Annotated in this window: 52 protein-coding genes and 1 pseudogene (2 of these 53 only partly in view); 18 read left to right on the top strand and 35 right to left on the bottom strand. The window is 71.2% G+C overall.

Annotated elements, in window-relative coordinates; translation table 11 throughout:
- Window positions 1-570, bottom strand: partial view of a TIR domain-containing protein gene (locus tag OG306_RS09175; RefSeq protein ID WP_266745602.1) — the 5' end (the start) only. It extends 5,286 nt beyond the left edge of the window; the window shows 570 of its 5,856 coding nt (coding positions 1-570); its start codon is at window positions 568-570; its stop codon lies beyond the left edge, outside the window.
- Window positions 571-576: 6 nt separating this feature from the next.
- Here OG306_RS09175 and OG306_RS09180 point away from each other — a divergent pair, with 6 nt between their 5' ends.
- Entirely contained in the window at window positions 577-1,809 is a 1,233-nt protein-coding gene (locus tag OG306_RS09180) for an SLC13 family permease (RefSeq protein WP_266745603.1), read from the top strand.
- On the opposite strand, the gene OG306_RS09185 is transcribed toward OG306_RS09180, so the two are convergent.
- The 6 genes from OG306_RS09185 to OG306_RS09210 all read right to left on the bottom strand — a co-directional run bounded on the left by OG306_RS09185 (window position 1,802) and on the right by OG306_RS09210 (window position 11,755).
- Entirely contained in the window at window positions 1,802-2,677 is an 876-nt protein-coding gene (locus tag OG306_RS09185; protein WP_266745604.1) for an inositol monophosphatase family protein, read from the bottom strand. The genes OG306_RS09180 and OG306_RS09185 overlap by 8 nt on opposite strands.
- Window positions 2,670-3,332 (bottom strand): hypothetical protein, encoded by a 663-nt coding sequence (locus tag OG306_RS09190; RefSeq protein WP_266745605.1) that lies wholly within the window; start codon window positions 3,330-3,332, stop codon window positions 2,670-2,672. The genes OG306_RS09185 and OG306_RS09190 overlap by 8 nt, the downstream gene beginning before the upstream one ends.
- Before the next feature lie 21 nt (window positions 3,333-3,353).
- On the bottom strand, window positions 3,354-4,304 hold the full coding sequence (locus OG306_RS09195; protein ID WP_266745606.1) for a hypothetical protein: 951 nt from the start codon (window positions 4,302-4,304) through the stop codon (window positions 3,354-3,356).
- 210 nt (window positions 4,305-4,514) lie between these two features.
- A complete protein-coding gene (locus tag OG306_RS09200) occupies window positions 4,515-5,975 on the bottom strand; it encodes a glutamate synthase subunit beta (RefSeq protein ID WP_266745607.1) in 1,461 nt (486 codons plus the stop codon).
- Window positions 5,968-10,560 carry a glutamate synthase large subunit gene (gene gltB, locus OG306_RS09205; protein WP_266745608.1) on the bottom strand — a complete coding sequence of 1,531 codons (4,593 nt, stop codon included), beginning with the start codon at window positions 10,558-10,560 and terminating at the stop codon, window positions 5,968-5,970. Before gltB ends, OG306_RS09200 begins: the two co-directional genes overlap by 8 nt.
- Before the next feature lie 460 nt (window positions 10,561-11,020).
- Window positions 11,021-11,755: a VIT1/CCC1 transporter family protein gene (locus OG306_RS09210; protein ID WP_266906963.1), complete on the bottom strand. Its 735-nt coding sequence runs from the start codon at window positions 11,753-11,755 to the stop codon at window positions 11,021-11,023.
- Window positions 11,756-12,017: 262 nt separating this feature from the next.
- Between OG306_RS09210 and OG306_RS09215 the strand changes: the two are divergent.
- From OG306_RS09215 to OG306_RS09245, 7 genes and pseudogenes are all read left to right on the top strand, one after another.
- A pseudogene (locus tag OG306_RS09215) lies at window positions 12,018-13,163 on the top strand (ADP-ribosylglycohydrolase family protein); the annotation flags it as partial.
- Window positions 13,164-13,295: 132 nt separating this feature from the next.
- Window positions 13,296-14,708: an ADP-ribosylglycohydrolase family protein gene (locus OG306_RS09220; protein ID WP_371666223.1), complete on the top strand. Its 1,413-nt coding sequence runs from the start codon at window positions 13,296-13,298 to the stop codon at window positions 14,706-14,708.
- Window positions 14,650-15,837 (top strand): ADP-ribosylglycohydrolase family protein, encoded by a 1,188-nt coding sequence (locus tag OG306_RS09225; protein WP_266906961.1) that lies wholly within the window; start codon window positions 14,650-14,652, stop codon window positions 15,835-15,837. Before OG306_RS09220 ends, OG306_RS09225 begins: the two co-directional genes overlap by 59 nt.
- Window positions 15,834-17,204 (top strand): ADP-ribosylglycohydrolase family protein, encoded by a 1,371-nt coding sequence (locus OG306_RS09230; RefSeq protein WP_266745611.1) that lies wholly within the window; start codon window positions 15,834-15,836, stop codon window positions 17,202-17,204. The genes OG306_RS09225 and OG306_RS09230 overlap by 4 nt, the downstream gene beginning before the upstream one ends.
- Window positions 17,201-18,085 carry a ribokinase gene (locus tag OG306_RS09235; RefSeq protein ID WP_266906959.1) on the top strand — a complete coding sequence of 295 codons (885 nt, stop codon included), beginning with the start codon at window positions 17,201-17,203 and terminating at the stop codon, window positions 18,083-18,085. Before OG306_RS09230 ends, OG306_RS09235 begins: the two co-directional genes overlap by 4 nt.
- Window positions 18,082-19,281 (top strand): CaiB/BaiF CoA transferase family protein, encoded by a 1,200-nt coding sequence (locus tag OG306_RS09240; protein WP_266745613.1) that lies wholly within the window; start codon window positions 18,082-18,084, stop codon window positions 19,279-19,281. Before OG306_RS09235 ends, OG306_RS09240 begins: the two co-directional genes overlap by 4 nt.
- Window positions 19,278-20,093, top strand: coding sequence for an HpcH/HpaI aldolase/citrate lyase family protein (locus OG306_RS09245; protein WP_266745614.1), 816 nt, complete (start codon window positions 19,278-19,280; stop codon window positions 20,091-20,093). Before OG306_RS09240 ends, OG306_RS09245 begins: the two co-directional genes overlap by 4 nt.
- Before the next feature lie 86 nt (window positions 20,094-20,179).
- Here the strand turns inward: OG306_RS09245 and lgt are convergent, their stop codons facing one another.
- The 11 genes from lgt to hisI form a co-directional block, all read right to left on the bottom strand.
- Window positions 20,180-21,187, bottom strand: coding sequence for a prolipoprotein diacylglyceryl transferase (gene lgt, locus OG306_RS09250; RefSeq protein ID WP_266906957.1), 1,008 nt, complete (start codon window positions 21,185-21,187; stop codon window positions 20,180-20,182).
- 112 nt (window positions 21,188-21,299) lie between these two features.
- Window positions 21,300-22,127 carry a DsbA family protein gene (locus tag OG306_RS09255; protein ID WP_266745616.1) on the bottom strand — a complete coding sequence of 276 codons (828 nt, stop codon included), beginning with the start codon at window positions 22,125-22,127 and terminating at the stop codon, window positions 21,300-21,302.
- Between the two features lie 74 nt (window positions 22,128-22,201).
- A complete protein-coding gene (gene trpA, locus OG306_RS09260; RefSeq protein ID WP_266745617.1) occupies window positions 22,202-23,014 on the bottom strand; it encodes a tryptophan synthase subunit alpha in 813 nt (270 codons plus the stop codon).
- The gene (gene trpB / locus OG306_RS09265; RefSeq protein WP_266745618.1) at window positions 23,011-24,291 is read right to left on the bottom strand and encodes a tryptophan synthase subunit beta; all 1,281 of its coding nucleotides are present in this window, start codon (window positions 24,289-24,291) and stop codon (window positions 23,011-23,013) included. The genes trpA and trpB overlap by 4 nt, the downstream gene beginning before the upstream one ends.
- Before the next feature lie 135 nt (window positions 24,292-24,426).
- Window positions 24,427-24,606, bottom strand: coding sequence for a tryptophan biosynthesis modulator TrpM (trpM, locus tag OG306_RS09270; protein ID WP_266752132.1), 180 nt, complete (start codon window positions 24,604-24,606; stop codon window positions 24,427-24,429).
- A gap of 47 nt (window positions 24,607-24,653) precedes the next feature.
- Complete coding sequence (trpC, locus tag OG306_RS09275) at window positions 24,654-25,463, bottom strand: indole-3-glycerol phosphate synthase TrpC (RefSeq protein WP_266745619.1); 810 nt, start codon at window positions 25,461-25,463, stop codon at window positions 24,654-24,656.
- Between the two features lie 115 nt (window positions 25,464-25,578).
- Window positions 25,579-26,175: a DUF2752 domain-containing protein gene (locus tag OG306_RS09280; protein ID WP_371665227.1), complete on the bottom strand. Its 597-nt coding sequence runs from the start codon at window positions 26,173-26,175 to the stop codon at window positions 25,579-25,581.
- Between the two features lie 80 nt (window positions 26,176-26,255).
- On the bottom strand, window positions 26,256-26,504 hold the full coding sequence (locus OG306_RS09285) for an HGxxPAAW family protein (protein ID WP_266745620.1): 249 nt from the start codon (window positions 26,502-26,504) through the stop codon (window positions 26,256-26,258).
- A gap of 128 nt (window positions 26,505-26,632) precedes the next feature.
- On the bottom strand, window positions 26,633-27,292 hold the full coding sequence (locus OG306_RS09290) for a TIGR02234 family membrane protein (protein ID WP_266906955.1): 660 nt from the start codon (window positions 27,290-27,292) through the stop codon (window positions 26,633-26,635).
- A 14-nt stretch (window positions 27,293-27,306) separates the two neighbouring features.
- Window positions 27,307-28,800 (bottom strand): anthranilate synthase component I, encoded by a 1,494-nt coding sequence (locus tag OG306_RS09295; RefSeq protein ID WP_266745622.1) that lies wholly within the window; start codon window positions 28,798-28,800, stop codon window positions 27,307-27,309.
- 11 nt (window positions 28,801-28,811) lie between these two features.
- Complete coding sequence (hisI, locus tag OG306_RS09300; RefSeq protein ID WP_093894911.1) at window positions 28,812-29,195, bottom strand: phosphoribosyl-AMP cyclohydrolase; 384 nt, start codon at window positions 29,193-29,195, stop codon at window positions 28,812-28,814.
- Between the two features lie 84 nt (window positions 29,196-29,279).
- Between hisI and OG306_RS09305 the strand changes: the two genes are divergently transcribed.
- Entirely contained in the window at window positions 29,280-29,912 is a 633-nt protein-coding gene (locus OG306_RS09305; protein ID WP_266745623.1) for a TIGR03085 family metal-binding protein, read from the top strand.
- A gap of 52 nt (window positions 29,913-29,964) precedes the next feature.
- Here OG306_RS09305 and OG306_RS09310 read toward each other — a convergent pair whose 3' ends face one another.
- The 10 genes from OG306_RS09310 to hisD all read right to left on the bottom strand — a co-directional run bounded on the left by OG306_RS09310 (window position 29,965) and on the right by hisD (window position 37,790).
- Window positions 29,965-31,212: an MFS transporter gene (locus tag OG306_RS09310; protein ID WP_266906953.1), complete on the bottom strand. Its 1,248-nt coding sequence runs from the start codon at window positions 31,210-31,212 to the stop codon at window positions 29,965-29,967.
- Between the two features lie 26 nt (window positions 31,213-31,238).
- On the bottom strand, window positions 31,239-31,826 hold the full coding sequence (locus OG306_RS09315; protein WP_037699041.1) for an ArsR/SmtB family transcription factor: 588 nt from the start codon (window positions 31,824-31,826) through the stop codon (window positions 31,239-31,241).
- Window positions 31,827-31,999: 173 nt separating this feature from the next.
- Window positions 32,000-32,755 (bottom strand): imidazole glycerol phosphate synthase subunit HisF, encoded by a 756-nt coding sequence (gene hisF, locus OG306_RS09320; protein WP_266745626.1) that lies wholly within the window; start codon window positions 32,753-32,755, stop codon window positions 32,000-32,002.
- The gene (locus OG306_RS09325) at window positions 32,752-33,150 is read right to left on the bottom strand and encodes a RidA family protein (protein WP_266745627.1); all 399 of its coding nucleotides are present in this window, start codon (window positions 33,148-33,150) and stop codon (window positions 32,752-32,754) included. Before OG306_RS09325 ends, hisF begins: the two co-directional genes overlap by 4 nt.
- Window positions 33,147-33,872: a bifunctional 1-(5-phosphoribosyl)-5-((5-phosphoribosylamino)methylideneamino)imidazole-4-carboxamide isomerase/phosphoribosylanthranilate isomerase PriA gene (gene priA, locus OG306_RS09330; RefSeq protein WP_266745628.1), complete on the bottom strand. Its 726-nt coding sequence runs from the start codon at window positions 33,870-33,872 to the stop codon at window positions 33,147-33,149. Before priA ends, OG306_RS09325 begins: the two co-directional genes overlap by 4 nt.
- Window positions 33,872-34,510: an imidazole glycerol phosphate synthase subunit HisH gene (hisH, locus tag OG306_RS09335; RefSeq protein ID WP_266752134.1), complete on the bottom strand. Its 639-nt coding sequence runs from the start codon at window positions 34,508-34,510 to the stop codon at window positions 33,872-33,874. The genes priA and hisH overlap by 1 nt, the downstream gene beginning before the upstream one ends.
- A 64-nt stretch (window positions 34,511-34,574) precedes the next feature.
- Window positions 34,575-34,742: a hypothetical protein gene (locus tag OG306_RS09340; protein WP_266745629.1), complete on the bottom strand. Its 168-nt coding sequence runs from the start codon at window positions 34,740-34,742 to the stop codon at window positions 34,575-34,577.
- Entirely contained in the window at window positions 34,739-35,341 is a 603-nt protein-coding gene (gene hisB / locus OG306_RS09345) for an imidazoleglycerol-phosphate dehydratase HisB (protein ID WP_266745630.1), read from the bottom strand. The genes OG306_RS09340 and hisB overlap by 4 nt, the downstream gene beginning before the upstream one ends.
- Complete coding sequence (locus OG306_RS09350; protein WP_266906950.1) at window positions 35,338-36,471, bottom strand: histidinol-phosphate transaminase; 1,134 nt, start codon at window positions 36,469-36,471, stop codon at window positions 35,338-35,340. The genes hisB and OG306_RS09350 overlap by 4 nt, the downstream gene beginning before the upstream one ends.
- On the bottom strand, window positions 36,468-37,790 hold the full coding sequence (hisD, locus tag OG306_RS09355; RefSeq protein ID WP_266745632.1) for a histidinol dehydrogenase: 1,323 nt from the start codon (window positions 37,788-37,790) through the stop codon (window positions 36,468-36,470). The genes OG306_RS09350 and hisD overlap by 4 nt, the downstream gene beginning before the upstream one ends.
- A 139-nt stretch (window positions 37,791-37,929) precedes the next feature.
- On the opposite strand from hisD, the gene OG306_RS09360 reads away from it, so the two are divergent.
- From OG306_RS09360 to ybaK, 4 genes are all read left to right on the top strand, one after another.
- On the top strand, window positions 37,930-39,531 hold the full coding sequence (locus OG306_RS09360) for an oxidoreductase (RefSeq protein ID WP_266745633.1): 1,602 nt from the start codon (window positions 37,930-37,932) through the stop codon (window positions 39,529-39,531).
- 324 nt (window positions 39,532-39,855) lie between these two features.
- Entirely contained in the window at window positions 39,856-40,881 is a 1,026-nt protein-coding gene (locus OG306_RS09365; protein WP_371665228.1) for a hypothetical protein, read from the top strand.
- Window positions 40,882-40,886: 5 nt separating this feature from the next.
- Window positions 40,887-41,630: an LON peptidase substrate-binding domain-containing protein gene (locus OG306_RS09370; protein WP_266745635.1), complete on the top strand. Its 744-nt coding sequence runs from the start codon at window positions 40,887-40,889 to the stop codon at window positions 41,628-41,630.
- Window positions 41,631-41,665: 35 nt separating this feature from the next.
- On the top strand, window positions 41,666-42,169 hold the full coding sequence (ybaK, locus tag OG306_RS09375) for a Cys-tRNA(Pro) deacylase (RefSeq protein ID WP_266745636.1): 504 nt from the start codon (window positions 41,666-41,668) through the stop codon (window positions 42,167-42,169).
- Between the two features lie 219 nt (window positions 42,170-42,388).
- Here the strand turns inward: ybaK and OG306_RS09380 are convergent, their stop codons facing one another.
- From OG306_RS09380 to OG306_RS09395, 4 genes are all read right to left on the bottom strand, one after another.
- A complete protein-coding gene (locus OG306_RS09380) occupies window positions 42,389-43,135 on the bottom strand; it encodes an ABC transporter permease (protein WP_266745637.1) in 747 nt (248 codons plus the stop codon).
- A 34-nt stretch (window positions 43,136-43,169) separates the two neighbouring features.
- Window positions 43,170-43,898, bottom strand: a complete 729-nt coding sequence (locus tag OG306_RS09385) for an ABC transporter permease (protein ID WP_266907738.1) — start codon at window positions 43,896-43,898, stop codon at window positions 43,170-43,172.
- A 211-nt stretch (window positions 43,899-44,109) separates the two neighbouring features.
- Entirely contained in the window at window positions 44,110-45,126 is a 1,017-nt protein-coding gene (locus tag OG306_RS09390) for an ABC transporter ATP-binding protein (RefSeq protein ID WP_371665229.1), read from the bottom strand.
- Window positions 45,127-45,273: 147 nt separating this feature from the next.
- Window positions 45,274-46,554: an NYN domain-containing protein gene (locus OG306_RS09395; RefSeq protein ID WP_327349937.1), complete on the bottom strand. Its 1,281-nt coding sequence runs from the start codon at window positions 46,552-46,554 to the stop codon at window positions 45,274-45,276.
- Between the two features lie 224 nt (window positions 46,555-46,778).
- Here OG306_RS09395 and OG306_RS09400 point away from each other — a divergent pair, with 224 nt between their 5' ends.
- Entirely contained in the window at window positions 46,779-46,958 is a 180-nt protein-coding gene (locus OG306_RS09400) for a hypothetical protein (protein ID WP_266745639.1), read from the top strand.
- A gap of 99 nt (window positions 46,959-47,057) precedes the next feature.
- Here the strand turns inward: OG306_RS09400 and dnaE are convergent, their stop codons facing one another.
- Entirely contained in the window at window positions 47,058-50,597 is a 3,540-nt protein-coding gene (gene dnaE / locus OG306_RS09405; RefSeq protein ID WP_266745640.1) for a DNA polymerase III subunit alpha, read from the bottom strand.
- A gap of 499 nt (window positions 50,598-51,096) precedes the next feature.
- Between dnaE and OG306_RS09410 the strand changes: the two genes are divergently transcribed.
- From OG306_RS09410 to OG306_RS09420, 3 genes are all read left to right on the top strand, one after another.
- Window positions 51,097-51,819, top strand: a complete 723-nt coding sequence (locus OG306_RS09410; RefSeq protein ID WP_327350205.1) for a hypothetical protein — start codon at window positions 51,097-51,099, stop codon at window positions 51,817-51,819.
- A 48-nt stretch (window positions 51,820-51,867) separates the two neighbouring features.
- Complete coding sequence (locus OG306_RS09415) at window positions 51,868-52,683, top strand: DsbA family protein (RefSeq protein WP_266745641.1); 816 nt, start codon at window positions 51,868-51,870, stop codon at window positions 52,681-52,683.
- Between the two features lie 763 nt (window positions 52,684-53,446).
- Window positions 53,447-54,469 (top strand): zinc metalloprotease, encoded by a 1,023-nt coding sequence (locus tag OG306_RS09420; protein WP_327349936.1) that lies wholly within the window; start codon window positions 53,447-53,449, stop codon window positions 54,467-54,469.
- A gap of 58 nt (window positions 54,470-54,527) precedes the next feature.
- Here OG306_RS09420 and OG306_RS09425 read toward each other — a convergent pair whose 3' ends face one another.
- A complete protein-coding gene (locus OG306_RS09425) occupies window positions 54,528-55,106 on the bottom strand; it encodes a dienelactone hydrolase family protein (protein WP_327349935.1) in 579 nt (192 codons plus the stop codon).
- A gap of 37 nt (window positions 55,107-55,143) precedes the next feature.
- Between OG306_RS09425 and OG306_RS09430 the strand changes: the two genes are divergently transcribed.
- Window positions 55,144-56,268, top strand: a complete 1,125-nt coding sequence (locus OG306_RS09430; RefSeq protein WP_266752138.1) for a mechanosensitive ion channel family protein — start codon at window positions 55,144-55,146, stop codon at window positions 56,266-56,268.
- A 79-nt stretch (window positions 56,269-56,347) separates the two neighbouring features.
- Here the strand turns inward: OG306_RS09430 and OG306_RS09435 are convergent, their stop codons facing one another.
- A protein-coding gene (locus tag OG306_RS09435; RefSeq protein WP_266745644.1) for a Na+/H+ antiporter crosses the window boundary here: on the bottom strand, window positions 56,348-57,671 show its 3' portion. 263 nt of this gene lie beyond the right edge of the window; the window shows 1,324 of its 1,587 coding nt (coding positions 264-1,587); its start codon lies off the right edge, out of view; its stop codon occupies window positions 56,348-56,350.

Genomic DNA, 57,671 nt, shown 5'->3' on the forward strand with positions numbered 1-57,671 from the left:
GGGGCCGCCGGGCCTGCGGCCGGGCAGGCGGTCCATGTCGGCGGGGTACGGGTCCTGCCCGGGCAGGACGACACCGCTGCCGGACGGTCCGGAGCCGGGGTAGCCGGGGCGACGGACCGGCCGGGCATGCCCGTCCATCGCCTGTCCCACCCGATTCAGCAGCAGGGAGCGCGCGGTGTCCGCGTCGGCGATGCCGACCAGGTCGACATAGGTGATGGTGGCGAGGAGACCCTCGATGGGGATGTCGTCGACCCGTACGGTCAGCAGCCGGCGCTCCGGTGCCTCCGGGGCCGCGCGGAGCGCTGCCTGCCATTCCATGCGGCCGTAGGTGGAGCGTTCGTAATGGCGGGAGAGCACGGCGATGACGGCGGTGGACTCGCTGACTCCGCGGTCCATGTAGTCGATGAAATTGGTGCCGGGCACGAAGTCCCACGCCTGGAGGACGGTGCGGTACCCGGCGTCCTCCAGTGACCACGCTATCCATGAGGCCCACTGTTCATCAGCCGGCGAATAGCTGATGAAAAAATCGAACTCGCTTACTGATAAACCCAGTTCGCTGTCTGCCACCATTACTCCATGGTAGAAGACCTTTCGCCGCAGCGGCTGCGAACCAGGCTGCCCAAAAGCCTCGGCCTGTTACATCCGCTGGACTGGCTGGCCGGCGGGTTGCTCGTGCTCGGGGTGGGCGCGGTGGCGACGGGGCTCCTGCCCGCGGACCCGGCGGCGGCGCAGCTGCGGCGTATCGGTCCGCTGCTGGTGTTCCTGGCCTCGGTGATCGTGCTGGCCGAACTGACCGGCCGGGCCCAGGTCTTCGACGTGGTGGCGACCTGGGTGGCGCGGGCGGGCCGGGGCCGCTATGCGCTGCTGTTCGGGCTCTGTGTGCTGTTCGCCTCGCTCACCACGCTCACGCTGAATCTGGACACGACCGCGGTGCTCCTCACTCCGGTGATGCTGGCACTGGCCACCCGGGTGGGGATCGCGGCGGTGCCGTTGGCGATGACGACGGTGTGGCTGGCCAACACCGCGAGCCTGCTGCTGCCGGTGTCGAACCTGACGAATCTGCTGGCGGCGGACCGGGTGGCGCTGTCGCCGTCCGGACTGGCCGCCGTGATGTGGCTGCCTCAGCTGGTCACGGTCGGAGTGACGGCCGCCTGTCTGTGGGCCTTTTACTGGCGCCGAGGCCGCCGGGGGCAGGACCGGTACACCCCGCCGTCCGCGCCGATCCCCGGCGATCCGGTGCTGCTGCGGATCTGTTCGGTGGCGTGCGCCGGTTTTCTGCTGGCGATCCTGCTCGCCGACGTGCCGCTGTGGGCCGCGTCGACGGTGGCGATGCTGATCGTCGTGGCGGCCTTCGCGCGGCGCCGCAGAGCGGAGTTGCGGCTGTCACTGGTCCCGTGGCGGCTGCTGGTGCTGGTTCCCGGGATGTTCCTGGTGGTGGAGACGGTCAACGCGCACGGTCTGCACGCGCTGCTGGCGTCGGCGCTCGGCTCGGACGACGGATGGGCCGGAATGCTGAGGTCGGCGGGGGTGGGCGCGGGGGTGTCCAACGTACTGAACAACCTTCCGGCGTACGTGGCGGGCGAGGCGGTCGTTCCCGCGGGCAATCACCGCCAGTTGCTGGCGCTGCTGATCGGGGTCAACGCGGGGCCGGTCATCACTCCGTGGGCCTCGCTGGCGACCCTTCTCTGGTTCGAACGGTGTCGCTGGCACGGGACGCGGATCGACACGGGCCGGTTCGTGCGGACCGGGCTGGTGCTGTCGGTGACCGGCACGGCGGCCGCCACCTGTGCGCTGGCGCTGATCACCTGACGGCCGGCCCGGGGTCGCGCCGCCCGGTCACCGAAGCCACCTGCGCGAGGACGTAGTCGAGCGTGTCGGTACGGGCGGCGACGAAGCTTCGGTCCGCACCGGATCCCGCGAACCCGGGCCGGAACACCTCGCCGTGCAAGGTGCGCAGTTCCACCCCGGCCTCGGCCGCGAGCAGCGCCCCGGCCGGCAGGTCGAGCCCTTCGGCCCGGTATCCGACGAAACCGTCGATGGTTCCCCGGGCCAGCATGGACCAGCCCAGCAGTGGCGCCCACAACTGGAGCACCCGCCGGCAGCGCAGCTCCAGGTGCTGGCGGAGCACGGCGGCCGCCGTGTCGGCCCGGCCCACTGCGTGACCCTGGGTCCAGGCGATGACCGGGCCGGGGGCGGGGAGCCTGCCGTCGGGACCGGTGAGCGGACCGGAATCGCTGTGCGCGCCGTGGCCGGACACCGCGTGCCAGGTCCGGCCGGTGAGCGGTTCGTGGACCACTCCGACCACCGGCGCCCCGGCGACGCAGAGCGCGATGCCCACGACGTAGGCGGGCAGTCCGATGGCCACGTTGTTGGTGCCGTCGAGCGGATCGACCAGCCAGGTGCGGGAACCGGTCCCGTCCAGCAGTCCGGCTTCCTCCGACAGGATGCGGTCGTGCGGGAAGTGCCGCCGCAGCCTGCTCAGCACGATCTCCTCGGCAGCCAGGTCGAGTTCGGTGACCACATCACCCGAGGCGTCCTTCGTACGGACCGTCAGCGGGGCCCGGAACCGGTCCCGGAGCATGGTTCCGGCTTCCTCGGCCGCGGCCACCGCCACCGCGCGCTCACGCGCGTACGGTCCCGCTCCGCCGGCCGCGGAGGCCATTTCCGGATCAGACATCGACGTGTCCATCGAACCTCCCGAGCGCGGTACGGACCGTGCGTAACGTCTGTTCCTCGTCGCACAGCCGGCGCGTCATGGTGCGCGCCGGCCCGTCGAGCGGGCCGAGCGACAGATCCGTCCGGCCGGGCATCGACCGGCCCAGCACGAGTGTGGCCGCCAGGTCCGTGCCTTCGATGGACGTGGCGTGGAACTCCCCCGCGGTGAGGGTGTACGTCTCACCCGGGCCGCTGATGTGCGCGTGGCCCGGCTCGCCGCGGACCAGCACCGGCGTGGGAACGATCTCGTCCACTCCGCCCGGCCCGCTGCGCACTTCGAAGATCCGGTGGGTGGGTTCGTCCCCGGTGCCGCTGACCCGTACCGGCAGATTGGCGACCCGTCCGTATAGGACATGGCTGCGCAGCTCCCAGCTGTGGGCATGCCAGGGCGCGGTGTCCGGCTCGGCCACGTACTCGGGGGCGAAGAGATGGACACAGATCCCCCGCAGCCCCTCGCGCAGCAGCGGCAGGCAGAGGAAGCCGAGCGGGTGGCGTACGGCGCGCAGCGCCCGGACGCCGGTGGCGACTTCGGTGAGCGCGCGGACGGCGGAGCCACGGGGGCCCGGGGAGACCGTGTCGCCGTGGGTGAGGGCCATTTCCAGCTCGTCGTAGTCCATGGGGTCGCGCCGGGGGGCGCCTCACCTCCGGTAGGGGTCCTCCGCGTGCAGTGCCTTGACAATGATTTCGCCGATGTCGCTGTCGGTGAACGCACGGGGCAGCGGCAGTTGAAGAGCCTCGAAGAGACCGCGGGCCTCGTCGACGGTGGGCTCCTCGCTCAGCGGCGCCTCCACACGCATCGGAACCACGAGGGCCTGTTCCCGGCTCTGGTGCAGTTCGGTGACGTAGTAGTCGTAGAGCGGCTGTTCCCGCTCGACCAGGAGGTTGACCCGCGAGGTGTCGTCCTGGGTGATGATCAGACAGGATTCGGACAGATCGAAGCGGAGCGTCGGTACGGCGGAGGAGAGGTGCACCGCGATGTCCAGGGTGGTGAGCCTGCGCTGGTACCAGCAGGCGGCCAGCACCGTCGCGTACGACTCCTTGCGCACCCGGTCGGTGGTCCAGTGACCGGCGTGCCCGGTGCTGCTGCGGTTGGCGAACATCTGCCGGAACCGCGCGTACGCCTGGCAGATCCGTTCGTCGTCCGGATTGATGATGTCGATCTTCATGTTGAGCTGGGAGCGCTGCTCCCTGGCGGTGGCCACGCACTGCGGCAGGGTGACAGCCCGTAAGTAGGTGCCGGTTCCGCCCTTGAAGTACCAGAGGTTGGTGTGCTGCCGGGCAGTGCGCAGCGCCTCGCCGACATCGTTGCCGGAGAGCGAGCGGACCATGGTGAGGTCCTCCAGCGCGCGGCGGGTACCGGCCATCGCCTCCTGGATCGCGGCAGGCTGGCGCACCCGCTCCACGATCGAACCGAGCGCCAGGGCACCGAGGACGACCAGGGTCGCTCCGGACGCCACGTCGCTGGTGACGACATCGCCGAAGATGTCCAGAAATCCGATGGTCAGCGCTACTCCGGCGGCGATGACGACATCGACGTTCTTCAGGATCCAGGCAACGGACCGCTCCAGGCGCCGTCCGTGCACGGTCATGGGCACGCTCCTCCCCCGTGGAATGCCTTTCCGATCCTAGGAGAGCGGAGCGGGGCGCCGCCAGGGGGTACAAGGGGCTCATGGTGGGCATCCGTGCGCCCGGGGAGTGCGGACGCGCCACGGCGCCTGCCGAGATCGTCCGGTCGGGGACGGGCAGGCGCCGCGTTCAGTTCCGTACGCCGTTGTACGGACGTCTTGTGTGCCGTGTGATCAGACCGTCAGAGCACGGTCCGTCGGGCGGATCGGGGCCGGCAGGGCGCTGGCTCCGGTCAGGAAGCGGTCCACGCCGCGCGCCGCGGAGCGGCCCTCGGCGATGGCCCACACGATGAGGGACTGGCCGCGGCCCGCGTCACCGGCGACGAAGACTCCGCCGACGTTGGTGGCGTAGTCCGCGTCGCGCGCGACATTGCCGCGCGCGTCGAGCTCCAGGCCGAACTGCTGGACCAGGCCGTTGGACTGGTCGGTGCCGGTGAAGCCCATGGCCAGGGTGACCAGCTGGGCGGGGATCTTCCGCTCGGTGCCGCGCTTCTGCTCCAGCTTACCGTCCTTGAATTCCACCTCGACCAGGTGCAGGGCCTGGACGTTGCCGTCCTCGTCGCCCTCGAAGTGGGTGGTGGAGACGGAGTAGATCCGGTCGCCGCCCTCCTCGTGCGCGGAGGTGACCTTGTAGAGCATCGGGAACGTCGGCCAGGGCTGGTTGGTGTTCCGGTCCTCGCCCGGCCGGGGCATGATCTCCAGCTGGGTGACGGAGAGCGCGCCCTGGCGGTGGGCGGTGCCGACGCAGTCGGCGCCGGTGTCGCCGCCGCCGATGACGACGACGTGCTTGCCCTCGGCGGTGATCGGGGAGACCGTCAGGTCGCCCTCCTGCACCTTGTTGGCGAGCGGCAGGTACTCCATGGCGAAGTGCACGCCGTTCAGCTCACGGCCCAGAACGGGCAGGTCACGGGAGACGGTGGCACCGGCGGCGATGACGACCGCGTCGTAGCGGCGGCGGAGCTTGGCGGCGTCGATGTCCTTGCCGATCTCCACCTCCGTACGGAACTTGGTGCCTTCCGCGCGCATCTGCTCGATACGGCGGTTGATGTGCGACTTCTCCATCTTGAACTCGGGGATGCCGTACCGCAGGAGGCCCCCGATGCGGTCCGCGCGCTCGAAGACGGCGACCGTGTGGCCGGCCCGGGTCAGCTGCTGGGCCGCGGCGAGACCGGCCGGACCCGAGCCGATGACGGCGACGGTCTTGCCGGAGAGCCGCTCGGGCGGCTGCGGGGTGACGTCGCCGCTGCCCCATGCCTTGTCGATGATGGAGACTTCGACGTTCTTGATGGTGACGGCCGGCTGGTTGATGCCGAGCACGCACGCCGACTCGCAGGGGGCCGGGCAGAGCCGCCCGGTGAACTCCGGGAAGTTGTTCGTGGCGTGCAGGCGCTCGGACGCGGCCTTCCAGTCCTCGCGGTAGGCGTAGTCGTTCCACTCGGGGATGAGGTTTCCGAGCGGGCAGCCGTTGTGGCAGAACGGGATGCCGCAGTCCATGCAGCGGCCGGCCTGCTTGCTGATGATCGGGAGCAGCGAGCCCGGAACGTAGACCTCGTTCCAGTCCTTGACGCGCTCGCCCACGGGGCGGGTCTCGGCGATCTCGCGCCCGGTGGTCAGGAAGCCCTTGGGGTCAGCCATGGGTCGCCGCCTCCATCATCTTCTCGGTGGTCTCCTGTTCGGAGAGACCGGCGAGCTCAGCGGCGTCCTTGGCGGCGAGCACTGCCTTGTACGTGGACGGGATGATCTTGCTGAAGCGGGAGACACCGCCGTCGGCGCTGTCCCACTCGGCGAGCAGCTTCTCGGCGACCGTGGAACCGGTCTCCTCCTGGTGGCGGCGCACCACGTCGTGCAGCCACTGCTGGTCGGTGTCGGAGAGGGCCTCGATCGCGCCGAGGTTGCCGGCGTTGACGTTGTCGCGGTCCAGGTCGATGACGTACGCGACTCCGCCCGACATGCCTGCGGCGAAGTTGCGTCCGGTCTCGCCGAGCACGACGGCGTGGCCGCCGGTCATGTACTCGCAGCCGTGGTCGCCCACGCCCTCGGAGACGACGGTCGCACCGGAGTTGCGGACGCAGAACCGTTCGCCGGTCCGGCCGCGCAGGAACAGTTCGCCGCCGGTGGCGCCGTAGGCGATGGTGTTGCCCGCGATGGTGGAGTACTCGGCGAGGTGGTCGGCGCCGCGGTCCGGGCGGACGATGACGCGGCCGCCGGAGAGGCCCTTGCCGACGTAGTCGTTGGCGTCGCCTTCCAGCCGCAGCGTCACACCACTCGGCACGAACGCGCCGAAGGACTGGCCGGCGGAACCGGTGAACGTGATGTCGATGGTGTCCTGCGGCAGACCGGCGCCGCCGAACTTCTTCGTCACCTCGTGGCCGAGCATGGTGCCGACGGTCCGGTTGATGTTCCGGATCGCGATCTGGGCCCGGACCGGCCGGGCGGCCTCGGCGCTCTCCGCGTTCAGGGCGTCGGCGGCGAGCTTGATCAGCTCGTTGTCGAGGGCCTTGGCGAGACCGTGGTCCTGCTCGATCCGCTGGTGGCGGACCGCGCCCTCGGGCAGTTCGGGGACGTGGAACAGGGGCTCCAGGTCGAGGCCCTGCGCCTTCCAGTGCGTGATCGCGCGGTCGGTGTCGAGCAGCTCGGCGTGGCCGACGGCCTCTTCGATCGTACGGAAGCCCAGCTCGGCGAGGAGCTCGCGGACTTCCCTGGCGATGAACTCGAAGAAGTTGACGACGTACTCGGCCTTGCCTGAGAAACGACTCCGCAGGACCGGGTTCTGGGTGGCGATGCCGACCGGGCAGGTGTCCAGGTGGCAGACGCGCATCATGACGCAGCCGGAGACGACGAGCGGCGCGGTCGCGAAACCGAACTCCTCGGCGCCCAGCAGCGCGGCGATGACGACGTCGCGGCCGGTCTTCAGCTGGCCGTCGGTCTGCACGACGATGCGGTCGCGCAGGCCGTTGAGCAGCAGGGTCTGCTGGGTCTCGGCGAGGCCGAGCTCCCAGGGGCCGCCCGCGTGCTTCAGCGAGGTGAGCGGGGAGGCACCCGTTCCGCCGTCGTGGCCGGAGATCAGGACGACGTCCGCGTGTGCCTTGGAGACACCCGCGGCGACGGTGCCGACACCGACCTCGGAGACCAGCTTCACGTGGATGCGGGCCGCCGGGTTGGCGTTCTTGAGGTCGTGGATCAGCTGAGCCAGGTCCTCGATGGAGTAGATGTCGTGGTGCGGCGGCGGCGAGATCAGCCCGACACCCGGGGTGGAGTGCCGGGTCCTGGCGACCCACGGGTAGACCTTGTGGCCGGGCAGCTGGCCGCCCTCGCCGGGCTTGGCTCCCTGCGCCATCTTGATCTGGATGTCGTCCGCGTTGACGAGGTACTCGCTGGTCACACCGAAGCGGCCGGAGGCGACCTGCTTGATGGCCGAGCGGCGCGCCGGGTCGTAGAGCCGGTCGGCGTCCTCGCCGCCCTCACCGGTGTTGGACTTGCCGCCCAGCTGGTTCATGGCGATGGCGAGGGTCTCGTGGGCCTCGCGGGAGATCGAGCCGTACGACATGGCGCCGGTGGAGAAGCGCTTGACGATGTCGGAGACGGACTCGACCTCGTCGACCGGGATCGGCTCGCGGTCGCTCCTGAAGTCGAACAGGCCGCGGAGCGTCATCAGGCGCTCGGACTGCTCGTTCACCCGGTCGGTGTACTTCTTGAAGATGTCGTACCGCTTGTTGCGCGTGGCGTGCTGAAGGCGGAAGACCGTCTCCGGGTCGAAAAGGTGCGGCTCTCCCTCGCGGCGCCACTGGTACTCGCCGCCGATCTCCAGCGCGCGGTGCGAGGCGGAGATGCCGGACGCCGGGTAGGCCTTGGCGTGGCGGATGGCGACTTCCCGGGCGATGACATCGAGGCCCGCGCCGCCGATCTTGGTGGCGGTGCCGTTGAAGTACTTCGCGACGAAGCCCTCGTCCAGGCCGACGGCCTCGAAGACCTGGGCGCCGCGGTAGGAGGCGACCGTCGAGATGCCCATCTTGGACATGACCTTGAGGACGCCCTTGCCGAGCGCGTAGATCAGGTTCCGGATGGCCTTCTCGGGCTCGACGCCCTCGATGAACGTACCGGCGCGGACCAGGTCCTCGACGGACTCCATCGCCAGGTACGGGTTGACCGCGGCGGCGCCGTAGCCGATCAGCAGCGCGACGTGGTGGACCTCGCGGACGTCTCCGGCCTCGACCAGCAGCCCCACCTGGGTGCGCTGCTTGGTACGGATGAGGTGGTGGTGGACGGCCGAGGTGAGCAGCAGGGACGGAATCGGGGCGTGCTCGGCGTCGGAGTGCCGGTCGGACAGGACGACGAGGCGGGCGCCGTCCTCTATGGCGGCGTCGACCTCGGCACGGATCTGCTCGATCCGCTCCGCGAGGGCGTCGCCACCGCCGCCGACCCGGTAGAGCCCGGAGAGCGTGGCGGCCTTCATGCCCGGCATGTCGCCGTCGGCATTGATGTGTATCAGCTTGGCCAGCTCGTCGTTGTCGATCACCGGGAACGGCAGCGTGACGCTGCGGCAGGACGCGGCGGTCGGCTCCAGCAGGTTGCCCGCCGGGCCGAGCGTGGAGCGCAGCGAGGTGACGAGCTCCTCGCGGATGGCGTCCAGCGGCGGGTTGGTGACCTGGGCGAACAGCTGGGTGAAGTAGTCGAAGAGCAGCCGGGGGCGCTCGGACAGGGCGGCGATCGGGGAGTCCGTGCCCATGGAACCGAGGGGTTCGCCGGCGGTGCGGGCCATCGGGGCGAGGAGGACGCGGAGCTCTTCCTCGGTGTAGCCGAAGGTCTGCTGGCGGCGGGTGACGGAGGCGTGCGTGTGCACGATGTGCTCCCGCTCGGGGAGGTCCTCCAGCTCGATCTCGCCGGTCTCCAGCCAGTCCTGGTACGGCTGCTCGGCGGCGAGGGCGGCCTTGATCTCGTCGTCCTCGATGATGCGGTGCTCCGCGGTGTCGACGAGGAACATCCTGCCGGGCTGGAGGCGGCCCTTGCGGACGACCTTCGCGGGGTCGATGTCCAGGACGCCGACCTCGGAGGAGAGCACGACGAGGCCGTCGTCGGTGACCCAGTAGCGGCCGGGGCGCAGACCGTTGCGGTCCAGGACCGCGCCGACCTGGGTGCCGTCGGTGAAAGTGACGCAGGCCGGGCCGTCCCAGGGCTCCATCATCGTGGAGTGGTACTGGTAGAAGGCGCGCCGGGCCGGGTCCATCGAATCGTGGTTCTCCCACGCCTCGGGAACCATCATCAGCACCGAGTGGGGCAGCGAACGGCCGCCGAGGTGGAGCAGCTCCAGGACCTCGTCGAAGGAGGCGGAGTCGGAGGCGTCGGGGGTGCAGACGGGGAAGATCCGGTCGAGCTGCTCCGTGCCGTCGTGTCCATTGTCGGCGGAGCCGAACGCACTCGACGCGAGCTGGGACTCGCGGGCCTTCATCCAGTTGCGGTTGCCCTTGACCGTGTTGATCTCACCGTTGTGCGCAACGAAGCGGTACGGGTGGGCGAGCGGCCAGCTCGGGAAGGTGTTCGTGGAGAAGCGGGAGTGGACCAGCGCGACGGCGGTGGCGAAGCGGCGGTCGGAGAGGTCCGGGAAGAACGGCTCCAGCTGCCCCGTGGTGAGCATGCCCTTGTAGACGATCGTGCGGGCGGAGAGCGAGGGGAAGTACACCCCGGCCTCCCGCTCGGCGCGCTTACGCAGCACGAAGGCCTTGCGGTCGAGTGCGATGCCGGTGCTCGTACCGTCCGCGACGAAGAGCTGGCGGAACTCGGGCATGGTGGCGCGGGCGCCGTTGCCGAGGATGTCCGGGGTGACCGGGACCTGGCGCCAGCCGAGGACCTTGAGGCCCTCCTCGGCGGAGATCTTCTCCAGCTTCCGGACGGCCTCGGTGGCATCGTCCGCGGGCAGGAAAGCGACTCCGACGGCGTAGGCGCCGGCCTCGGGGAGCTCGAAGGCGGCCTCGTCGCGGAGGAAGGTGTCCGGCACCTGGAGGAGGATTCCGGCGCCGTCGCCGGAGTCGGGCTCGGATCCGGTGGCACCGCGGTGTTCGAGGTTGCGCAGTACGGTCAGCGCCTGCTCGACCAGCTCATGGCTGGCCACACCGGTCAGGGTGGCCACGAACCCGACACCGCAGGCGTCGTGCTCGTTACGGGGGTCGTACATCCCCTGCTGGGCGGGGCGACCGTCCATGGGCGACCAGGCGTCGGTACGCATCGGCTCTCCCGTCGTCGTCGTGGCATATGCAGTGCCGAGGGACGACGTTGGCCCTCTGCGAAATTTCGTGTGGGTTACATGATGGGGCGCTTCTCAAGAAGCGGATAGTTCGTTCCAACATACGGACACTGCCGGAGGCGGTGAGGGGTCGCAGTCGGAGGATCGGCGCCCGGGGGACCGCAGAGAGCAGGCGTCGTTGCCTGCGGTGTCTACGGCTCATGCCCGGCGGCAAAGGAAATGAAACCGCCGGGTAATGGCTACTTATGTGGAGCCTTGTATAGAGACTCATTTTACGTGGGAGGATGCCATTCCGCCCAGAGGCGGCCACCAAGACGTACGTCACACGCATGGCGGACGCGTGACGGATGGCGGACACACTGCCGGAACGAAGCCCGTCCGGCGTTCGAGGACAAAGCCTTCAGCCGGACGGGCTCGATGCCGCGCTCCCTGCCGAGGGGCGCTAGCTTCCGAGGGCCACGCCGAACAGTGTGCCGAGACCATAGGTGATCGCCGCGGCGGCGCCACCGAGCACCAGCTGCCGCAGCCCGCTGTACAGCCAGTTGCGCGCCGTCACCCTGGCGACCACCGCACCGCAGGCGAACAGCCCGACGAGTGCGAGCAGCACGGCCGGCCACAGCGCACTCGCGCCGAGCAGGAACGGGAGTACGGGCAGCAGGGCGCCCAGCGCGAACGCGCCGAACGAGGACACGGCGGCGACGAGCGGCGAGGGCAGATCGCCCGGGTCGATGCCGAGCTCCTCGCGGGCGTGGATCTCCAGGGCCTGCTCCGGGTCGCGCGACAGTTGCCGCGCGACCTCGCGGGCGAGGCCGGGTTCGACGCCACGGGACTCGTAGAGCGCGGCGAGCTCCCGCTCCTCGTCCTTGGGGTGCTTGCGCAACTCGCGCCGCTCGACGTCGAGTTCGGCCTCGACGAGCTCGCGCTGCGAGGCGACGGAGGTGTATTCGCCGGCCGCCATGGAGAACGCACCGGCGGCCAGACCCGCCAGACCGGTGATCACGATCGTCTGCTGGGAGACGGCACCACCCGCGACGCCGGTCATCAGCGCGAGGTTGGAGACCAGTCCATCCATGGCACCGAACACCGCGGGGCGCAGCCAGCCGCCGTTCACATCGCGGTGGGTGTGGTTGTCGCGGTGTGCCTCGTGCAGTACGGCGTCGGTCTCGATGATGGACACAGCTCTCCCCTTCTCCGGCAGCGGGTTTCACGCGCTCCGCCCCCGCTCAACACCGTCGAAAGTACGCACGAAAAAGGGCCCCCGCCAGCAAGGCAGGCCGTACTTACCTGCCCCCGTGACCAGGTGAGTACGGCCTGCCTTACCGACGCCGAGCCGTCATCCAACTGGCCCTTTTGTTGCGATTATCGGCCTCTGTCGGGGCTCCGCGTGGCACAGATCGAGCGTACGAGAACTGGCTCGGTGTGAGCGAAGGGTCGACGCGATGGAGTCGATTGCGGGAAATCCGGCAGAACCGCGGACCGGCGGCACGGCGGCGGTACGGCACGGCGCGCCGTCGGCGGTACGGCACGGCGCACCGGTGGCGGCGGGGGGCGGCGCGGACCGGGGCGCGGGTGCGCGGGCGGGTACGCGGGGGGACCTGGGCGACCGGGCCCGGGGTTCGCTGCTCGGTCTCGCGGTCGGTGACGCGCTGGGCGCACCGGCGGAGAACCTGCGGCCGTCCGAGATCCGCCGTCGCTGGGGCCGGATCGAGGGCTTCGTGAGCGAGGACCCCGCGGGCACGGACGACACGGAGTACGCGATCTTCTCCGGACTGCTGCTCGCCCGGCACGGTTCGGCGCTGACCGTCACCCAGGTGGAGCGGGCCTGGCATCTGTGGATCGCCGATCTGGACGAGGGGCCGTTCCGCGGCGCCGGGTTCAGTGAGCGGGGCACGCTGGAGAATCTGCGCCGCGGCCTGGCCGCCCCGATCTCCGCCCAGCACCGGCACGCCTGGAGCGACGGCCTGGCGATAAGAGCGGCACCGTTCGGGGTCTTCGCGGCAGGTCGGCCGTACGAGGCGGCGCGTCTGGTCGCGGTGGACGGGCGGGTCAGCCATGACGGGGAGGGCATCTACGGCGGCCAGGCGGTGGCGGCCGGGGTGGCCGCCGCGATGGTGGGGGCCGGGCTCGCGTCGGTGATCGCCGCCGCGCTGTCCGTCGTTCCCATGGACTCCTGGACGGCGCGCTCGCTGCGGCGCGCGGTGGCGGCCGCGCAGCGCACGTACCCCGACCGGCTCACCATGGAGCGCGCGGTGCGTTCCGCGGTGGTGATCGGCGGCTACCCGTGGACGGATCTGGCGCCGGAGGCGGTCGGCCTGGCGTTCGGTGCGTTCGCGGCGGCGCGCGGCGACTTCCGTACGGCGGTGCTGACCGCGGTCAACATGGGCCGCGACGCGGACACCACGGCCGCGGTGGCGGGAGCCCTGGCCGGCGCCCTGCACGGGGCGTCCGCGATTCCCCGGCACTGGGGGGAGGCGATCGGCCCGGTCCGGGGCAGCTGTCTGCCGTCGATGCGGGGCTACCACGTCCTGGACATCGCGGAGTTGCTCACCCCGGACGACGCGGACGAGGCGTACGCGGGGGCGGGCGCGGGCGCAGGGGGCGAAGCCGGTACGCCGGACGGCGCCCTGACACGCGACACCACCTCCGCGTACGTGTCGCCCGGCGCCCCGCCCGTCTCCGACGACGAGGATCCGGACCGCAGCCCCCGGGGTACGGACATGATCCCGGACCGTACGGACGCGGTCCCGGGCCCGGACCGTACGGACGCGGTCCCGGGCCCGGACCGTACAGACACGGTCCCGGACCCGGACCGTACAGACACGGTCCCGGACCCGGACCGTACAGACGCGGTCCCGGGCCCCGACCCGGGAAGCGCCCCTCGCCCGCCCGTCTCCCCCGTCTCCCCCGCCGCCCGTCTCCGGACCCGTCCGGCGCCCGGGCACCGGGCACGGATCGAGGGGCTGTTGCTCGGGCTCGCCGCCGGCGACGCCGCCGGATGGCCGGCCGCGCGGCACCGGGCCACCCGGATGCCCGAGTGGACCCGGCGTCTCACCCGGGAGCTCGACACCTTCGCCGAGCAGAACGCCACCACCACGCTGCCCGTCCCCATCGCGCTCAACCAGCCGCCCGAACCGCTGCGGCTCGGGCCCTCCGACGACGCCGAATGGGCGGCGTTCGCCGCCGGGACCGTGCTCACCTCGGCGGCCGGTCCGCTGCACGGGCTGTCCTCGGAACGCCGGATGCGGGCCGCCATCGACGTCGCCTGGAACGCGCTGGCGGCCGAGGTCGCCGCGGCTGCCGCCCGGGCCCCCGAGGTCGAGTCCGCGGTGCTCCCGCTCCGCGCCCGGATCTCGGTGCGGGCCGGGCTCGGCAATCTCGCCGCCGGGTTGCGCCCGCCCGCCACCGGCCACGACAACCCGCACTACTTCGACGACGCGGCCTGCGTACGGGCCGCCGTGCTCGCCGTCGTCCACCCCGCCGACCCCGCCGCCGCCGCCGACCTCGCCGAGTTCGACGCCCGCTACACGCAGGACGGCGACGGTGTGCACGGCGCGCGGGCGATGGCCGCCGCGATCGCCGAGGCGCTGGGCGGCGCGGACGTGGACACCTCGGTGAACGCCGCGCTCGCCCAGCTCCCCGACGGCACGGAGATCGCCCGCAATGCCGCCCACGCCGTCCGGATCGCCCGTGACTTCGTCGGCGAGGCAGCGGGTGCGTTCGCCCTCGTACCGGTGCTGGAGCATCAGATCGTCGACCACGTCTACAGCTACGGGATCGCCGCCGCCGAGACCGTCCCGGTCGCCCTCGCCCTGGCCACGGCGGCGCGCGGGCAGATCGCCCAGGCCGTTCCCGCGGCGGCGTGCCTGTCCCGGGTGGCCGACTCGGCGCCCGCCCTGGCCGGTGCGCTGACCGGTGCGCTCGGCGGCATCGGCGCCGTTCCGAACGGCTGGCGCGAGGCCTGCCGCACCCTGGCCGGCTGTGCGCTGCCCCGCCTCGCGGGGACCGATCTCATCGAACTCGCCGGGCTGCTGGCAGACACGGAACCAAAGCCCATGGGTGGACAATTCGGACATGACATCCACCATGCCCACGCGGTCCGATGCGAGGACCACGGCACTCACACTCGATGAACGGATCACGGGAGCGCTCGTCGGCGCGGCGGTCGGCGACGCGCTCGGCGGTCCGGTCGAGGGCCGGTCCCCCGAGCAGATCACGGCCCGTCACGGCGGGCGGATCAGCGGCATCGTCGGCCCGTGGGACGGCGACGACTGGCGTACGGCCCGCCCCATCGCCCCCTACCACAAGGGCGACGGACACATCACCGACGACACCTTGATGACCCATGCACTGGTACGGGTGTACGGGGCGGTGCGCGACCACCTCGACGCGTACGCGGTCGCCGACCATCTGGTGCCCGAACTGATCTCCACGCCCCGCTGGATCCCGGAGCTGGAGGCGGACGCGCTGCCGCTCCAGCGGATCTTCCTCGCCGAGAAGTGGATCGTCGCACGGCTGCACTACGGCCATGTCGATCCGCGCGAGGCCGGCTCCGGAAACATCGTCAACTGCGGTGCGGCGATGTACATGGCGCCGGTCGGTCTGGTCAACGCCGCACACCCGCAGGCCGCGTACGCCGAGGCGCTGGATGTCGCCGGGGCCCACCAGTCCTCGTACGGCAGGGAGGCCGCCGGAGTCTTCGCGGCGGCCGTCGCCGCGGCCTGCGCCCCGGGTGCGACGCCCGCCGCCGTCGTCGACACCTGTCTCTCGCTCGCCAAGGACGGCACCCGGTCCGCCATCGAGGCGGTGTGCGAAGTGGCGTGCCGGTACGGCGACTTCGAGTCGGCGCTGGACCCACTGCGTACCGCCGTCGCCCCCTTCGACACCGTCGGTCCCGATTACCGCTCCCCCTCGCTCGGCGCCCGCCGGCCGTCGCGGCTGCACTCCATCGAGGAACTCCCGATCGCGCTCGGCATGCTGCTCGTCACGGACGGCGACTACCGGCACACGGTGCTCGGCTCGGTCAACTACGGCCGGGACTGCGACTCGATCGCCACGATGAGCGGCGCCCTCGCGGGCGCGCTCCACGGCGAGCGGGCGATCCCCGCCACCTGGGTGAAAACGGTCGCCGAGGCCAGCCGGCTCGATCTGCACGCCCCGGCGCGGATCCTGGCGGACGTCGCCCGCCAGGTGTTCGTACGGGACACGGCCCGGCGCCGCGCACACGAGTCGGCGTTCGCCGCGCTGGCGGGCACGTCATGACGGTACGGGTGACGTGGGTGCAGCCCGAGGATCTGGTCGGCCACGAGCTGCGCCAGGCGGCCGAGGACGGACGGGACGCACGGGCCGTCGCACGCCGGTGGTACGAGGCAGGCGGCGCCCCCGCCCCGGAGCGCGCGGGGGCGTCGACTGCTCCGGCACCGGAGCTGCGCGCGCTCGCGGAGCGGCTGCTGGACGAACTCGCCCTGCTGGAATCGCCGTTGGACCGGGACGAGCCGACGGAGCTGGCCGCCATCCGGGCCGCCTGCCCTGACTGGCCCGCCCCGCGTACGCAACCGCCGTCGGTGAGTCAGGACCGGCTGCACGCCGCCTGGCTGGGCCGGGCCGCCGGCTGTCTGCTCGGCAAACCCGTCGAGAAGCTGCCGCTCGCCGGCATCCGCGCACTGGCCCGCGCCACCGGCAACTGGCCGTTGACCACCTGGTTCACGGCCAGGGGGCTGCCCGCCGAACTGACCGCCACCTACCCCTGGAACCGCCGCTCCGCGCCCACCTCCCTGGCCGAGAACATCGACGGCATGCCCGAGGACGACGACCTCAACCACCCGCTGCTGACCGTGCTGTTGCTCCAGCGGTACGGACCGTCCTTCACCACCTGCGACCTCGCCCGGCTCTGGCTCGACGAACTCCCGGCCGGCCGGACGTTCACCGCCGAACGGGTCGCGTACCGCAATCTGCTCGACGGCATCGAGCCCCCGCACACCGCCAGGTACCGCAACCCGTTCCGGGAGTGGATCGGCGCGCAGATCCGGGCGGACGTGCACGGCTGGACGCATCCGGGCGACCCGTCGGCCGCGGCGGAACAGGCGCATCGGGACGCCGTCCTCACCCATACCGCCAACGGGGTGTACGGGGCGATGTTCACCGCCGCGATGCTCGCCGAGGCGGCCGGCGGCGGAAGTGACGTGCACGGCTGTCTGGCCGCCGGGCTGCGTGTCGTACCGCCGCGTTCCCGGTTCGCGCACGCGGTGCGTTTCGGCGTCGGGGCGGCCCGTGGTGACGGTTTCGACGCGGCCGTCGACCGGCTGCACGCCGAGTACGGCGGCCACCACTGGGTCCATGTGCTGCCCAACGCCGCGCTGCTCGCTGCCGCCCTCACCCACGCCGACGGTGACTTCTCCGACTCCATCTGCCGTGCGGTGTCGGGCGGCTGGGACACCGACTCCAACGGTGCGACCGCCGGTTCGCTCGCCGGTCTGCTGGCCGGGAGCCCGGACGCGCTGCCCGACCGCTGGACCACCCCGCTGAAGAACCGCCTCGCCACGTCCGTCCCCGGTTTCGACTCCATCGGCTTCGACGCACTCGCCGAACAGACCCACCGGCTCATCCACAAGGAGGCACTCCGCCCATGACCGCCATCGCGGTGCTCGGCAGCACCCATATGGACCTCGTCGCCTACGTCGCACGAGCACCGGAGCGTGGCGAGACCGTCACCGGACGGGAGCTGCGCACCGTCCCCGGCGGCAAGGGCGCCAACCAGGCAGTCGCCGCCGCACGCGCGGGCGCCGATGTGACGATGATCGGCGCGGTCGGCGACGACGCGTACGGCACCCTGCTGCGGTCCAGCCTGGAGCACGCCGGCGTTCACACCGGTCTGCTGCACACGGCCGAGGGCCCCAGTGGCACCGCGCACATCGTCGTCGACGACACGGGCGCCAAATCCGTCGTGGTGATCCCCGGCGCCAACGGCACCGTCACCGGCCTCGGCCCCGGCGAAATGGCCGCCATCGCCGGAGCCGATCTGCTGCTCCTCCAGCTGGAGCTGCCACTGTCCGCCGTGCTGGAGGGCGCGCGAGTCGCCCACGCCCAGGGCGTACGGACCATCCTCACCCCGTCCCCCGTACAGTCCCTGCCGTCCGAACTCTTCGACTGTGTCGATGTGCTGATCCCCAACGAGCACGAGGCAGCCGCGCTCTCCGGCTCCGCGGACCCCCGCGCGGCGGCGCAGATCCTGCTCGGCCAGGTCCCGGCGGTCGTCATCACACTCGGCTCCAAGGGCTGCCTGTACGCGGCCCGGGGCGGCGAACCCGTGCTCTTCCCCGCGCCCGAGGTCACCGCCGTCGACACCACCGGGGCCGGGGACACCTTCGTCGGCACGCTGGCCGTGGCGCTCGGCGAGCGACGGCCCGTACCCGAGTCACTGGCCTGGGCGTCGTCCGCCGCCGCGCTCTGCGTGCAGCGGCCGGGCGCCTCGACCTCCATGCCGTACCGCAGCGAGATCGACGCCGCATGAACGCGCCCGCGCAGGCACCCCTGACCGGACTGCGGGTCATCGACCTCGCCACGCTCTTCGCCGGCCCGCTCTCCGCCACCATGCTCGGCGACTTCGGCGCCGAGGTGATCAAGGTCGAACATCCACGCAGGCCCGATCCGTCGCGCGGGCACGGCCCGACCAAGGACGGCGTCGGCCTGTGGTGGAAGCTGCTCGGCCGCAACAAGCGCAATCTGACCCTCGACCTGTCCAGCCCCGGCGGACGCGACATCCTGCTCCGGCTGGCCGCCGGAACCGATGTGATCATCGAGAACTTCCGGCCCGGGACGCTGGAGCGCTGGGGCCTCGGCTGGCAGGAACTGCACGCCGTCAACCCGCGGCTGGTGCTGGCCAGGGTCACCGGCTTCGGCCAGTTCGGCCCGTACGCGCACCGCCCCGGCTTCGGCACCCTGGCCGAGGCGATGAGCGGATTCGCCGCGATCACCGGGGAGCCGGACGGGCCGCCCACGCTCCCGCCGTTCGGACTCGCCGACTCGATCGCGGCGCTGGCCACCGCGTACGCCGTGATGACCGCGCTCGCCGGACGCGACCGGACCGGGGAGGGGCAGATCGTCGACATGGCGATCATCGAGCCGATCCTGACCGTGCTGGGGCCGCAGCCCGTCTGGTACGACCAGCTCGGCTACGTACAGCCGCGCACCGGCAACCGCTCCGGCAACAACGCGCCGCGCAACACGTACCGCACCTCGGACGGGCACTGGGTCGCGGTCTCCACCTCCGCGCAGTCGATCGCCGAGCGGGTGATGCGTCTGGTCGGCCGGCCCGGACTGATCGACGAACCCTGGTTCGGCTCGGGCACCACCCGCGCCGAGCACGCCGACGAGCTCGACGAGGCGGTCGGCGGCTGGATCGCCCGGCACACCCGTGAGGAGGCGGTCTCCGCGTTCGAGAAGGCGGAGGCGGCGATCGCGCCGATCCACGACATCCAGGACGTGATGGAGGACCCGCAGTACCGGGCCCTCGGCTCGATCACCGAGGTCGACGACCCGGAGCTGGGGCCGCTGCGGATGCAGAACGTCCTGTTCCGTCTGTCCGGGACGCCGGGCGCGATCCGCTGGGCGGGCCGGCCGCACGGCGCGGACACCGACGAGATCCTCACCGGTCTGGGCCTGTCGGCTCCGCAGATCGCCGCGCTGCGGGCGGAGCACGTGCTGTGACGGCGGCGGCGGTCCCCCTCACTTTGCTGTACGTCCCCGGCGACCGGCCGGAGGTGGTGCGCAAGGCGCGCGACGCGGGCGCGGACGTGGTGATCGTCGATCTGGAGGACGCGGTCGCGCCGGACCGCAAGGAGTACGCGCGGTCGGCCACCGCCGAGCTCCTGTCCGAGCCCGCCGAGGACACGGCCGTGCCGGTCCACGTCCGGGTCCACACCGAGGCGGACATTCTCGCCCTGGCCGGACTTCCGGGCCTCGCCGAACTCCGGCTGCCCAAGATCACACACGCGGCGACCGTCCATCACATCGCGGCCGTGGCACCGGGGGTCGCGCTCTGTCCGCTGCTGGAATCGGCGCTCGGCATCGAGCACGCGTACACGGTCGCCGCCTCCCATCCCCAGGTGCGCTCCATCGCCCTGGGCGAGGCGGACCTCCGGGCCGATCTGGGGGTGCGGGACGACGCCGGGCTCGACTGGTCCCGCAGCCGGGTCGTGGTCGCCGCCCGTGCGGCCGGACTGGCGCCGCCCACCCAGTCGGTGTTCCCGGACGTACGGGACCTGGACGGTCTGGCGGCGTCCTGCGTGCGCGGCCGGGCACTGGGCTTCCTGGGGCGGGCGGCGATCCATCCCCGCCAGCTCCCGGTCATCGAGCGGGCGTTCCGCCCCACGGCTCAGGAGGTCGAGGCGGCGTCGGAGATCGTGACGGCTGCCGCGACGGACGAGGGCGCGCTGGCCCTCCCGGACGGCCGGTTCGTCGACGCGGCGGTAGTGGCCTCGGCCCGTCGCACGCTTGCGCTGGCCACGCGGGAGGGGTGACGGGGAGGGCCGGTGCGTTATACGGGTGTGGGGCCCGAACCGGATGGTTGGGGCCCCACACACGTAACGCGTACAAGCACGACGGCTCAGCCGTTCTTCGCCGCCTCCGCGGCCGCGGCGCCGTTCTTCTCCGTCGCCTTCGCGGTACCGTCCGCGTCGCCGTCCTCCGCATCGCGGTCCTTCGCGTCGCGGTCCTTCGCGTCGCCGTCCTTCGCGTCGCGGTCCTTCACGGCATCGACGCCTTCGGCGTCACCCGCGTCCTCGGCGCCTTCGGCGACCACCGCGTCCGGTTCCACGATCTCCTCGCGTCCCGGCCGTACCTTCGCCGAGACCACCATGTACAGCACCGCCAGCACGAACACGATCCCTGCGGTCCACACATTGAGGCGTACGCCCAGGATGTGGTGGGCCTCGTCGACCCGCATGTACTCGATCCAGGCCCGTCCCGCGCAGTACGAGGCGACGTACAGCGCGAACGCCCGGCCGTGTCCGAGCCTGAAGCGGCGGTCCGCCCAGATCACCAGCACGGCGACACCGACGCACCACAACGACTCGTACAGGAACGTCGGGTGGTACGTGCCGGCGACCCGGTTGGGGCCCTCGCTGATCTTCAGCGCCCACGGCACATCGGTCGGCTTGCCGTACAGCTCCTGGTTGAACCAGTTGCCCCAGCGGCCGCAGGCCTGGGCCAGGGCGATCCCCGGGGCGAGCGCGTCGGCCCAGGCCGGCAGCGGGATCCCGCGCCGGCGGCAGCCGATCCAGGCACCGACGGCGCCGAGGGCGATCGCGCCCCAGATGCCGAGGCCGCCCTGCCAGATCTTGAAGGCGTCGACCCAGTCCTGACCGTCGCTGAAGTACAGCTGGTAGTCGGTGATGACGTGGTAGAGCCGGCCGCCGACAAGACCGAAGGGCACGGCCCAGACGGCGATGTCGGCGACGGTGCCGGCTCTGCCGCCTCTGGCGATCCAGCGCTTGTTGCCGAACCAGACGGCGACGAAGACACCGATGATGATGCAGAACGCGTAGCCGCGGAGCGGGATCGGGCCGAGATCGATCACGCCGGTCGACGGGCTGGGAATGTAGGCAAGGTCCATGGCAGGGTCGACGCTACCTTGCCGAGCGGGGCATACGGCAACCCACCCGGCAACGTCTGGGTAACGGGCAGGTCAACCGTACCCCCCGGCGTTTCCTCGTGCCGGACACCGGTCAGGAGCCCGACGGAGCCGGGGTGACCGTGCCCGGCTTCTTGCCCTTGTTGGCCTCGGCGACCCACTTCTTCAGGTTCGCCGAGGTGATCGGTTCGTTCCCCTTCTTCGGGAAGATCGGCTCTCCGTTGAGCAGCGCGGTCGGCGTGCCCTGGAATCCGCCGTTCCGGAAGGCCGTGTTGGACTTCTGGACCCAGCTGTCGTGCTTGCCGTCCTCCACACAGCTGCGGAAGGCGGGGGTGTCGAGCCCCGGGACCTTCCCGGAGAGCTCGATCAGCTTGGCGTTGTCACCGAAGGCGTCGTCGGTCTCCGGCGGCTGATTGCGGTAGAGGACGTCGTGATACGCGGAGAATTTGCCGACGTCCTGTGCACAGGCCGCCGCGTTGGCCGCCCGCAGCGAGCCGCTGCCGCCCAGATTGCCGTCGATGAGCGTGGCGAGGTGGTACTCGACCTTGACCTGTCCACTGGTCTCCAACTGGTGGACGGTGTCCCGGAACGCGTTCTCGAACTGGGCGCAGACCGGACAGCGGAAGTCCTCCCAGATGGTGAGCGTGGACGGGGCATTGTCCGCGCCGACCCGGATGGCCAGGCTGTCCTTGCCGGTCGCGCCGGACGGCGCGACGACGGGCCCCGCCGTCGTGCCCTTGCTGCCCTTGCCGCTCGTGTTCGCGGCGATCACGCCGACGACCGTGGCCAGCGCCAGCACGCCCACCACGGCGCTGCTGACGATCAGCGTGCGCCTGCGGCGCTCATGCACCTTCTCGCGCTCTCGCTGCCGGACGAGCCGGTCTCGCGCGGCCCTTTTTTCCTGTTCGTTCTTCTCGCTCACACCCGCAGCAACGAACCGGGGAGGCACGTGCGTGCCTCCCCGGTCCAGGTCCACCCGTTCGGGTTACGCCCGATTCAGCGCTTTCGAACGCCTTCGGCGAGTTCGCCCGCCAGGGAGCGGACCGCGGCCAGACCCGCCTCCTCGTCGGGGGCGTCGAGCATGCCCTTGACGAAGGCGGAGCCGACGATCACCCCGTCGGCGAAGCCCGCGACCTCGGCGGCCTGTCGGGCGTTGGAGACGCCGAGGCCGACGCAGACCGGGAGGGACGTGGTGGCGCGGGTGCGCGCGACCAGGTCCTGGGCCTGCTCGCCGACGGACTCGCGGGTGCCGGTGACACCCATCAGCGAAGCCGCGTAGACGAAGCCGGAGCCGGCCGCGGTGATGGTGGCGAGGCGCTCGTCCTTACTGCTCGGCGCGACGACGAAGACGGTAGCGAGCCCGTGCTTGTCGGCGTGCTCGCGCCACAGCTCGGACTCCTGGACCGGCAGGTCGGGCAGGATGCACCCGGCGCCGCCCGCCTCGGCGAGCTCGGCCGTGAAGCGCTCGACGCCGTACCGGTCGATCGGGTTCCAGTACGTCATGACGAGGATCGGGACCCCGGTCGCCTCGTACGCCTCGCGGACCGTACGCATCACGTCGGCGATCTTCACGCCGCCGCGCAGGGCGATGTCGTCGGCGGTCTGGATGACCGGACCGTCGAGCACCGGGTCGCTGTGCGGCAGCCCCACCTCGACGATGTCCGCACCGCCCGCCACGACCGCCTTCACGGCGGCGATCGCACCGTCGACGGTCGGGAAGCCGGCCGGGAGGTACGCGATGAGCGCGGCCCTGTTCTCCGCCTTCGCCGTCGCGAGGGAGGAGCTCAACAACTCCACGTTGCCGCTCACTTGGTGATCTCCTCTTCCCCGTCGGCCACATCGGCCTCGACGGTTCCGTCGGTCCCGCCGTACAGCCCGAAGTAGCGGGCCGCCGTGTCCATGTCCTTGTCGCCGCGGCCGGACAGATTGACCACGAGCAGTCCGTCCTTGCCGAGCTCCTTGCCGACTTCCAGGGCTCCGGCCAGCGCGTGGGCGCTCTCGATGGCCGGAATGATCCCTTCGGTGCGGGAGAGGAGGAGCAGCGACTGCATGGCGGCGTCGTCGGTGACCGCGCGGTACTCGCCGCGGCCGATGTCCTTGAGGTACGCGTGCTCCGGGCCGATGCCCGGGTAGTCGAGACCGGCCGAGATGGAGTACGGCTCGGTGATCTGGCCCTCGTCGTCCTGGAGGACGTAGCTCCGCGAGCCGTGCAGGATGCCGGGCTCACCCGCGGTCAGGGTCGCCGCGTGCTCACCGGTCTCCACTCCGTGTCCGGCGGGCTCGCAGCCGATCAGCCGGACGCGGGCGTCCGGGATGAAGGCGTGGAAGAGCCCGATGGCGTTGGAGCCGCCGCCGACGCAGGCGATGGCGGCGTCCGGCAGCCGGCCGGTCCGCTCCAGGATCTGGCGGCGGGCCTCGACGCCGATGACGCGGTGGAAGTCGCGGACCATGGCGGGGAAGGGGTGCGGTCCCGCGACGGTGCCGAAGAGGTAGTGCGTGTGGTCCACATTGGCGACCCAGTCGCGGAACGCCTCGTTGATGGCGTCCTTCAGGGTCCTGGAGCCGGACTTCACGGCGATGACCTCGGCGCCGAGCATCCGCATCCGAGCCACGTTCAGCGCCTGCCGCTCGGTGTCGATCTCGCCCATGTAGATGGTGCATTCGAGGCCGAAGAGCGCGCAGGCGGTGGCGGTGGCGACGCCGTGCTGGCCGGCGCCGGTCTCGGCGATGACCCGGGTCTTGCCCATGCGCCGGGTGAGCAGCGCCTGACCCAGCACGTTGTTGATCTTGTGTGAGCCGGTGTGGTTCAGGTCCTCGCGCTTGAGGAAGATCCGGGCGCCGCCCGCGTGTTCGGCGAAGCGCGGGACCTCGGTCAGCGCGCTGGGGCGGCCGGTGTAGTTGACCATGAGCTCGTTGAGCTCGGCGGCGAAGGCGGGGTCGGCCTTGGCCTTGTCGTACTCGACGGCGACCTCGTCCACGGCGGCGACGAGCGCCTCCGGGATGAACTTGCCGCCGAACGCACCGAAGTACCCCTCGGCGCTGGGGATCAGACCCTCCGGGTCCGGAATGAAGAAGTCAGATGACATCCGACGTGCTCCTCGACATTGCAATGGGTGGGTTCACCGTATGCGCCGTGAGCGGAGCGCCGCCGCGACCGGGGTGGTCGGGCGGTGCGGTCGTACGTACGGCAGGAGTGGTGCGGGTACGTCGGCCGGGGCTCGCTACAGCGCGGACCCCGTGCGCCATCGCATGCCGTTGACCTGGCCGGGCTCGTCGCCGATCACGTAACGCACGCGCCTGCCGTGCACGCGCCGGGCCGGGGCGCGGCAGCCGCGGGGGCGGCAGCCGCGCGCCAGCGGCGCGTGCGGATCCCGGGCGGCCGTCGTGCCGGCGGGGCGCAGGCCCGGCCGGACACGGGACGCGGGACGGTGGGCGGACACGGTTGCGGTCAGCTCCGTCCGTGCCGGAGTGCCGGGTGGGCGCCGGCGGCGACCAGGTCGGCGACGGCGGTCCGCGGGTCGCGGCCGGTGACCAGGGATTCGCCCACGAGCACCGCGTCAGCACCCGCGTTGGCGTACGCGATCAGGTCGTGCGGACCGCGGACGCCGGACTCGGCGACCTTGACGATGTGGTCCGGGATCTCGGGGGCGACGCGCTCGAAGGTGGAGCGATCGACCTTGAGGTCCTTCAGGTTGCGCGCGTTGACACCGATGATCTTCGCCCCGGCGTCCACGGCGCGCTCCGCCTCCTCCTCGTCGTGCGCCTCGACCAGCGGCGTCAGGCCGATGGACTCGGCGCGCTCGATCAGGGAGACCAGGGCCTGCTGGTCGAGGGCGGCGACGATCAGCAGGGCGAGGTCGGCGCCGTAGGCGCGGGCCTCCCAGAGCTGGTACGAGGTGACGATGAAGTCCTTGCGCAGGATCGGGATGTCGACCTTGGCGCGGACGGCCTCCAGGTCGGCGAGCGAACCGCCGAAGCGGCGCTCCTCGGTGAGGACCGAGATGACGGACGCGCCGCCCGCCTCGTAGTCCGCCGCGAGCGCGGCCGGGTCGGCGATCGCGGCAAGGGCCCCCTTGGAGGGGCTTGAGCGCTTGACCTCGCAGATGACGGTCACACCCTCGCCGCGCAGTGCGGCGACTCCGTCCTTGGCCGCCGGAGCGCGCGCAGCGCGTTCCTTCAGCTCGTCGAGGCTTACACGCGCCTGCCGCTCTGCGAGGTCGGCGCGTACGCCGTCGATGATCTCGTCGAGCACACTCACGCGAGCGGCCCCCTTCCGGGACGGTGATGAGGGAACAGGATCAGCCATGTCAATGCTATCCGCAGGAGGCCGGAGGCCTCGAATCCGGTGGGCGAATATCCCAGTACCTGGGCATTCAAGGCGCCAGCGCCGAGCCGAACGGCAGGTTTCGGACGACCGAGAAGGTCAGCAGCAGCGCCCCGATCCCCCACCAGACGACGGGTTTCGCGGTGATGCTCATGGGCCGTCCCCGGGCGGCGCTGGACATCCAGACCACCCAGAGGACGGCGAAGATCCCGTAGCCGACGACGGCGAGCGCGTTCGAGCCGAGGGCGGCGGCGACATCGCCGTGCGCGACGGCGTGCGCGCTGCGCAGCCCGCCGCAGCCCGGGCAGTACAGGCCGGTGAACCGGAGCAGCGGGCAGACCGGGTAGTGGCCCGGCTCATTGGGGTCGACGGCGCCGACGTAGCCGAAGGCGCCGATGACGACGGCCATCACTCCCACCGGGGTGGCGAGCCGCCGCACGCGTGAGGCGGGGACGGGGGCCGGCGGGAAGACCGGCGGGTACGGGTGACCCGGCGTCGGTGGTTGCTGCTGTCCGGAGGGTGGTTCCGTCTGCGGGTGGCCGGGCGTCGGTGGCTGGCCGGGCATCGGTGGCGGCGGCTGGTGGCCCGGGGCGGGCAGGGAGCCCGGCGTCCGGGGTGCGGCGGCTGGAGTAGGCGTTGCGTCCACCCGGTGATTGTCCCCGCTGATGCGGAAAGGCGCAGCCCGGGCCGGGCTGCGCCTCGCGATTCGTACGTGTGCTGCGTGTGTCAGGAGATCTGGGCCTGCCCGGCCTGCGCCCTGGCCGCGGCCAGCTCCGCCGACTCCTTCGGCATGCCGAGGCCCGCGGCCTTCATCGCGAGGCCGACGACTCCGCCGAGGAGGATGACGGCCATGCTCGCCCAGAAGCCGATCGGGTTGGCCGCGACCACGAAGACGCCCGCGGCGCAGAAGCCGAAGAAGGAGATGATGACACCGGTCCAGGCGGCCGGGGTGTGTCCGTGGCTGCTGCCCGCCATGAGTTGCTCCTTGTTGGTGATGCGCTGTTGGTATCGCTGTACGCAAAGCTGGTGCCGCTGTTGGTGCCGCTGTGCAGAAAGCTCGGCTTCATTGTCCCGTACGTGCGGAAAGGACGTGAGCTGGGGGGTCATGCCTCGCGCGTCGGGTCCTCGCCGCGGTCCAGGGCCTTCCACAGGTCCTCCGGCCGGTCCGGGTCCGGGGCGGTGCGGGCGGCCTTGCGGGGACGGGGGGTGCCGTCCCGTTCGTACCGTCCCGACATGGTGGGCCAGAGCTTCCCGTACCGCAGGGCGAGCAGCCCGGCGAGGAGGATCAGCAGGCCGCCGGCCCCGGTGACGTAGGGCCACCCGGTGTGGCTGAGGGCGTCGATGGTCGCCGAGGCGTCACCGGTGGTCTGGGCGGCCTTCTCGTCGAGCGCCGTGCTGTCGGAGGCGCCGAGGTAGGCGCTCACTCCGGCACCGAGGCCGCTGAGGGCGAGGAGCCCGGCGACGATCAGCCGCCCGCCGCTGCGGACGGCGAACACGGCGACGAGGGCGGCCAGGCCGACTATGGCGAGGGCCGCCGGGAGGCCGGTGACGTCCTGGCCGTCGGCGGTCAGCGGCAGGGAGCCGCCACCGACGGCGGCCCGGCCCTCGGCCCACGTCTGGCCGGAGGCGAGGAGGACAACGGTGGCGCCGGCCGCCCCGAGGAGCAGGCCGGCGGCCAGGCTGCGGCGGCTTCCCGTCGCGTCGGGCGCGGTGGCCGCTCGGGCACGGGGCTGGGGTACGGGGACAGCACTCACGTACCCCACTATCCCTTACCGCCTCAGACGCCGTGGAGCCGGTTGGCCGTATGCACCGCCCGGAGCACGGCCGCGGCCTTGTTGCGGCACTCGGTGTCCTCGGCCACCGGATCGGAGTCGGCGACGACACCCGCTCCGGCCTGGACGTACGCCGTGCCGTCACGGAGCAGGGCGGTACGGATGGCGATGGCGGTGTCGGAGTCCCCGGCGAAGTCGAGGTAGCCGACGCAGCCTCCGTACAGTCCGCGGCGGGTCGGTTCGAGCTCCTCGATGATCTGCATCGCGCGGGGCTTGGGGGCGCCGGAGAGGGTGCCCGCGGGGAAGCACGCGGTGAGGACGTCGAAGGCGGTGCGGCCCTCGGCGACGCGGCCGGTGACGGTGGAGACGATGTGCATGACGTGCGAGTACCGCTCGATCGACATGAAGTCGACGACCTCGACGGTGCCGGGTTCGCAGACCCGCCCCAGGTCGTTGCGGCCGAGGTCGACGAGCATCAGGTGCTCGGCCCGCTCCTTGGGGTCGGCGAGGAGTTCCTCGGCGAGGGCCTGGTCCTCCTGCGGGGTGGCGCCGCGGTGCCTGGTCCCGGCGATCGGGTGGACCATGGCGCGGCCGTCCTCGACCTTGACGAGGGCTTCCGGGCTGGAGCCGGCGACGTCGAAGCCGTCGAAGCGGAAGAGGTACATGTACGGCGACGGGTTGGTGGCGCGCAGCACCCGGTAGACGTCCAACGCGCTTGCCGTACACGGGGTTTCGAAGCGCTGGGAGGGGACGACCTGGAAGGCCTCGCCGGCCCTGATGCGTTCCTTCACGTCCTCGACGGCGTCCTGGTACGCCTTACCGCCCCACAGCGCGGTGTACGGGGGGAGCTCGGACGGCGGGAGGGTGGCGGGGGCGTTCTCGACCGGGCGGGAGAGGTCCTGCTCCATGGCGTCGAGCCGGGCGACGGCGTCCGCGTACGCCTCGTCGACGCCGGTCGCGAGGTCGTTGTGGTTGATCGCGTTGGCGATCAGCAGGACGCTGCCGTCCCAGTGGTCGAGCACGGCCAGGTCCGAGGTGAGCAGCATCGTCAGCTCGGGGAGGTGGAGGTCGTCCTCGACGCTGTCGCCGATCTTCTCCAGGCGGCGCACGACGTCGTAACCCAGGTAGCCGACCATGCCGCCGGTGAACGGGGGCAGTCCGTCGTCGACGACCAGGTCGTGCGGGGTGTGCAGGGTCTCGATGGTGGCGCGCAGGGCCCGCAGCGGGTCACCCTCGACGGGGACGCCGACGGGCGGGGTGCCCAGCCAGTGGGCCTGCCCGTCGCGTGCGGTGAGGGTGGCGGCGCTGCGTACCCCGATGAAGGAGTAGCGCGACCAGGTGCGGCCGTTCTCGGCGGATTCGAGGAGGAAGGTGCCGGTGCGCTCGCCCGCGAGTTTGCGGTAGAGCCCGACCGGGGTGTCGCCGTCCGCGAGGAGGCGGCGGCTGACGGGGATGACGCGCCGGTCGACGGCCAGTTTGCGGAAGGTTTCAAGATCCATGGCGGCTGACCCTACTGCGCGAGCGGGAGGACGTCGGCGTCGAAGCAGGTGCGGTCGCCTGTGTGGCAGGCGGCACCCGTCTGGTCGACCTTGACGAGAACGGTATCGGCGTCGCAGTCGAGGGCGACGGACTTGACCTGCTGGATGTGGCCCGAGGTGTCGCCCTTGACCCAGTACTCCTGGCGGCTGCGGGACCAGTAGGTGCAGCGGCCGGTAGTGAGGGTGCGGTGCAGCGCCTCGTCATCCATCCAGCCGAGCATCAGCACTTCGCCGGTGTCGTACTGCTGGGCGATGGCCGGGACGAGGCCGTCGGCGCCGCGCTTGAGGCGGGCGGCGATGGCCGGGTCGAGGTTGCCGGACGGCGGCGGGGTGCTGGGCGTGGGCGCGCTGGTCATGCGCCCATTGTGCCGTGGGCTCGGGGGCGGTCCGGGCTCCCGTCCACTGGGCGGACCGCGCGCGACGGTCGTACGCTGGCGACCATGTCGACCCATGCGAAGCGTGAACGACTTCTGCTCGCCGACCTGTTGGAGGCGGCGGGACCAGAAGCCCCGACCCTGTGCCACGGCTGGACGACCCGGGACCTGGCCGCCCATGTGGTGGTCCGGGAGCGCCGGCCGGATGCGGCGGGCGGGATGGTGCTGGGACTGCTGAGAAACCGCCTCGAACGGGTGCAGGAGGAGTACACGGCGAAACCGTACGAGGAACTGATCCAGCTGATCCGCACCGGGCCGCCACGGATGTCCCCGTTCGGCCTGAAACAGATCGACGAGGTCGCCAACACCGTCGAGTTCTACATCCACACGGAGGATGTGCGCCGGGCCCAGCCGGACTGGTCGCGGCGGGAGCTGGACCCGGTCTTCGCCGATGTGCTCTGGTCACGCGCCGAGCGGACGGCCCGGCTGCTGGGCCGCAAGTCCCCGGTGGGGCTGGTGCTGCGCCGCCCCGACGGCCAGACGGCGGTGGCCCACAAGGGCACCCCGGTGGTGACGGTCACCGGCGAGCCGGGCGAGCTGCTGCTCTTCGTGTTCGGCCGGCAGGACGCGGCGACGGTGGAGCTGGAGGGCGACCAGGAGGCGGTGGCCCGGCTGCACACGGCGGAGCTGGGGATGTAGTGCCTGTCCGGCGGATCGGGGTCGGACAGGCACCAGGGCGTACGGGTCCGGGTCAGCGTGGGAGTTCAGCGCGGCGCAGCCGGGTGAAGGCCGGCGCGGCCGTCGCCCCCGTCGCGGCCACCGCGGCACCGGCGACGAAGACCGGGCCCGTACCCCAGGCCGCGACGGCGACTCCCGTGACCGGGAAGCTGAGCGGGGCGATCGCGTGGGTGAAGAGCGTCGAGACCGAGGTGACCCGCCCCAGGTAGGCGGGGTCGGTGACGGTCTGCATCAGGGCGCCGCACAAGGAGCCGCCGAGGCCGGCGAAGAGACCGATGCAGACGGCGACGACGGCGGCGAGGCCCACCGAGGGGACGTACGCCAGGGCTCCTATGGCGACAGCGCCGATCAGCACCGTCAGGCACATCACGAGCCCGGCTCGCGGCACCCGGCCCCGCACGGCGAGCACCAGGGCCGACGCACCGGCGCCGATCCCGAACGCGGCGACGATCCAGCCCATCCCGGAGGCGCCCCAGTCGCGCTCGCGGGCGAGCAGGATCAGTCCGAGGTTGAGCGGTCCGGCGAAGCCCAGTTCGCTGAGGGCGACGGCAAGCATCAGCGGTCCGAGCACCGGGTGGCGGCGGATGTGCCGCAGCCCGTCGGCCAGTTCGCGCCAGGCGTTGCCGGACGGTTCGGCGCTCTCCTGCTGGGCGGGCAGTGGGCTGATCCGCAGGGACAGGAGCAGCGGCAGTGATACGGCGAAGAGCAGCCCGGCCGCGGCGAACGCGAGCCTCGGGCCGCCGACAGCCACCGCGACACCACCGAGCGGCGCTCCGACGACGTTGGCGGCACGGGAGGCGAGTCCGCGCAGCCCCTGGACGCGGGCCAGCTGTCCGGCGGCGGTGATCCGGGGTGGCAGGGCGCCCACGGCGGGCAGGAAGAGGGCGTCGACCGCGCCGAAGACGAGCGCGACGGCGATCAGCATCCACACGGCGGGCGAGGTGACCAGCAGCGCCCCCGCCAGGCCCAGGACGACCAGGCAGCGGGCGGCGTCACTGCCGATGACGACGCGGCGCGGTCCGATCCGGTCGGCGAGTACTCCCCCGCCGAGCATCAATAAGGCCCTGGGCATGGAGCCGACGGCGAGGACGAGTCCGGTCTGGGTGGCGCTGCCGGTGCGGGCGGCGGCCCAGGCGAGTGCCATGAAGTAGACGCTGTCGCCGATCATCGAAGCGGCGTAGGCACCGAGCCAGCGCAGGACGTTGCCGTCGCGGTGGGCGGGGCGTTCGGGAGTTTTCGTGGCCGTGACGGCGACGGTCATGAGGGTCGTCCTCTCGGGGCGCCGGCTCAGGTGCGGAACGGGAATGCGTACAGGTGCATGGCAACGTTCTCGCGCCCCTCCGTATCGCCCGCCTCGTCGCGGGCACGTCCGAGCTCTTCGTACCGGTCGATCAGCTCGTGCACCTCGCGGCTGAGCGCGGCGAGTTCGTCCGCGGTGAGCCGGGCCAGGTACTCGGAGCCGGAGGAGGCGCTGCGCCACTCCGGTGACCAGCTCTGGGCCGAGTCGAGGTGGCGGAGGTACAGCTCGTTGCGCTGCGCGAAGGAGAGCCGGCCGACAGCGGTGTGCGCGGCGACCTTCTCGGGCGCGTCGCTGAAGTCCTCGTCGCGGAAGCTCAAACCCTTCGAGGCGGGCTGCCACCAGCGCTCCCGGCCGTCCGCGCCCTGCTGCTCGGCCTCCTCGATCAGACCGTGGTCGGCGAGTTTGCGCAGGTGGTAGCTGACCAGCGAGACCGCCTCGTCGACCTGCTCGGCGAGCTGGGAGGCGGTGGCCTGACGGGAGATGTAGAGCAGCCGGTACAGCTTCATCCGCAGGGGGTGCGCGAATGCCTTCAGGGTCTCCAGATCCGAGATCCGGCGCGTTTCCTTGCTTGCCATGCCCCTCACCGTAGATAGGAAAGAAAACTTGCGCAATCTTTATTGCACAATAAATATTGCGGGATTCCGGTGGCGGTGCTGCTCCGGTCGGAGGGGAGACGGCTTGTGGAACGGCGATCGCCGGACGGGGCCGAAAAATCGGCTCCGTCCGGCGATCGATGCGTACGCGCGGGTCAGCGGACCGGGTGTCCGGCCTCCCTGAGAGCGTCCTTGACCTCGGAGATCCGCAGATCGCCGAAGTGGAAGACGGACGCGGCGAGCACCGCGTCGGCTCCCGCCGCGATGGCCGGCGCGAAGTCCGCGAGCCGGCCCGCGCCGCCGGAGGCGATGACGGGGACGGTCACGTGCTGCCGGACCGCCGCGATCATCTCGGTGTCGTAGCCGTCCTTGGTGCCGTCGGCGTCCATGGAGTTGAGCAGGATCTCGCCCGCGCCCAGCTCGGCGGCCCGGTGCGCCCATTCGACGGCGTCGATGCCGGTGCCCTTGCGGCCGCCGTGCGTGGTGACCTCGAAGGTGCCCGCGGGGGTGCGCCGGGCGTCCACGGAGAGCACCAGGACCTGGCGGCCGAAGCGCTCGGCGATCTCCCGGATGAGGTCGGGGCGGGCGATGGCCGCGGTGTTGACGCCGACCTTGTCCGCGCCGGCTCGCAGCAGCTTGTCGACGTCGTCGGCGGTGCGGACGCCGCCGCCGACGGTGAGCGGGATGAAGACCTGCTCGGCGGTGCGGCGCACCACGTCGTAGGTGGTCTCCCGGTCGCCGCTGGACGCGGTGATGTCCAGGAACGTCAGCTCGTCGGCGCCCTCGGCGTCGTACAGCTTCGCCATCTCGACGGGGTCGCCCGCGTCACGCAGGTTCTGGAAGTTGACGCCCTTGACGACCCGGCCCTTGTCGACGTCCAGGCACGGGATGACGCGTACCGCGAGAGTCATTGCGCACCTGCCCGGTAGGCCTCGACCTCGACCTCGACGACCAGGCTCGGGTCCACGAAACCGGACACGATGATCATCGACGCCGCGGGGCGGACATCGTCGAAGAGTTCCTTGTGGGCGCGGCCGACCTCGTCCACGTCCCGGGCGTGCGTGACGTACATCCGGGTGCGGACGACGTCCTCACGGCCCAGACCGAGCTGCTTCAGCGCGTCGAAGGCGACCTTGAAGGAGGTGACGGTCTGCTCGTACGGGCCGCCCGCGGAGATCTGCCCGTTCTCCACCGACGTGCAACCCGCCACCAGGACAAGGCCGTTCGGCAGCTCGACCGCGCGGGAGTAGCCGAACTTCTCCTCCCAGGGGGCGCCCGAGGAGATGCGGTTGACGGAATCGGTCATCCGGAGACCACCTGCAGCGCTTCTTCGAGGGTGAACGCCTTCGCGTACAGCGCCTTGCCGACGATCGCGCCCTCGACGCCCGCCGGGACGAGCGAGGCGATGGCCCGCAGGTCGTCCAGCGAGGAGACGCCGCCCGAGGCGACGACGGGCTTGTCGGTGGCGGCGCAGACGTTCTTCAGGAGCTCCAGGTTGGGGCCCTGGAGCGTGCCGTCCTTGGCGATGTCGGTGACGACGTAACGGGCGCAGCCCTCGGAGTCGAGGCGCGCGAGCGTCTCGTAGAGGTCGCCGCCGTCGCGGGTCCAGCCGCGGCCGCGCAGCGTCGTGCCGCGGACGTCGAGGCCGACGGCGATCTTGTCACCGTGCTCGGCGATGATCTTGGCGACCCACTCCGGGGTCTCCAGGGCGGCGGTGCCGAGGTTGACCCGGGTGCAGCCGGTGGCGAGGGCGGCGGCCAGCGAGGCGTCGTCGCGGATGCCGCCGGACAGCTCGACCTTGATGTCCATGGAGCGGGCGACCTCGGCGATCTGCGCCCGGTTGTCACCGGTGCCGAACGCGGCGTCCAGGTCGACGAGATGCAGCCATTCGGCGCCCGCCTGCTGCCAGGTGAGAGCGGCCTGCAGCGGGTCGCCGTAGGAGGTCTCGGAGCCGGACTCGCCGTGGACGAGGCGGACGGCCTGGCCGTCGCGGACGTCGACGGCGGGGAGGAGTTCAAGCTTCGGCATTACAGCGTCTCAATCCAGTTGGTCAGCAGCTGGGCGCCGGCATCGCCGGACTTCTCGGGGTGGAACTGGGTGGCCCACAGGGCGCCGTTCTCCACGGCCGCGACGAACGGCTCACCGTGGGTGGCCCAGGTGACCCGGGGCGCGCGGATCTTGGCGTTGGTGACCTCCAGGCTCCAGTCGTGCACGGCGTAGGAGTGCACGAAGTAGAACCGGGCCTCGGGGTCGAGACCTGCGAAGAGCTGGGAGTCCTCGGGGGACTGCACGGTGTTCCAGCCCATGTGCGGGACGATCGGGGCCTTCAGCGGGGCGACGGTACCGGGCCATTCGTCCAGCCCCTCCGTCTCCACGCCGTGCTCGATGCCGCGCTCGAAGAGGATCTGCATACCGACGCAGATGCCCATGACGGGGCGGCCGCCGGAGAGCCTGCGGCCGATGATCCATTCGCCGCGGGCCTTCTTCAGCCCGTCCATGCAGGCCGAGAACGCGCCGACGCCGGGCACCAGCAGCCCGTCGGCGTTCATCGCCTTCTCGTAGTCGCGGGTGATCTCGACGTCCGCGCCGACGTGGGCAAGGGCCCGCTCGGCGGAGCGGACGTTGCCGAAGCCGTAGTCGAAGACGACGACCTTCTTCTTGCCGATCGTCCGGCCGTTCTTCGTCCGGTCGTTGTTCTGATCGCTCTTCTGGTCGCTCACAAGTCCTACCTCAGTCCCAGAGTCCCTGGATCCGCATGACGCCCGCGACCAGGCACATCGCGGAAGCGAGCCCGAGCAGGACGATGACTCCCTTGGGCATCTTCTGCTTCGAGAAGGAGTAGACCCCGCCGGCCAGGAACAGGCCGACCAGGATCAGGATGGTGTTGAGGCCGGTCACAGCGCGCCCTTCGTGGAGGGAAGTATTCCGGCAGCGCGCGTGTCGTGCTCGCTGGCGTAGCGCAGGGCACGGGCGAGCGCCTTGAACTGGCACTCCACGATGTGGTGGGCGTTGCGCCCGTACGGCACGTGGACGTGCAGGGCGATCTGCGCCTGGGCGACGAAGGACTCCAGGATGTGCCGGGTCATCGTCGTGTCGTACGCGCCGATCATGGGCGCCATGTTGTCGGGCTCGGTGTGCACCAGGTACGGGCGGCCGGACAGGTCGACGGTGACCTGGGCCAGCGACTCGTCCAGCGGGACGGTGCAGTTGCCGAAGCGGTAGATGCCGACCTTGTCGCCGAGTGCCTGCTTGAACGCGGCGCCGAGCGCGAGGGCGGTGTCCTCGATGGTGTGGTGCGAGTCGATGTGCAGGTCGCCGTCGGTCTTGACCGTGAGGTCGAAGAGCCCGTGCCGACCGAGCTGGTCGAGCATGTGGTCGTAGAACCCGACCCCGGTCGACACATCGACCTTGCCGCTGCCGTCGAGGTTTATCTCGACGAGGACCGAGGTCTCCTTGGTGGTGCGTTCGACTCTTCCTACGCGGGCCGCGCGAGTCATGCGTCGTGCTCCTTCTTCAGTTCGCGTACCGCATCGAGGAACGCGTTGTTCTCTGCCGGGGTGCCTGCGGAGACCCGCAGCCATCCCGGTACGCCGTTGTCCCGGACCAGGACACCCCGGTCGAGGATCCGCTGCCAGGCGGTGTGGCTGTCGGCGAAGCGGCCGAACTGGACGAAGTTGGCGTCCGAGTCGGTGACGTCGTAGCCGAGCGCGCGCAGCTCCGTGACGATCCGGTCGCGCTCGCTCTTGAGCTGGGCGACGTATCCGAGCAGCGTATCGGTGTGCTCCAGGGCGGCGAGCGCGGTGGCCTGGGTGATGGAGGACAGGTGGTACGGCAGCCGCACCAGCTGGACCGCGTCGACGACGGCGGGGTCGGCGGCGAGGTAGCCCAGGCGCAGCCCGGCGGCGCCGAACGCCTTCGACATGGTGCGCGAGAGCACCAGGTTCGGCCGGCCCTCGATCAGCGGGAGCAGCGACGCGTGGTGGCTGAATTCGCCGTACGCCTCGTCGACGACGACCATCGACGGCTTGGCCGCCTGGGCCGCCTCGTACAGCGCGAGGACGGTGTCGGCGTCGACGGCGGTGCCGGTGGGATTGTTGGGCGAGGTGATGAAGACGACGTCGGGGTGGTGCTCGGCGATGACCTTCCGGGCCGCGTCGACATCGATGGTGAAGTCCTCGTTGCGCGGTCCGGAGATCCAGCCGGTGCCGGTGGAGCGGGCGATGAGGGCGTGCATGGAGTACGAGGGCTCGAAGCCGATCGCGGTACGTCCCGGGCCGCCGAAGGTCTGGAGCAGCTGCTGGAGCACCTCGTTGGAGCCGTTGGCGGCCCAGACGTTGGCGAGGGCGACCTCGTGGCCGGCGGTGCGGCTGAGGTAGCGGGCCAGTTCCGTACGGAGTTCGACGGCGTCCCGGTCGGGGTAGCGGTTGAGGTCGCGGGCGGCCTCGCGGACGCGCTCGGCGATCCGGTCGACGAGCGCCTCGGGCAGCGGGTACGGGTTCTCGTTGGTGTTCAGCCGCACGGGTACGTCGAGCTGCGGAGCCCCGTACGGGGACTTTCCGCGCAGCTCGTCCCGGACCGGAAGGTCGTCGATGCGCGTGGTCGTGCGAGGGGTGTTGCTGTGCGTCACTGCTGTGGAACCTCTCCGCCGAACCTGGCCTTGAGCGCGGCGCCGTGGGCGGGGAGGTCCTCCGCCTCGGCGAGGGTCACGACGTGGTGGGTGACCTCGGCGAGCGCGTCGCGGGTGTAGTCGACGATGTGGATGCCGCGCAGGAAGGACTGCACCGAGAGCCCCGAGGAGTGGCAGGCGCAGCCGCCGGTGGGCAGGACGTGGTTGGAGCCGGCGCAGTAGTCGCCGAGTGAGACCGGGGCCCACGGGCCGACGAAAATCGCTCCGGCGTTGCGGACCCGGTCGGCGACGGCGGCGGCGTCGGCGGTCTGGATCTCCAGGTGCTCGGCGGCGTACGCGTCGACGACCTTGAGGCCGTCCGCCAGGTCGTTGACCAGGACGATCGCGGACTGGCGGCCGGCCAGCGCGGGCTCGATCCGGTCGGTGACGTGCTTGGTCGCGGCGACCTGCGGCTTCAGCTCGGCCTCGGTGGCGGCGGCCAGCTCCTCGGAGTCGGTGACGAGGACGGCGGCGGCCATCGGGTCGTGCTCGGCCTGGCTGATCAGGTCGGCGGCGACGTGCACCGGGTCGGCGGTGGAGTCGGCGAGGATCGCGATCTCGGTGGGGCCCGCCTCGGCGTCGATGCCGATCCGGCCCTTGAGGAGGCGCTTGGCGGCGGCGACGTAGATGTTGCCGGGGCCGGTGACGAGGTTCACCGGAAGACAGTCGGCCGTTCCGTACGCGAACATCGCGACGGCCTGGGCGCCGCCCGCCGCGTACACCTCGTCGACGCCGAGCAGGGCGCTGGCGGCGAGGATGGTGGGGTGCGGCAGGCCGCCGAAGGCCTTCTGCGGCGGGGACGCGACGGCGATGCCTTCGACGCCCGCCTCCTGGGCCGGTACGACGTTCATGACGACGGACGACGGGTAGACGGAGCGCCCGCCCGGTACGTACAGCCCGACGCGCTCGACCGGCACCCACTTCTCGGTGACGGTGCCGCCGGGGACGACCTGGGTGGTGTGCGTGGTGCGGCGCTGCTCGCGGTGGACGAGGCGGGCGCGGCGGATCGACTCCTCCAGCGCGGCCCGTACGGCGGGGTCGAGCCCCTCCAGCGCTGCGGCGATCGCCGCAGCCGGAACGCGGATCGAGTCGATCCGTACGCCGTCGAACTTCTCCCCCCACTCGATCACTGCCGCCGAGCCACGATGGCGTACGTCCTCGCAGATGGGCCGCACCGTCTCCAGGGCGGCTTCCACGTCGAACTCGGCACGGGGCAGCAGGTCGCGCAGGGCTCCACCCTCGGGGAGGACATCGCCGCGCAGATCGATTCGAGAGATCACACCGCAATTCTCGCAGACCGCCCGCGGCGTCCGTTCGCCCGTATCACTGGCTGATACATCTCCCGGGTGTCACTGCTGACCAATAGCGTTCACGTCGTCACCCAGCGGGAAGAACAGCTCCGAGCGGAAGGGGCACCCCGTGACCGAACCGCACGACGGCGATTTTCCGGACGGTCTCAGCGCGGCCGAGCTGGGCATGTGGCAGGCCTTCCGGAACGGCAGCACCTACGATCTGCGCGCCCGCGACCCCGCGCGCGACGATCCGTTCGCGCCGCGCCCCTGGGGCCCGGAGCGCAGTGTGGACGGGCGCGTCGTCGCCCGGCTGCTGCTGTCCGGGCCGGCGCCGCGGCCCGGCCGGGTCGCGGCGTTGAAGCTCCGGGGCGTACGGATCACCGGGACACTCGATCTCGCGGGCGGGCGCGTCGCGCCGTACGTCGAGCTGACCGGCTGCCGCTTCGAGAACGAGGTGGTGCTGCCCGAATGCCATTTCACGACGTTGCGGATCGTCGGCTGTGCGATGCCGCGGCTGGAGGCGGCCCGGCTGCGCACCGAGGGCGATCTGCATCTGCCGCGCTGCCGTGTCCGGCGCGGGATCCGGCTCACCGACGCCCAGATCGGCACCGATCTGCTCATCAACCAGATCGAGATCGGGCCGGACCGGGGCGGGCGCGCCCTGGCGGCCGACGGGCTGGCGGTCGCCCAGGACCTCCAGGCGGAGCTGATCGAGGTGCGCGGCGAGCTGAGCCTGCGCGGGGCGAAGGTGGGCGGTTCGCTGAGCCTGCGCGGCAGCCGGCTGCGGGGCAGGGAGGGCCGGCGCGCGCTGAACGCCCCGCAGCTGACGGTGGAGCGGACGCTGTACATGAGCGAGGCGTGGGTCAGCATCGACACGGGGAACCAGGGCACCACTCCCCCGTACGGCATCGCCATGGCCCCGACCCCGGCGCGCGGGTCGCGTTCGCAGATCTTCGAGTGCCGCGGCGGGGTGCGCCTGGACGACGGGCGCTTCGGCGACGCGGTCGATCTGCACAAGGCACGGTTCGTACTGGCCCGGCACGAGGAACTGTCGCTGCGCCGGATCGTCGCCCCGGAGCTGCGGTTCAACGCGGAGCGGCCGGAGGAGGGCCGGGTCGTGCTGAACGGCGCGAGGGTCGTCACGCTCATCGATGTGTCGACCAGCTGGCCGGGTCCCGGCGGTCTGGCGATGGGCGGTTTCGTGTACGAGAACCTCGTGCCGTACGGGCACTTCCCGCTCTCCCGGCGCCTGGAGTGGGTGGCGGCGGCGACCCCGGAGTACGTACCGGAGCCGTACGAACGCCTCGCCACGGTGCTGCGCAACTGCGGGGAGGACGCGGACGCCCGCGAGGTGCTGCTGGCCAAGCAGCGGCGGCGCCGCGAGACGCTGCCGCCCGCCGCGAAGCTCTGGGGCTTCCTCCAGGACTGGACGGTGGCGTACGGCTACCGGCCGGGGCGGGCCGCGGTGTGGATGGCGGTGCTGTGGGCGGCGGGCGCGCTGGCCTTCTCCCAGCACGTCCCGGCGGCGATCAAGCAGGACGAGCACCCGGCATGGAACGCGCCGCTGTACGCCCTGGACCTGCTGGTGCCGGTGATCAATCTCGGCCAGGACGGCTACTGGCGGATGGAGGGCTGCTGGCAGTGGGGGTCGGCCGCGCTCATCCTGCTCGGCTGGATACTGGCCACGACGGTCGCGGCCGGCGCGTCACGGCTGCTGCGCCGGGGCTGACCGGATCCGGCCACGCCTCGATCGCCGTACCCCTCCGAGGCCCGTCGCGGGGCGGCCGTCGCGGTTGCCCGGGCTGCGGCCTTCACGGCGGCCTCCGCCGTGGCCTTCACGGCAAAGGTCACGGCGGAGGCCGCGGTCGAACGATCGGCCGAGCCACGGTCGCAGTACCGGAAACGTCTCGCCGGATCAACAGGAACAAGCCAGATTCCCGGCTTTCCTTTACCTCTTATTGACCAAGCCCGATACAACCCATTCACTCGGCACCAAAGCTTCACAGTGCCCCTCTGGCGCCGCCCCCACCAGCGCTTTTCAATGGTCTGCACCATGCCATTCCTTCGCGCTCTGCTCCGTACCGCGCGCACGATCCGGCGCTCCCCGCAGGGGTCCGCCGGACTGCCCGCGGACGACGTGGTGCTGCTCGACGCCCCCGACGAGCGGCTCTCCCCGGCGCTCGTCGCCGCCGCCGCCGGGGAGTACGAACCGGCCGCGAAACTCCTCGCCATCACCCGGGACGGCGCCGAGTGGGAGAACCGGGACCGCTACCTCGGCCGGCTCGTCACGTTCGCCCGCAACCGCGACGGCTGGCTGACCGACTGGCTCGCCGCCGCGCCGCACGACCCGGACGCGCTGCTCGTCAAGGCGGAGCTGGCGGTCCGCCGGGCCTGGGAGTCGCCCGTCCGGGCCGAGCAACTGCGCGAGGTGGGGCCGCTGATCACCGCGGCGGCCGAGAGCGATCCGCGCGACCCGGTGCCCTGGCGGCTTGCGCTCGACCACGCGCGCGGCACCCAGGCCACGCACACCACCTTCGAGGCGTTGTGGGAGCAGGCCGTCCGGCGCTCCTCGCACCACTACGGCTGCCATGTCGCGGCGCTGCGCTACCTCTCCGCCGCCTGGTACGGCTCGCACCGCGAATGCTTCGACTTCGCCGAGCGGGCCGCCGAGGACTCGCTGCCCGGCTCCCTGGTGCAGGCGCTGCCGCTGCGGGCCGCCTTCGCCCTGCTGATCGAGAGGCCGCACGCCCGTACCACGTCGGTGCAGGAGGAACGGATCGACGCGGCGGCGGATCTGGCGATCGCACTGTCCGGCTCGTTCGCACCCGGCGACCCCTGGCCCGCCGAGGTCCGCAACCTGCTGGCGTTCGTGCTGGTCGCCCGGGGCCGCTGGGGAGAGGCGCTGGAACAGTTCCGGCGGATCGGGCCCCACGCGACGTCGTTCCCGTGGTCGTCGGTCTCCGACGATCCGCTCGGCCGGTTCCTCGACGCGAAGAACGACGCGGGGCTCCGGGTGGCCTGTGTGACCAATTTGCCGGGCCGGGCCGACCGGGGCCGGCCCCGCGGCCATTACGCTTGACCGTTGTGACCACCGCTCGCCTGCCTCTGTTCCCGCTGAACGCGGTGCTGTTCCCCGGCCTCGTGCTGCCGCTCAACGTCTTCGAAGAGCGTTATCGCGCCATGATGCGCGAGCTGCTGAAGACCGACGCCGACGAGCCCCGCCGCTTCGCCGTGGTCGCGATCCGCGACGGCCACGAGATCGCCCCGACGGCCGCCGGGATGCCGGATCCGACGAGCACCTCCGTCGAGCGCGGCCCCGCGGACGGCTTCGGCCCCGACCCGATCCAGACCTTCCACCGGGTCGGCTGCATTGCCGACGCGGCGAAGATCCGGGAACGGCCGGACGGCAGCTTCGAGGTCCTCGCGACCGGCACCACCCGCGCCAAGCTGCTCTCCGTGGACGCGAGCGGCCCGTATCTGACAGCCGAACTCGACGAGCTGGACGAGGAACCCGGTGAGGAGGCGGGCGCACTCGCCGAGGGCGTCCTGCGGGCCTTCCGCAGCTACCAGAAGCGGCTGGCCGGGGCGAGCGAACGGTCCCTGACGACGGGCGCGAACCTGCCCGACGACCCCTCCGTCGTCTCGTACCTGGTCGCGGCGGCCGCCGTACTCGACATCCCGTCGAAGCAGCGGCTGCTCCAGGCACCCGACACCGCGACCCGGCTGCGCGAGGAACTGACGCTGCTGCGTTCCGAGACCGCCGTCATCCGGCATCTGCCGTCCCTGCCCGCGGCCGACCTGACGCGTCCCCCCATCCACCCCAACTGACCGACCGACAGCCGACCGACCCGAGGACCCCCTCCGTGGCGAAGAAGCCGAAGAAGCAGCAACAGCCCGGCGGCACCCCGGCGACGGTCGCGCTGACCGCGGCCGGCACGGCGTTCACCGTCCACTCCTACGACCACGACCCGGCGTCGGCCTCCTACGGCGAGGAGGCGGCCGAGGCCCTGGGCGTCTCCCCCGACCGGGTCTTCAAGACCCTGGTCGCGGAGGTGGACGGCACCCTCACCGTGGCCGTCGTCCCGGTGGCCGGCACCCTCGACCTCAAGGCGCTGGCCTCCGCGATCGGCGGCAAACGGGCCACCATGGCCGATCCCACAGCGGCGGAACGCACCACCGGCTACGTACGGGGCGGCATCTCCCCCCTGGGACAGCGGAAGCGGCTGCGTACGGTGCTGGACGCGTCGGCACGGTCCCACGAGACCATCTGCGTCTCAGCGGGCCGCCGCGGCCTGGAGGTCGAACTGTCCCCTGCGGACCTGGCGTCGCTGACGGGGGCGGTGTTTGCGGAGATCGGCCGGAGTTAGACGACATCACAGCCCGCCCGGCACACCCCAGTGCCCACCCGGCACACCCCAGTGCCTACCCGGCACACCCCAGTGCCCACCCGGCATACCCAGCCCGTCCGGCGTTTGAGGACCGGGGGTCCGGGGACAGAGCCCCCCGGTTTCGGGAAGGGGCGGGTAGGGGACAGCCCCGCGCAGCGGACAAACCCCGCACCCCAGGGCACCCGCACCCCACACCGTCTAAACCCCAGCGGGCGGCACACCCCCACCCGCACCCGACCCACCGGGCACCACTCCCGGCCCCGGCCCCGCCCCCGGCACGGGTCCACCCGTGGACCACCCCGGATACGCCCCCCACTCCGGCTCCGGGTCCCGCGGCCCGAACAACGCGGTCAGCCCGAGATGAACCGCCATCGCCCCGATCGACCACACCAGCAACGCGGCCCCCTTCGCCCGCAGGCGAAGAGGCGCGTCGAAGACCACGCCCCTGCCGACCGCCCGCGCGTGCGCGACCACGTCCTGGCTCGGTCCGAGCCACACCCCCAGCCGCCAGGCCACCAGCGAACCGAACAGCCCGCCCAGCGCCAGCCCCACCACGAGGGCGATGCCGCCACGTCGCTGGAACCAGAAGACCAGCGCCGCGGAGAGCGCACCGAAGGCCAGCGCGAGCAGCACGAACGTACCGTCGGCGCCGATCGCCTCCTCGCCCTCGCTGTCGCTGAGGAAGACGGCCGTGCCGTCGGAGATCAGCGGAACCCGCGGGGCCAGCCACACCCACAGAAGTCCGAGCCCGATGCCGCCGAGGGTCACGAGCACGGTGACGACAGCGGCCCGCCGCAGATCCGACCGGCGGTCGTACTCCCCCTGGGACTCCACCGGGCCCCCGGAGCCGGGGCCACCGGGACCACCGGGACCACCCCATTTCGACGGGGTCTGCCAGGGGCCGTTGGACGAGGACTGGTGCGGCGGCGTCAGAGGTGCTGTCACCGTGCCATCGTGCCAGGCGTCCCTGTGCCGCGCCTCACCGGACCGCTGCCCTGCGGTACGCCCAGGTGGCCGCGGCCAGCGAGAGGACGCCGACCACGGCGCAGACCGCGAGATCCAGCGCGACGGCCACCCAGTCGGGGTGGGCGTCGAAGGACCGCGAGAGTGCCTCGACCCCGTACGTCGAGGGCAGCAGATCGCGGGCCCAGCCGATCGGCGCGGGCAGCCGGTCGGCAGGCAGGACGCCGAGCAGCAGCGCCGCCGACATGCCCAGCTGCCCGAGCAGCGTGGCCAGCTCCTGCCGGGGCGCGAGCAGCCCCAGCGCGGCGCCGAGCCCGGAGAGCGCCGCCCCGGAAAGCGGAATGACGGCGACGAGCACCCACAGATGTGTCAGCGGCAGCCCGAACAGCACACTTCCCGCCACGGCCGTGACGATCGTGCCGGGAACGGTGAACGAGGCGTACGCTCCCGCCGCGCCGAGCACCACGGCGGCGGGCGGCACCGGCAGGGTCGCGTAGTGGTCGAGCCCGCCGCCGGCCCGCAACTGCCCGAAGTACTGGGCGAGCAGGTTGAGCGCGACGAAGGCCACCACGAGGACGCTGGATCCGGCGACGACGGCCCGCGCCTCGGAGCCGCCGTCCACGACTCCGCGCATCAGCACCATGATCCCGACGGACTGGAAGGTCGCGACGAAGAGCAGCGGGATACGGGCGACCCTGGCCCGGGACAGCTGGGCGCGGTAGACGGCCGCGAGCGAGGGGAACAGCCGGGCCCGCGGCGCGAGCGGTGCGGGGGCCGCCCCGTGGTGGCCGTCGTCCTCGCGGCCTGCCCGGCCGTCCTCGGCCGCCCGGGCAGGTCCGGTCACCGCCTGCGCGGGAACGATGCTCGTCACCTGGCGCTGCTCCTGTTCGCTCCCTGCCGGGCCACGCACACGCGCCCGGCCGCCCCACTCGTCCCGGCCGCCCCGCCCACTCCGGTCATGCCTTCACCAGCCCTTTGGTCGCGTCCCCGCCGAGCGCGAGGTAGACGTCCTCCAGGCTGGGAGTCGCCAGCGTGAAGTCGTCGAGTGCCGCGAAGGCCGCGCCGCCGGTCACGGCAGCGACCGCCGCCCGTGCCTCGTCGGGGCCCAGCCGCAGCACCCAGCGCCGCCCGGACTCCTGGGCCGAGGCGCGCAGCGCGGCCACCTCGGGTACGTCCAGCGGCGCCCGCTCCCGCCACACGAGCTCGACCCGGACCTCGCCCGCGACCCGCTCCTTGAGGCCGGTCGGCGTGTCGCAGGCGATGACCCGGCCGCGTTCGATCACGGCGACCCGGTCGAGGACCGTCTCGGCCTCGATGACGTTGTGGGTGACGAGCAGCACCGTCGCGCCGCGTTCGGCCCGGCGCCGGTCCACGGCGGTCCAGACGGCGCGCCGCGCGACGGGATCCATCCCGGTCGTCGGCTCGTCCAGCACCAGCACCGGCCGCTCGCCGACCAGCGCGGCGGCGAAGCAGGCGAGCCGCCGCTGTCCGCCGGAGAGCTTCTTCAGGGGGCGTGCCGCGATCTCGGTGAGGCCGAGTTCATCGAGTACGGCGTCGCGCTCGGCGCGGGCGTCCCGTACCGCCAGGCCGCGCAGCCGTCCGGTGGTCTCGGCGGCGAGCGACACGGTCAGTTCGTCGAGGGCGGTGGACTCCTGGCCGAGGTACCCGATCAGCCGGGCGGCCCGCTCGGGATGGCGTACGAGATCGTGGCCCAGCACGGTGACGCTGCCGGAGTCGGGCCGCATCAGCCCGGTGAGCTGCCGTACCAGGGTGGACTTTCCGGCGCCGTTGGGGCCGAGGAGTCCGAAGATCTCGCCGCGCCGCACCTCCAGGCTGATCCCGTCGGTGGCGCGCACCTCGGGGGTGCCGGGCGCGCCGCGGCGGCCGCGGGCGGCGGGATAGGACTTGACCAGATCACGCACCGCGTACACGGTCCCGGTCGCCGTCTGCGCCTGTGCTGTGCCCGTACTCACGAGGTACGAGAGTACGGGGTCGGATGCCCCGTATCGCGCCCGGGGCCGGGCCGGCCGGGCACCGGCGGGGCGGTCGCCGACCGGGTTCCCCGCCCGCGGGCCTGCCGTGGCGTCAGTCGGTTGCCCGCCCGCGGGCCCGACATGGCGTCAGTCGGCGGACGGGCCCGTCCGCTCCGTCACGGGGGTGTGCTCGGCCGCGGCCCGTACGTCGATCTCCCGCCAGAATCCCGCCCGGATCGCGTAACGGTCGTGCTCGTCGATCTGGTCGTCCTTGTGGGCGAGGAGGCCGAACCGTGCCGCGTACCGCAGGAGCTCGCCGTCGATGCGGTGCGGGATGCGCGGGTACATGGTCGACAGCTTCTGCAGGTGGGTGGTCTCCGGCAGCCGTTCCATCCAGCGGCGGGCGAAGACCTGGCCCACCTCGAAGGGGTCGCCGCCGACGGTGGTGATGTCCTCCTCGCGGTCCGCCCAGCGCTGCTCGGCGCTGGTGAGCTGGGCCAGTGTCGGGAGGGAGGCCGTTTCGGCGGGCTCGCCCAGTCCGCCGCGGTCCATCCAGCCCTTGTCGGAGGACCAGCGCAGGGTCGCGTTGGCGGGCGGGGGCTGGACGGCCTGGGTGCCGGGGCCGCGCAGGCTGCCCGCCAGGTCCTTGGGGGTGGGGACGCCCCTTCCGCCGGGGCCGGGCCGGTCGGTGGTGGTGGTGGTGGTCGTGTTCTCCGCCGGCGCGGGGACGGTGCCGTTGGAGTCGGCCGCCGCCTGGGCCTGCGAGGCCCGCTCGGCGGAGGCGGCGAGGGCCGCCTCGGGCAGCGGTGCGGAGAGGATCGCGGCGATCTCCGGGCGGGGCGCGGGCGGCGGGGCGCAGCCCGCGCCGGTCTCCTTGGCCCGTACGGCCTGGGTGATCCAGACCCGGTCGAGCACCCTTCGTTCGTCGGCCTCGGCGACCAGGTCCTCGGACTGGTTGTAGTCGCCGTCGGCGGCCTGGACGGCCCACAGGTGGACGGCGACGCCGTGTTCCTTGGCGGACATCAGCCCGGGCAGCAGATCGCCGTCGCCGGTCACCAATACCACGTCGGAGCAGGCGCGGTTCCTGGCCAGTTCGGTGAGCTCGGCGTGCATCGCGGCGTCGACGCCCTTCTGCGCCCAGCGCCCGTCACTGCGGGTCAGAGCACCGAGCCGGACGGTCACCCGGGGCATCACCCGCAGTCTGCGGTGCTCGGGCTGCGGTACGCGGTCGGGGGCGCCGTCGAACCAGTAGATCCGCAGCAGCGGCTGCTGTGTATCGGCCTCGGCCAGCTCGCGCAGGCCCCGGATGAGGGCCGCGTGGTCGACGGTGATGCGGGAACGGGCGGGCTCTCCGGCCAGCAGACTCGCGGCCGCCCCCAGGAGGTAGCCGGCGTCCACCAGGACGACGCAACGGTCCACGCGTTCCACCCTCTTCCGGAAGTTCGGGTGTGGTCTCTGCCAAGGGTTTCCTTCGAGTCTGCCCGACCGCGCAGGGGTTGACGGCCGGAACTCGATCATCGGCGTGGCGGATCGGGAAAACGGCGCATGATACCCCCTCACTACGCACGGTATTGATCCAACATGCACGCTCTATCCCGTTATGTGAATCTGAACGCGGTCCTGGCCCCGAGAGTCCCCACAGGAGGAACACCATGGCCAAGAACAAGAACCGCAAGCAGAGCAGCCGCCAGACCCGCGCGTCCGGTCCGGAGCACGGTCCGGAAGAGACCAAGTCGAACGCGTACGAGTCGCAGATACAGCCTCAGTCGCAGGCCCAGGGCAGCCCTGCTGATGCCGCCCGTAAGCACCAGCGTCGCTTCGGCCACAACTGACGCGGGCCGGTCTCGGTCCGGCCGCAGGCCGGGTGACCGAGAGGGGCGCTCCCGCGAAAGCGGGAGCGCCCCTCTCGTGCGCAGTTGTCGTGGTCCGGCTCAGCCGGCCAGGCAGGACGGCCCGAGCAGCACCTTCAGGTCACCGAAGAGCGCCGGGTCGGGCTTCACCCGGTGCCGGTCGAGCCTGAGCACCGTCGTCTTGCGGGGGCCCTGGAGCTTGATCCGTACCTCGGTGTCGCCGCGGTGGTTGCTGAGGACCTCGCCGAGGCGGCTGACCATCGGCGGGGTGATCTTGACGGTGGGGATGGTCAGGACCACGGGGGCGTTGGTGCCGGCCGACGAGATGTCGGGGACCTGCATCTCCATGGCGACGAGCCGGGGCACGTCCTCGCGCTTGTCGAGGCGTCCCTTGACGAAGACGACGGTGTCCTCGACGAGCTGGGTGGATACCAGCTGATAGGTGGCGGGGAAGAACATGCACTCGATGGAACCGGCCAGGTCCTCGACGGTGGCGATGGCCCAGGCGTTGCCCTGCTTGGTCATCTTGCGCTGGAGGCCGGAGATGATGCCGCCGACAGTGACGATGGCGCCGTCGGCGTGCTCCCCGCCGGTCAGCTGGGAGATCGAGGAGTCGGCCTTGTCGGACAGGACGTGTTCCAGGCCGAAGAGCGGGTGGTCGGAGACGTACAGGCCGAGCATCTCGCGCTCCTGGGCCAGCAGGTAGGACTTCTCCCACTCGATGTCGGAGAACTCCACGTCGAGCCCGAAGCCCGGCTCGTCGGTCTCCTCCTCGCCCATGCCGCCGAAGAGGTCGAACTGTCCCTCGGCCTCCTTGCGCTTGACCTGCACCACGTTGTCGATCATCGGTTCGTGGTGGGCGACCAGGCCCTTGCGGGTGTGGCCCATCTCGTCGAACGCGCCGGCCTTGATCAGCGATTCGACGGTGCGCTTGTTGCAGACGACCGCCTCGACCTTGTCGAGGAAGTCGGGGAAGCTGCCGTACTTCCCCTTCGCCTTGCGGCACCGGATGATCGAGTCGACAACGTTCTGACCCACGTTGCGGACGGCCGTCAGGCCGAAGAGGATCACGTCGTCGCCCTGCGCCGCGAAGTTCGACAGCGACTCGTTCACATTGGGCGGCAGCACCTTGATGCCCATGCGGCGGCACTCGTTGAGATAGACCGCCGACTTGTCCTTGTCGTCCTTGACGGAGGTCAGCAGCGCCGCCATGTACTCGGCGGGGTAGTTCGCCTTCAGGTACGCGGTCCAGTAGGTGACCAGACCGTACGCGGAGGAGTGCGCCTTGTTGAACGCGTATCCGGCGAACGGGACCAGGACGTCCCACAGGGCCTTGATCGCAGCGTCGGAGAATCCCTTCTCCTTGGCCCCCGCCTCGAAGAGGACGAAGTTCTTCGCCAGTTCCTCGGGCTTCTTCTTGCCCATCACGCGACGCAGGATGTCGGCTTCGCCGAGCGAGTACCCGGCGACGATCTGGGCGGCCTTCTGCACCTGCTCCTGGTACACGATCAGGCCGTAGGTGAGCCCGAGGACCTCCTTGAGGGGCTCCTCCAGCTCCGGGTGGATCGGGGTGATGTCCTGCCGGCCGTTCTTGCGCTCGGCGTAGTTCGTGTGCGAGTTCATGCCCATCGGGCCCGGCCGGTACAGGGCCGAGACGGCGGAAATGTCCTCGAAGTTGTCGGGCTGCATCTGGCGCAGCAGGGAACGCATCGGCCCGCCGTCGAACTGGAACACGCCGAGCGTGTCACCGCGGCAGAGCATGTCGTACGTCTTCGGGTCGTCCAGCGGGAGGCCGAGCAGGTCCAGCTTGACGCCCTTGTTGGACTCCACCATCTTGACGGCGTCGTCCATGATGGTCAGGTTGCGCAGGCCCAGGAAGTCCATCTTCAGCAGGCCGAGCGACTCGCACTGCGGATAGTCCCACTGCGTGATGGTGACACCGTCGGTGTGCCGCACCCAGATCGGGGCGTGGTCGACGATCGGCTCGCTGGACATGATGACGCCCGCGGCGTGCACGCCCATCTGCCGGACCAGGCCCTCGACGCCCTTCGCGGTGTCGATGACCTTCTTCACGTCCGGCTCGTTCTCGTACATCCCCCGGATCTCGCCCGCCTCGTTGTAGCGCGGGTGCTTGGGGTCGGTGATGCCGTTGAGGTCGATGCCCTTGCCGAGGACGTCGGCGGGCATGGCCTTGGTGAGCCGGTCGCCCATCGCGTACGGGTAGCCGAGGACGCGGGCGGAGTCCTTGATGGCGTTCTTCGCCTTGATCTTGCCGTACGTGCCGATCATGGCGACCTTGTCGGCGCCGTACTTCTCCGTCACGTACCTGATCACTTCGACACGCCGGCGCTCGTCGAAGTCGATGTCGACATCGGGCATGGAGACGCGCTCGGGGTTGAGGAACCGCTCGAAGATCAGTCCGTGCTCGATCGGGTCGAGGTCGGTGATACCCATCGCGTACGCGACGATCGAACCGGCCGCGGAGCCTCGGCCGGGGCCGACCGCGATGCCGTTGTTCTTCGCCCACATGATGAAGTCGGCGACGACGAGGAAGTAGCCCGGGAACCCCATCTGGATGATGATGTCCATCTCGTACTCGACCTGCTTCTGCCGGTCGTCGGGGACACCGCCCGGGAAGCGGCGCTCCATCCCGCGCCGCACCTCCTCCTGGAACCAGGTGATCTCCGTGAACCCGTCCGGGATGTCGAACTTCGGCATCAGGTCGCGCTTCTCGAACATGCCGCTGGTGTCGATCTGCTGCGCGACCAGCAGCGTGTTGGCGCACCCCTCCTGCCAGGCGTCCGAGGAGTCGACGGCGTACATCTCGTCGGCGGTCTTGAGGTAGTAGCCGGTGCCGTCGAAGCGGAAGCGGTCCGGGTCGGAGAGGTTCTTGCCGGTCTGGATGCACAGCAGCGCGTCGTGGGCCGTGGCCTCGTGCGCGTAGGTGTAGTGCGAGTCGTTGGTCACCAGCGGCGGGATGTTCAGCTTCTTGCCGATTTCGAGGAGCCCGTCACGGACCCGGCGCTCGATCTCGATGCCGTGGTCCATCAGCTCCAGGAAGTACTTGCCCTCGCCGAAGATGTCCTTGTAGTCGGAGGCCGCCTGGACCGCCTCGTCGAACTGGCCGAGCCGCAGCCGGGTCTGCACCTCGCCCGAGGGGCAGCCGGTGGAGGCGATCAGGCCCTCGGACCACTGGGCGATGGTCTCCTTGTCCATCCGCGGCCACTTCTGCAGCCAGCCCTCGGCGTACGCGTCCGAGGAGAGCCGGAAGAGGTTGTGCAGCCCCGTCGCGTTCGACGCCCAGATCGTCTTGTGGGTGTAACCACCCGAACCCGAGACGTCGTCGCGCTTCTGGTGCGGCTGGCCCCACTGGATCTTCCGCTTGTGCTTGCGCGACTCCGGGGCGACGTACGCCTCGATCCCGATGATCGGCGTCACGCCCGCCTTCTGCGCCGAATGGAAGAAGTCGTAGGCACCGTGCAGGTTGCCGTGGTCGGTCATCGCGATGTGGGACATGCCCATCTCATTGCACGCGTTGAACATGTCCTTGAGCCGCGCAGCACCGTCCAGCAGGGAGTACTGGGTGTGGACGTGAAGGTGCGTGAAGGGCGGCTTGGTCACGGCGCTGTGCCTCCGGGAAAACGGGCGATGACGGACGGGGGGGGACAGCGTGGAAGTCTACGTCGCGACACCGATGCTCCGCGGCCTGTCACTCGGACCGCGCACCGTCGAAAACTGTGAGGTTGCCGAGATCACAGACGCAGCGGTCAGCAGCCTCCACCCTCGCACGTGGGCGTGGCGGCGAGTTGACCGCGGCACGGGCCTGGCAGCCGACCAGGTGACTTCCGCGCTTCTCGGGAGACCACACGTTCCAGGCGTCCCACATCGACTGGACGGGGCCGGGCAGCTGGTCGCCGAGGTGTCTCCGTACGCGGTCGATCCGGACTGGTCCGGCATCGACGAGCCGGAGGAGATCGGGGCGGTCGTCGCCGACCTCGGCCGGGCGACGGCGACGATGCACTCCGCGGCGGACGCCGAGAGCGACCACTCGCTGGTGCTACGCACGCAACCGGGCCCCTTTAGGGGTCCCTTACAGGTTCGCATGCGACACTCCTCAACGATGGACATATCCGGGACGCAGCTCAGAGTCGTTCGCGCGGCGCTTTTCACAGCGCTCGTCGTGACGCTCTCGGCCGGGTCCCATGTACTGCTCTCCCAGGTCTCGCTGCCGCTGACCGTCGTCGCCCTGCTGGCCGGCCTGGTCTTCGCCGTGGCGTACGCGCTGGCCGGCCGGGAGCGCGGCTTCGGGGCGATCGCAGGGCTGCTCGTCCCGCTGGAACTGGCCGCCGACACCGTGTTCACCACCGGCCAGCACCTCTGTTACGGCGCGGCCGGCGGCCCGATAGCGGGGCCGCTGCGCTCGGTCGGTGTCGATGTGCTGTGCGGCGGCGGTGACCTCGGCGCCGGTGCGGCACAAGCCGCCGATGTCGGCACCCCGCTCGCCTCGGTGACCGGCACCGGACATACGGCGGCCGCGCTGCTGGCCTCCCCCGGCCCCGCGGTGCCGTGGCTGCTGCTGGCCGCCCATGTGACGGTCGGGCTGCTCGCCGCGGCCTGGCTCCGGCGCGGCGAGTCCGCGCTCGTCGGCCTGCTGGGCGCGGCCGCCGTCCTGGCGTTCCGGCCGCTGCTGACCGCGGTCGCCGTGGCGGGTACGGCCCGCCGCTCCGTACACCGCAGGGTGCGCCCCGCCGGACACGGTCCGCACCTGCTCGTCCACGCCCGTCTGCTCGTGCACTCCGTGGGACGGAGGGGACCGCCGCGCTCGGCCTGCGCCATCGCCTGAGCACGCACATCCCCGACGACGTACCACCCACATCTTGGAGAGACGAACATGAGCAAGCGCAACAGCCAGGTCAACAAGGCGGCGGCCCGCGAGCGTCTGCGCACCGAGCGCGAGCGCCAGGCCAAGAGGGACAAGACCCGCAGGCAGATCATCGTCGGCGTCTCGGTCGTCGGTGTGCTGGCGGTCGTGGGCGCCGGTACCTGGGGCGTCATGCAGCTGAACAAGCCGTCCCGCTGGGAGGCGGCCAAGGACGCGAAGAACGTCACGGCGCCCAAGAACACCTCCGGTGAGAACGGCACGACCGTCGTCATCGGCAAGTCGACCGCGAAGAAGACCCTGGAGCTGTACGAGGACTCGCGCTGCCCGATCTGCGGCACGTTCGAGCAGGCCATCGGCGAGACGGTGCACAAGGACGTCGACGCCGGAAAGTACAAGATCAAGTACATCGGTGCCACGTTCATCGACGACATGAGCAACGGCGAGGGCTCGAAGAACGCGCTGAGTGCCCTCGGCGCGGCGCTCAATGTCAGCCCGGAAGCCTTCCTCGACTACAAGTACGCGCTCTACTCCACGAAGTACCACCCGGAGGAGACCGACGACAAGTTCAAGGACGACGCGTATCTGATCAAGATCGCCGACTCGGTGGACTCGCTGAAGGGCAACAAGGCGTTCCAGAAGGACGTCGAGGACGGTACGTACGACAGCTGGGCGATGAAGATGTCCGCGGCGTTCGAGAAGAGCGGCGTGAGGGGCACTCCGACGCTGAAGATGGACGGCAAGGCGCTCACCGACGGAAAGAGCGAGAACGCTCCGATGACGGTGGACGACTTCAACACCGCGATCGACGCCGCACTGAAGGGCTGACCGCCTTCCCGGTCCCGGCCGGGCGGTGAACTTCCGGCAGCGGGTCTCCGACGGGCAGGCGAACTTCCTTGGTTCGCCTGCCCGTTGGGCTTACGGGTCAGTAGGGTTCTGCCCCCATGACCGGTCGACACCTTTCCTCGCCGCTGTCCGCCCCCAGCCGCCGCACGGTCGTCAAGGCCGCTGCCACCGCCGTCGCGGCCCGCGTGCCGCCGCCACCGCGCGCGCCGCGGACGTGCCCGCCTTCCTGCACGGCATCGCCTCCGGCGGCCCTCCCCCATAGCCTCAAGGGCATGGGCGGTCCCCCCTCCCGACGGCATACTCCTGTGGACCCGGGTCACCTTCTCGGCGGGCGACGGTACGGGGGTCTTCTCGCCGTCGGTGACCTCCGACAATCTCGAGCACGCCGCACCGCAGACCGTCTCGCTGGTCGCGAGCGCGGCGATGAAGGCCGAGCGGGCGGACCGCCCGGTGCGCTGAGGGATCATTTTCGGCCACTCCGGCCCGTGTTGACGGCACATTACATCGCTACACCGGGTGGCGTGTCCCCCGACTCCAATGGGGACACACCACCCGCCGGGGTAACGCGGCACGTTACGTGGGCGTCTCAAACTCTGGAACGTACAGAATTATTTCTTCCCATCTACCCGTTTTGCCCCACGGCCCATTGGGCCTGATCGATTCTCCTCAACATCTGACATGCGCACGTAATCTCCCGGCGGCAGGTGAGGAAATCCCTCCCCCCACACGTCCGCGAGGAGTCCCTGTGCGCACTCTTGCCCGTATATCACCGCGTATACGTAACCGTGCGATCGGCACCGCCGTGCTGGCCGGAACCCTGGCCCTGGCACCGCTCTCCGCGTCCGCCGGCTCCGCCGCCGCGAAGTCGTCCATCTCCTCGGCATCCACCGCCTCAGCCGTCTCCGCCGCATCCGCCGAGAAGTGCGCGAGCGAGGCAAGCACCTCCGCCACCGCGCGCGAGGCCCGCCCCTCGGGCACCAAGCACGCCGCGGACCCCAACGAACTCACCGCGGCCCAGGCCAAGGCCATGGACACCCAGCTGAAGGAGAGACTCGCGGACCGCCGGCTCAGCGGCTCCACGCTCGCCGCGGGCGCCACCATCCCGGTGTACTTCCACGTGGTGCACTCCGGAACGACCGGCAAGCTCAGCGCGTCCGCCATCAACAGCCAGATCAGCGTCCTGAACGCCGCCTACAGCGGCCAGGGCAGCGGCAACACCAACTCCGGCTTCCGGTTCTCGCTGGCCGGCACGGACTACACGGACAACAGCTCCTGGTACAACGGCGTCTCGCCGGGCTCCTCCGCCGAGAAGGCCATGAAGTCGGCCCTGCGCAAGGGCGGCGCGAACGCGCTCAACCTCTACACCGCCAACCTCGGCGGCGGCCTGCTGGGCTGGGCCACCTTCCCCAGCTCCTACAAGTCCAACCCGTCGGACGACGGCGTCGTCATGCTCGACGCCTCGCTACCCGGCGGCTCCGCCACCAACTACAACGAGGGCGACACCGCCACCCACGAGGTCGGCCACTGGATGGGGCTCTACCACACCTTCCAGGGCGGCTGCAACGGCAACGGCGACTACGTGGCCGACACTCCGGCCGAGGCGAGCCCCGCGTACGCCTGCCCGACCGGGCGCGACACCTGCACCAGCAAGGCGGGGGTCGACCCGATCCACAACTTCATGGACTACACGTACGACTCCTGCATGACCCAGTTCACTCCGGGCCAGGTGCAGCGGATGAGCGACAGCTGGACCGCCTACCGCGGCTGATCCACCCCGTACCATCCGAAGGGCCCCGCTCGGTGCGGGGCCCTTCGCGCGTTCGCGGTCACAGAGTGGCGAGGAAACCCAGCGCGACCTTCCACGCCAGCGCGGCCGATGCCGCGTCGTGGTCCGGCAGTTCGGGATCGGTGAACAGATGGCCGGCGCCGGGGTAGCGGTAGATCTCGACATCGGCGCCGGTCCGCTGCATCTGCAGATACCAGGAGTTCAGCCAGTCGTGCGTCTCGAACGGGTCCGGGTCCGCGACATGCAGTTGTACGGGCAGCTCGTCCACCGAGGCGTTCTCGGCGATGTCCGAGGTGCCGTGGAACATCAGCAGACCGCGCGCCTTCTCGTCGCCGAGCGCCAGGGTCTGCGCGGTGGAGGCGCCGAAGGAGAATCCGGCGTACACCAGACCCCGGTCCGAGTAGGGCGCGGCGGCCAGCACGGCTCGCCTGAGCAGTTCGTCCTTGCCCACCTCCTCCTTGAAGGCCAGGCCCTCCTCGACGGATTCGAAAGTGTGCCCCTCAAAGAGATCGGGCACCTGCACCTCGTGCCCGGCGGCACGCAGCCGGGCGGCGGCCGCGTGCACCGTCGGGCGCAGACCGTACGTCGAGTGGAAAAGCATGATGTTCATGAGGCCCATGGTGCCAGTTACGGTCGGAAGCATGGAGAACGACGGATTGGAGAGCGTGCTGCGTCCGCTGATCGTCGTCGTCGGCTCGGTCGTGATCACGCTGCTGGCCGGCTGGCTGGTCGACCTGCTGCTCAGACGGACCGACGGCCGGCACCACGAGACGCCGTTGTGGGGTCTGCTGCGGCGCTGCCGGATACCGCTCCAGCTGACGCTGTGCACGGCGCTGCTGCGGGGCACGTACACCCAGAGCCGGCTCACTATGGTCAGGGACCACCGGACGGGGATCGGCCAGTTCCTGACGCTGGTGCTGGTCGGAGCGTCGGCCTGGCTGGTGGTGCGGATCGCGACGGCCGTCGTCGACTCCGTCTACGCCCGGTACGCGGCGAGCACCCGCGATCCGGCGCGGGTGCGGCGGGTCCGTACGCAGGTGATGCTGATCCAGCGGGTGGTCACCGCGATCGTGGCGACGGTCGCCGTCGGCGCGATGCTGCTGACGTTCCCCGCGATGCGGACGTTCGGCGCCTCGATGCTGGCCTCGGCCGGTGTGCTGGGCATCGTCGCGGGCATCGCGGCCCAGTCGACGCTCGGCAATCTCTTCGCGGGGCTGCAGATCGCGTTCGGCGACATGGTACGGATCGGCGACACGGTGGTGGTGGACGGCGAGTGGGGCACGATCGAGGAGATCACCCTGACCTTCCTCGCGGTACGGACCTGGGACGAGCGGCGGATCACGATGCCCGTCTCGTACTTCACCAGCAAACCGTTCGAGAACTGGTCGCGTGGCGGCGCGCAGATGACCGGCTCGGTCTTCTTCCACCTCGACCACTCGGCCCCGGTCGCCGCGATGCGCGAGCAGTTGCGGGACATCCTGGGCGAGTGCGCCGCCTGGGACGGCCGTAACTGGTCCCTGGCGGTCACGGACACCACACCGTCGACGATCCAGGTCCGCGCGGTGGTCACGGCCAAGGACGCGGACGACATCTGGACGGTGCGCTGTGCCGTGCGGGAGCAGCTCATCGGCTGGCTGCGCGATCACCACCCGTACGCGCTGCCGCGGATCGCTACGGCTCCCGCGGTGCTTCCGCCGGGCGGTGAGTGGCCCAACTCGCCCCACCCCACGGACGAGAAGCCGACGGGCTGGGACAAGTCGCCCCGCACGGGACGCGGCTGACCGGACGCGGGGCGCCGCCCGGTGGGGCACCGCCCGATGGGGCACCGCCCGATGGGGCACCGCCCGATGGGGCACCGCCTCACCGCAGGCTGCGTACGTCCAGCTGCCGCAGCACCCGGTCGACGACCTCCGGGTCCGTACCCGCCTCGTTGCGGGCGGAGAGCACCTCGTGGCGGGCGGCCGACATCATTTCCCGCTGGACACGGCTGATCGCCTTGAAGCGCTCGGCGCGTTTCGCGTACGCCTCGCGGCGCTCGTCGTCGACCATGTCGGGGCTGATCCGCGCCCCCACGTCGTACGCGAGCCGATGCAGCCGCTCCGCGACCTCCTCCGGGAACTCCTCGACCTCCTGGATCTCCTTGAGCCGCTGCTTCGCGGCCTTCGCGGCGCGGATCGCGAGGTCCTTCTCCAGCGCCTCCTCGGCGTCCGTGTCCGCCCGGACACGGAGCTTGCGGACCAGCCACGGCAGAGTGAGCCCTTGGAAGACCAGCGTGACCATGATCACCGCGAAGGCGATGAAGACGATCTCGTCACGGCCCGGGAACGGCTTCCCGTCGTCCGTCTTCAGCGGAATCGCGAGTGCCAGCGCGACCGAGGCCACTCCGCGCATCCCGGCCCACCACATGACGACGGTCTCCCGCCAGCTGGTCGGGATCTCCTCGCTGACGTCGCGCCGGGTGTGCAGCCGCTTGGCGAGCCAGGTCGCGGGCAGCAGATACAGCAGCCGTACGCCGACGACGACTGCCACGACGGCCAGCCCCCAGCCGAGCATCTGGAGCTCGCGACCGCCGGCCGTGCCGAAGACGTTGTGCAGTTCGAGACCGATCAGCCCGAACGCGACCCCGGTGACGAGGGTGTCGACGATCTCCCAGAAGGAACGGCCGGTGAGCCGGCCGAGGACGTCGTCGGCGTCGGCGGTGTGCTCGGCGAGGAAGAGCGCGGTGGTGAGGACGGCGAGGACGCCCGACCCCATCAGCTCCTCCGCGAGCACGTAACTCACGAACGGCACCAGCAGGGTGAGGCCGACCTGGAGCGTTGCATCGCCGAGCAGGCCCATGAGCTTGATGGTGAGCCAGCCGAGCACGAGACCCACCACCACGGCGACGACCGCGGAGAGGATCAGCAGCCCGAACGCCTCCGGCAGCGAGAACGTGCCGCTCACCGCGGCGGCGATCGCCACGTGGTACAGCACGATCGCGGTCACGTCGTTGAACAGCCCCTCGCCCTCCAGGATGGAGACGAGCCTGCGCGGCAGCCCGACCGAGCCCGCGACGGCCGTCGCGGCGACCGGGTCGGGCGGGGCGACGAGCGCGCCGAGCGCCACGGCGGCGGCGATCGGGAGCCCGGGAACGATCGCGTTGGCCACCGCGGCGACGGCGGCCGTCGTGATGAAGACCAGCGCG

It is taken from the genome of Streptomyces sp. NBC_01241 (assembly GCF_041435435.1).
Lineage (GTDB): Bacteria > Actinomycetota > Actinomycetes > Streptomycetales > Streptomycetaceae > Streptomyces.

Coding starts and splice junctions, on each gene's coding strand:
- hisB (WP_266745630.1), bottom strand. CDS start 35,341: ATGACTCGCGCGGCCCGCGTAGGAAGAGTCGAACGCACCACCAAGGAG.
- OG306_RS09400 (WP_266745639.1), top strand. CDS start 46,779: ATGGCCAAGAACAAGAACCGCAAGCAGAGCAGCCGCCAGACCCGCGCG.
- OG306_RS09220 (WP_371666223.1), top strand. CDS start 13,296: ATGATCCCGGACCGTACGGACGCGGTCCCGGGCCCGGACCGTACGGAC.
- OG306_RS09315 (WP_037699041.1), bottom strand. CDS start 31,826: ATGGCAAGCAAGGAAACGCGCCGGATCTCGGATCTGGAGACCCTGAAG.
- OG306_RS09235 (WP_266906959.1), top strand. CDS start 17,201: ATGACCGCCATCGCGGTGCTCGGCAGCACCCATATGGACCTCGTCGCC.
- trpB (WP_266745618.1), bottom strand. CDS start 24,291: ATGTCATCTGACTTCTTCATTCCGGACCCGGAGGGTCTGATCCCCAGC.
- gltB (WP_266745608.1), bottom strand. CDS start 10,560: ATGCGTACCGACGCCTGGTCGCCCATGGACGGTCGCCCCGCCCAGCAG.
- OG306_RS09415 (WP_266745641.1), top strand. CDS start 51,868: ATGAGCAAGCGCAACAGCCAGGTCAACAAGGCGGCGGCCCGCGAGCGT.
- OG306_RS09410 (WP_327350205.1), top strand. CDS start 51,097: ATGGACATATCCGGGACGCAGCTCAGAGTCGTTCGCGCGGCGCTTTTC.
- OG306_RS09190 (WP_266745605.1), bottom strand. CDS start 3,332: ATGGACTACGACGAGCTGGAAATGGCCCTCACCCACGGCGACACGGTC.
- OG306_RS09230 (WP_266745611.1), top strand. CDS start 15,834: ATGACGGTACGGGTGACGTGGGTGCAGCCCGAGGATCTGGTCGGCCAC.
- hisI (WP_093894911.1), bottom strand. CDS start 29,195: ATGACCAGCGCGCCCACGCCCAGCACCCCGCCGCCGTCCGGCAACCTC.
- OG306_RS09325 (WP_266745627.1), bottom strand. CDS start 33,150: ATGACCGATTCCGTCAACCGCATCTCCTCGGGCGCCCCCTGGGAGGAG.
- OG306_RS09305 (WP_266745623.1), top strand. CDS start 29,280: ATGTCGACCCATGCGAAGCGTGAACGACTTCTGCTCGCCGACCTGTTG.
- OG306_RS09295 (WP_266745622.1), bottom strand. CDS start 28,800: ATGGATCTTGAAACCTTCCGCAAACTGGCCGTCGACCGGCGCGTCATC.
- OG306_RS09285 (WP_266745620.1), bottom strand. CDS start 26,504: ATGGCGGGCAGCAGCCACGGACACACCCCGGCCGCCTGGACCGGTGTC.
- OG306_RS09180 (WP_266745603.1), top strand. CDS start 577: ATGGTAGAAGACCTTTCGCCGCAGCGGCTGCGAACCAGGCTGCCCAAA.
- OG306_RS09310 (WP_266906953.1), bottom strand. CDS start 31,212: ATGACCGTCGCCGTCACGGCCACGAAAACTCCCGAACGCCCCGCCCAC.
- OG306_RS09425 (WP_327349935.1), bottom strand. CDS start 55,106: ATGGGCCTCATGAACATCATGCTTTTCCACTCGACGTACGGTCTGCGC.
- OG306_RS09225 (WP_266906961.1), top strand. CDS start 14,650: ATGACATCCACCATGCCCACGCGGTCCGATGCGAGGACCACGGCACTC.
- priA (WP_266745628.1), bottom strand. CDS start 33,872: ATGCCGAAGCTTGAACTCCTCCCCGCCGTCGACGTCCGCGACGGCCAG.
- OG306_RS09200 (WP_266745607.1), bottom strand. CDS start 5,975: ATGGCTGACCCCAAGGGCTTCCTGACCACCGGGCGCGAGATCGCCGAG.
- OG306_RS09240 (WP_266745613.1), top strand. CDS start 18,082: ATGAACGCGCCCGCGCAGGCACCCCTGACCGGACTGCGGGTCATCGAC.
- OG306_RS09365 (WP_371665228.1), top strand. CDS start 39,856: ATGCCATTCCTTCGCGCTCTGCTCCGTACCGCGCGCACGATCCGGCGC.
- OG306_RS09185 (WP_266745604.1), bottom strand. CDS start 2,677: ATGTCTGATCCGGAAATGGCCTCCGCGGCCGGCGGAGCGGGACCGTAC.
- lgt (WP_266906957.1), bottom strand. CDS start 21,187: ATGGACCTTGCCTACATTCCCAGCCCGTCGACCGGCGTGATCGATCTC.
- hisF (WP_266745626.1), bottom strand. CDS start 32,755: ATGACTCTCGCGGTACGCGTCATCCCGTGCCTGGACGTCGACAAGGGC.
- OG306_RS09195 (WP_266745606.1), bottom strand. CDS start 4,304: ATGACCGTGCACGGACGGCGCCTGGAGCGGTCCGTTGCCTGGATCCTG.